The following is a 57,671-nucleotide window of genomic DNA, read 5'->3' as shown; positions in this document are numbered from 1 at the left end:
AGGTGTAAACCCATACAGATATAGTTATAACGGTCAGACTCCGGTTACTTCAAACACTTATACTACTACAACAGCCGGTACAGTTACTATTGTTGTAACTGATGCAAGCAACTGTCCATTTACAGTTCCTGCAGGAGTAGTGATTGACGCTTTAAACCCGCCAACAAACCTTGTTATAACTCCGTCTAATGCTATTACTTGTAAAGCAGCAGAATTAGATGCAGATTTAACTTTAACATTTACAAATGGTGTTTCGCCATTTAAATATGAAATTACATCTCCTTCAGCGCCTGCTGTTACTAATATTGCAGGACGTTCATATACATTTACAAATTTAGCAGTAGGTAATTATTCATTTAAAGTTACCGATGCTAATAATTGTACAATTACTGGAGATTATGAAATAAAAGCAGTTACTCCAATTACTGTTTCAGGTTCAATAGTTTCGGCTATTACTTGTAACGGACTTTCTAATGGTGCTATTAAATTTGCTGTTGGAGGAAATTCAACAGGATTTACATACGTTTTAAGAAATGCTGCTAATGCAGTTATCCCTGGTGGAACAGCAACAGCAACAGAAGTTAATTTCACGGGATTACCAGTGGGAGTTTATACGCTTACCGTTACTAACCCAGCTACAGGATGTTCTGCTCCGGCTTCAGTAACGCTTACTGCTCCGGCAGCTATTAATATTACAAGTGCATCCGGAACAAAAGTATTCTGTACCGAAGCAAACACAACAATTACAGTTACTGCATCAGGAGGAACAGTTCCATTAAGTTATGCGGTTGTAAAAACTGGAGTTACTCCAGTTGCTGCAAATTATAACACGACTGGAGTTTTCACAAAAGACACTAGTGTAGATGGTTTAACTTATGATGTTTATGTTTCAGATGGCAATAGCTGTCCTGCTACAAGTACTGTAACTATTATCAGAAATGCTGAGCCAACAATAAATCCTGTTGTGGCTGCACAATGTTATTCTGGTGCTTCATTTACGGTTACAATTACCGGAAGTGTTTATAACGGTTTAGCAAATGCTCAATTTGGCCTTAACGGTGCTTATAACACAAATCAGGTTAAGACAATTACAGGTCCTGGTATTTATACTTTAGGTATAAAAGATGACAATGGTTGCGAAAAAACAACAACTATTGAAGTTAATGATCAATTAACTCTTGAAGCTAAATTGACTAAAGACCTTACTTGTCCTACTACGCCTCCAACTGCAACAGCAGCTCAAATTAATTTGTCAGCAAGTGGTGGAGACGGAACTTATGCTTATGCTTACAGAATTGCTCCATCGCCAACTTATATTGCAATTCCAGGTGCTGTATTTAATCCTACAGTTGCTGGTCAATACTTCTTTAGAGTTACATCAGACGGATGTTCTGCAGTATCTACAGTTGCTGTTGACGTAACTAGTCCTGTATTACCTGTAATTACTGGTATTACACAAACACAGTTTATAAAATGTAACGGAGATGAAACAGCTGCAATTAGTATTACAATTGATAATACTAAAGGAGTTGCACCATTTGTATTTAATGTACAAAGAACAGCGCCAACTGCATTTAATTATGGCACACAAACATCAGGATTAGCTGCCGGTACTTATACTGTTACAGTTACAGATGGTAAAGGTTGTGTTGATACTGAAAATATTACAATTAGTGCTCCTCTTCCAATTGATTTTAGCTTAGCTAAAGTTGATATTACTTGTAACAACCCGGGAGGTTCTAGTCTTGGAGAAGTTACAGTTCAGGGTATTGTTGGAGGAACAGCACCTTTTAAATATTTTATTTCAAACAATTTTGGAGATGTTATTGCAGGTAACCCGTATGTGGCGACTGCAAGAGAAAATCATACATTTACTGTTATTAACTATGGTATTTATACCGTAAATGTTGTTGATGCCAATGGTTGTGCTTTATCTAAAAACATTACTATAGCATCACCTCCTTCAGATTTAATAATTAATGTAGCGGTAACGCCTTCAGATTGTATTAACGGTGGTACTGCGAGAGTATCAGTTGTTGCTCCTGTTGGAAGTCACAATTATCAGTTTGGTTTATTAGAAACTAATGTTTCACCATATACAACAACTTGGTATCCGGCTGATGCAGGTTTCCCTGATCAAAAAACGTTTACTAATCTTGTTCCGGGTGTTACTTATACTTTTGTGGTACATGATTTAACTACAGATTGTTATTATGTAAAAGCAGCTGATGCTCCTATTGCACCAGCCTCGCCTATGACATCTGTTATTACACCTGTAAATGTAACTTGTACAGGCGCAAATGATGGAAAGGTAACTTTTACTCTTACTAATTTTGACGCTACAACTACTTCGGTAACATACCAAATATTTAAAGCACTTACTGCTAATTCACCAGTTGGGCCAGCTATAACAGCTCCGGTAACTTTTGGTACGCCATTAGTAGTAACATACCCATCACCGGGTACATTACTTCCGGGACGTTATTATGTACAATTTATTGAAAATGGTACAGGTTCTTATAACGGATGTAAATCTGCTTCAGCAGCATTTGACATTAAAGAATCTTCAGTTGAATTATCAGCTAAAGGATATGTGATTAAAAATGCAAATTGCGATAATTTAGGAGTAATTAATGTTGAAGGTAAAGATGGTACAGCACCATACGTTTATCAGGTAACTACATCTGCTACTGCTCCGGCTATAACAGATACTTGGGAAACTTCGCCTAATTTTGACAGAGCAGGAAGTTTAGCAGGAATTACGTATTATGTTTATGTAAAAGATGCAAATAACTGTATCAGAACAGATAACGTTATTTTACGTATGGATCCGGATCCAGTATTCGCACTTTCTGTTCCAAACAGATGTGCTGTAGAAGGTTCATTCACAGTAAACGTAACAGTTACAGATGCAACGCCTACAATGGCACCATATTCTGTGAGTGTTAACGGAGGTAATTTTATAAACTTTACAGGATTAACTTATCCAGCTACAGGTCTTAATTCTGGTGAACAAACTATTATTATTCAAAATAAAAATGGTTGTAAAACAGAACATAAAATAACGATTAACCCAACTCCGCTTGCAACAGCAGCGGTTACTAAAATTCTGGATTGTTCAGTAACAGGAAATGCTGTTGCAGATGCCATTATTAGAGTTACAATTACAAAAGGTACAGCACCATATTCATACAGTGTGAAAAAAGGTACTGCTGCTTACGGTACAGCAACAGCTTTGGGAGCAGGGGTAACATTCTTTGATTATCCGGTTGCTTCTGCAGATGCTGATACTTATACTTTTAGAATTACAGATGCTAATAGCTGTCCGGTTGAAACTAATTCGGTAATTATAGCGCCAATCGTGCCTATCGTACCAGATTATAAACCAACGCAGCCTTTATGTTATTTAGGAAATGGAACTATCGAATTATCTGCAATTGGAGGAAAAACTCCATATACTTATAACTTTAATAATTTAGGTTTCTCAAATACAACAATTTATACTGTTGCTGCAGGAACATATCCTTACATTATTAAAGATGCCCTTGGTTGTGAAGTTACAGGTTCTGCAATTTTAGGTCAGCCATCAGAAGTAGTTGCTACAACGCCAGTAATTACTCCATTTACTTGTGGTACAGGTAATGTTGGTCAGAGTGCTACAGTTGTTTTAGGAGCAACAGGAGGTTCTGGAGGTTATGAATATAGTTTTAATAATAGTGCTTTCAGTACAACAACTACTTATACTGTTATTGATACCCAAGTAGATCACTTAAATATACCTTACAGCGTAAGAGATAAAAATGGTTGTACAAAATCAGGTACAATAAATATTTATAAACTTGATCCGCCAATTAATTTTGATATGGCTCAAACAGCTACAATTACTTGTGCTGTAACGACTACAACGGTTAACATTTCGAATGTAAGAAACTCAGCAGGTGTAATTGCGGTTCCGCCGGCAGTACTTACTTATCAAATAGTTTCTCCGGTAGCTTCAATTGTTGATAATGGTTCAAATCCATCATTTACAAATCTTGGGCCTGGTACTTATGTATTCCAGGTAACTGATGCAGCAACTAGCTGTATTAAACAATTGTCTTATGAAATTAAAGACGTTACTAAGATCAATATCGTTAAACAATCTATAGATGACATTACTTGTCTTAATGCAAATGATGGAAAAGCAAGTTTTGTTGTAACAGGTTTTGGAACAGGTGTTGGTACTTATAACTATGTACTTGATACTAATCCAGCAGTTACAGGTCAAACAGCTGCTACGATCAATTTGACATTGTTAACTCCGGGTAATCATAGAATTACTGTTCAGGACGATGAAACACAATGTTCAGCGTTTGTAGATTTCAGAATTGAAACTCCAACTTTAGCTTTAGCTATTGATAAAGTGGTTACACCACTTGGTTGTACAACTAAAGGAGCAGTAAAAGTTACTGCACAAAACGGATGGGGCGATTATTTATTCTCATTAACACTTCCGGGTGGTGCGGTTATTACTAATACAACAGGAGTTTTTGATGGTCTTGTTTCAGTAGGAGCTTATGCTATATCTGTAAAAGATGCTAAAGGTTGTGTGGCTACAGATTCATTTAATTTGGTAACACCAATCAATCCGGTAGCGACAATAGCTGCATCATCAGTATATTGTTATACTTCAGGGGCAAAATCTACTTTAGTAGTAACGGCTTCATCAACATCTCCGTTTATTTTACCGGGTGATGTATACGAATACAGTATCAACAACGGTCAATCATGGCAGTTATCAAATACATTCAATAATTTAAATCCAGGTCAGTATAATATTACTGTAAGAGATAAATTTGGATGTACTGCAACAGCAGTAAACACAACAATTACAGGAGAACTTTTTGCTTCGGCAGAGAAAAAGAAAGATATTTTCTGTACAGGTGTTATTGATGGTACAATTAGAATTAGTGCAATAGGAGGTTATCCTACATATAGCTATACAGTAACAAAAGATGGAGTTTTAGATCCAACTGTTATACCGTTTGCTAATGCTGGTTACTCAGATTATACAGTTACTGATCCAGGTAGTTATGTGTTTACTGTAACAGATACAAGAACTTGTTCTGATGTTACAATTGCAGTAGATATGGTTAGTCCAACTATTCCGGTATTTACTACAACGCCAACTTCTCCATTCTGTTCAAGCACACCAGTTGTTCAGGGTAATGTTGGTAACGGAACTATTTTAGTGAATTTAGATCCGGTTAATAATAATCCTCCGTATACTTATACACTTATCAGAACAGCTCCAACAGCGGGAACATTAGTATCTCAGGGTACACCTTTATTTACAGACTTAATTGCAGGAACTTATAATATTACTGTAATTTCAGACAGAGGTTGTTCAATATTGCAAACTGTTGTTTTAGATCCTGCAACTCCGGTTGTGGCCGATGCTACTGCTGCTGGTTTCGCTTGTACGCCTGATACTAATTCAATTAAAGAAACAATTGTTACAGTAACAGCTACGGGTGGAAAAGGAACAGGTTTATTATCAGATTATAGATATAGTGACGGTACAATTTGGTATGAAACAAATACATTTAAAGTATTTGATACAGGATCAGTTCAAAACCTCACTTATTATGTTAAAGATTTGAATGGATGTACAGATGATGTTCAGGTTATAATCAATCCATTCCCTAAATTAATTTCAGCTGAAGCTAATTTATTAGTAGCAGCAGATTGCCCAAATAGTGGAGTAGAAACTGTAAAAGTTGATATCGTTGGCGGAACAGGTAGTTTTGCTTATCAGGTTTCTGTAGATGGTGGCGCTTATAGCACACCGGCAACAACAATTGCTACAGGATCAACATTCAATTACCCGGCTCCGGCAGGTCATTCATATCAATTCAAAATTACAGATACAGTTACTTTATGTACTGTCTTTACAGATGTTCATGAAGTGCCATTATACAACATCATGGTAGTAAATGCAACTCCATCTGCAATGGTAAGCTGTAAAGGATTTACTGACGGAAGTATCACAATTAATATAGAAAAATACACAGGTACTTATGACTACAGAGTTCTTCTTGCAGGAGTTTCGGTAGCTTCAGGAACTGGTATTAATGCTGCAACTACTAATCCGTTTACAATTACAGGATTAGGAGAAGGAGTAGATTATGAGGTTGAAATCACTCAAATCGGATATCCTAGATGTGTTGTATTATCAAATAAAGTGACAATTACAGCGCCTACGGTATTAGATATTTCAGGAATTGTTATTGCAAACGTAAATCAAAATTGTAACACTGCGGGTGCAGTACTTACAATAGACGAAAGCAGCATTCACGGTGGTACACCAGGATATTCATATTTATTCTTACCAGCAGGATCGCCAATTCCGGCATTTGCAGATTATAAACCAACAAAAACGGCGACAATTGCAACAACGCAAATTTCCCCATTGTTTGATTCTATCGATGTTTATATAAAAGATAGTCAAAATTGTTACACTGTTAAAACAGTAAACATTTCGCTTGATCCAATGCCAACAATTACGAATGTTGATGTTGTAAGTCAATGTTACAATGCAGCAGGATATACACTTCAGGTTGCAGCAACAGGACTTCCTCAATTACAATATAGTATAGATGGTCAAACATGGCAAAACGACCCTGAGTTTATTGTAGCTAATCCAGGTGACTACACAGTTACTGTAATGGACAAAAACGGTTGTAAAGTTACAGCTCTTGTACCGTTTACTATTTTAGAGCCATTAGCAGCATATCCGGAAGTAACTATTGTACCGCTATGCAAAAATCCAAACGGAGAAATTACAATACACGCTTCTGGTGGTACGGTAAATCCTGCCAACAGTTATGTGTATACAATAGACAACTGGGCTACACAACAGGTTACTAATAACTTCCCTGGTTTAGCACCTGGTGATTACACATTCAGAGTAAGAGATAATGTTACTTTATGTGAAATTGAAGTTAAGGGAAGTATTACATTCCCTGCTGATATTGATGGATTCATTGCAACACCTTCACCAGTAACATGTTTTGGTGACTCAAATGGTAGCATAAAAATTACGTTATCTGATAAAAACACCGACCCTGTTTATACTTATAGTATACTAGGAGCAACTGTTAATATAGTAGATTCGTTATCACCAGAGTTCAATAATTTACCAGCCGGTGATTATACAGTATCTGTAAAATCTGGTAGAGGATGTTCTGCATCAATTACAACAGTTACGGTTGGTACGCCAAATCCTATTACTGTACCTGTAAGCAATACACAATATACTTGTGCTGCAGGAGACAACATCAATAGCAATGCAACAATTACTGTTGGTACAGTATTGGGTGGATCAGGAAATTATGTAAGATATGTATTCTTGAGAGATGGTACAGAAGTTATGTACGACGGACCTTCGAATGTATACGCAGAGTTAGACCATAAAGGTGGGTCGTATACTGTAACAGTTTATGACGACAAATTCTGTGAAGGAACAAGTACAACGCCAATAGATATTATACCGTTTACAACACTTACCGGAATGACGTTTGATACTAAAGTAACAAAAACATGTGATGTAGACGAAACAGTTCAGGTTGATGTTCAATGGACAGGAGCAACAGCACCAACATTACAGTATACATTAACTGGAGCACTTAATACAGTAATTCCACCGGTAACAAACAATTCTGGATTATTTACAGGTTTAGGAATTGGTGATTATTTAATTACAGTTCTTAATACAGATACAAATTGTTCAATTGCAAGAGATTATAAAGTAATCGATCCGAATTCGTTCGAATTTAAAGTTACTAAAACGAGAACAGATATCTGTTTTGGCCAAGCTGATGGAAGTGTTGAGTTAACTATGGTTGACAACAGACCGACTCCAGATGATGAAGCAGGTATATTTAATTATACTATTACTGGTCCAATGAATTTTGCCGGTCAAAGTAGTGGAATTACTTTACCATTAACAGGTTTAATTGCTGGTAGATATAATGTTGTTGCAACACTAAGAGACGATCCTAAATGTGATGTAAAAACTAGTTTTGAGATAACTCAACCGACTACAGAATTAAAAATTGATGTTGATCACACAAGAGTTACTTGTGCATCAGGAAACAGTGATGGTACTATTACCATAACTGCAACTGGCGGATGGGGAGAAGGTACATACATATACGAATTGTATGATGGTACAACTACTGTAACATCTGAAGATGGAATTTTTGTAAACTTAGGTGTAGGAAATTACATTGTAAGCGCAAGAGACAGTAAAGATTGTAAAGTTTCAGAACCTGTTGACTTGGTTATTCCACCAGCAATTACATTTAATGCTACACCAACTAGTACTGTTGTAACATGTTATGGAGATAATAGCGGTATCATTACAATAAGTAATGTTGCAGGAGGTAAAGGTTCAGACTATGTTTATACTTTAACTTATACAAGTCCTGAAGGTGATGTTACAACACTAGGTCCTCAGCCTAATCCTGTATTTAATGGATTAAAAGCAGGAACTTATACAGTTACTGTTGAAGATGCATTTAGCTGTAGTGCGACATTAGCTACAACTATCACTTTGACAAATCCGACTAAAATTGAGGCAACTCTTTCTCAGGACAAAGGACTTACTTGTTTTACAGATGCAGATCTTAAATTAACGGTTATTGGAGGTACAGGACCATACACATATAGTGTAGACGGAAATACATACAGTACTCCTGCTTTCGCTTCAGAAACGATTATTTCTGCTCCTGTAGGTTACCATATTTATTATGTAATGGACAGTTTAGGTTGTGTGGTACAATCAAACGGTATAACTGTAGAGCCATTAACACCTCTGTCAATAGAAGTAGATGCAGCAAACGCACATGTTAATTGTAAAGGTGACTTTAGCGGATTAATAAATGCAATTGCAAACGGAGGTTTAGGTGATTACCAATACTCACTAGTAGATAATAGCACAAACCTGGAAGTAAGAGCTGCACAAGCTGATGGTATTTTTGCTAACCTTGCAAAAGGATTCTATACAGTTCATGTGAAGAGTGGTCTTGACTGTGAAATAAGCAAAATTGTAGAAATAACAGAAACAGAAGACGCTTTAATAGCACCATTTGAGAAATTTGATGCTAAGTGTTATTTAGAAAATAATGGTAGAATTGTTGTAACAGCATCTGGAGGTAAAGGCGCTATTAAATATGCAATTAGCCCTCACTTAGATCAATTTGTTGACAGCGGTACATTCAATGATTTAGCTGCTGGTGATTATACAGTAATTGCTCAGGATATATTAGGTTGTCACGTTATTCATAACATAACAATTTTACAGCCTGAAGTATTACGTGTTAGTGAAATCCCTAACTCTATGATACCAGAAGTTTGTGAAGGTGATAAAGATGGAGCTTTTGGAGTAGTAATCGCTGGAGGAACTGCACCATATTTTGCAAGCCTTGACAATAGAGACGGAACTTATGCTCCTGTTACCGGAACTGAACAATATTACACAGGTCTTGTAGGAGGTATGCATACAGTATATGTGAGAGATACAAATGGTTGTACGTTTGAATTGGAGATAGACATGCCAGAATCGGTAGCTCTTAAACCAACAGTAGAAATAAACTACGATTGCGTAAACAATGCTCAGGCTAATTTTGTTAAAGTTGATCCAGGTTTTGAAGATGAATCTCAATTAGATTATTCTCTTGATGGAGGAGCAATCCAACCAGGTAATACCTTTACAAATGTGCCGGCAGGTGATCACACTATTACAGTGAGACATACAAATGGATGTCCGGCAGAGGTTAAATTTAAAATTAATCCATATACTGCCTTAGGTGCTGTTAAAGCTACAGGTCAGCAAGAGATGAATATCATTTCTGTTACCGCTTCGGGTGGAGCTCCGGCTTACGAATACAGTTTCAATGGAGAGCCATTTACATCATCTAACAAATACAAAATCTACAAATCTGGAGATTATAAAGTAATAGTTAGAGATCAAAACGGTTGTACGTTTGAGCTTATCGTTCCTGCTATTTATGTAGATGTTTGTCTTGACAATTACTTTACTCCAAACGGAGATGGTGTTTATGACAATTGGGGTCCTGGTTGTACAAATATTTACAACAACCTTGAGTTCTCAATCTTCGACAGATACGGTCGTGTAATTGCGAAATACCACTACGGTCAAAAATGGGATGGTAGATATAACGGAGAGGAATTACCTTCTGGTGATTACTGGTATGTTCTTAAACTAAATGACGAGAAAGACAATAGAGAGTTTGTTGGACATTTCACTTTATACAGATAACAAATTAGAGCCCCAAATTATGTTATCTAAAAAAATTATTACAATGAAAAAATTATTTTTATCCTTAGTACTCATGGCTGTAACAACAAGTTACAGCCAAGAGCTAAACCTACCGGTATTTACTCAGTATTTAGCTGATAACCCTTTTGTGCTTTCTCCCGCTTATGCAGGTATTGGTGATAACCTTAGAATTCGTCTTAATGGACTTACACAATGGGTTGGAATAAAAGATGCGCCTCAAAATCAATCTTTATATGCAGATTTTAGAGTTTTAGATCGTTCAGGAGTTGGTATCTCATTGTATAATGATAAAAATGGTTATACACGTCAAACAGGTGCAAAAGTTTCATTTGCGCACCACTTGATTTTAGATTATTATTCAAAACAGTACTTGTCTTTTGGTATTTCGTATAACTTCAATACGTTTAAAATTGATATCGATGAATTCAATAACACAATTGAACATCCAATTTTAGACCCTTCAGTTACAGATAATCGTTATACATCAAATAACAACTTTGACATTAGTGCTTTATACCGTAATAAGAATTTTTACTTAAGTTTTAATGCAAATAACGTATTGCAAAAAAACACCGACAGATACCGAGGTTTAGAACCAAGTTTACTTTCAAACTATCAGGTATATACAGGTATGATTTTTAAAGATGGAGAAAACAGCCGTATCGAATACGAACCATCTGTGTACTACCAATATTTTGCCAGCGATAAACGTTCAACTACCGATTTTAACTTCAAGTACAGACGTTACAACCGTTACGAAGATTACTATTGGATTGGGGTTTCATATCGTTTCTTAAACGACCAGTTTCCAAAACCATTATCAGTTGGGCCAATGTTGGGTTTCATGAAATCTAAATTTTACTTCGGATATTCGTATCAGGTAATGTTCAACGATCTTGGTAATTATAACACAGGAACACACTCGATCACAATCGGATTCGATTTCTTCGGATCGATCAGTAACTGTCCTTGTACACAAAGTCCGGTACACGACTAATAAATTTTACATTTAAGATTTACTGTAGACTAAATCCTATATTTTTTCGTTTTACTATAAAATGAAAGGCCATTATTTGGTTTACAGTAACTTTTAATTGTTAAATATTCTGCTAAACAATTTTATAATTTTTAAAATAAATTTGTTTGTTTTCTTAATTTACAACGTTTTCGTTGTTATTGGTAGGTTATTTTTATATTTTTCGAATTTAATACTACACTAAAAGTTCTATATTTGTTATTCTTTCAAAAATTTAAAAATTATCAAATGAAAACTTTAAACGATTTCGACTTTAAAAATAAAAAAGCAATAATCCGTGTAGACTTCAATGTTCCTTTGGATGAAAACTTTAATGTAACAGATGCAACACGTATCGAAGCTGCAAAACCAACCATTGATGCAATCTTAAAGCAAGGAGGAAGTGTAATTTTAATGTCACATTTAGGAAGACCAAAAGGTGTAGAAGAAAAATACTCATTAAAACATATTTTAAAAACAGCTTCAGAAATTTTAGGAGTTGAAGTTAAGTTTGCAACTGATTCTATTGGAGAACCGGCACAAACTGCTGCAAAAAACTTAAAACCAGGAGAAGTTTTATTACTTGAAAATTTACGTTTTCATGCAGAAGAAGAAGCTGGAGATGTTGCTTTTGCAAAAGAATTATCTTCACTTGGAGACATCTACGTAAACGATGCCTTTGGAACTGCACACAGAGCGCACGCCTCAACTACAATTATTGCACAATTTTTTCCAACAGAAAAATGCTTTGGAACATTATTGGCAAAAGAAATCGAAAGCTTAAACAAAGTACTTAAAAATAGCGAAAAACCAGTTACAGCAGTTCTTGGTGGATCTAAAGTTTCTTCAAAAATCACCGTAATCGAAAACATCCTTGATAAAGTAGATCACATGATTATTGGAGGTGGAATGACTTTTACATTCGTTAAAGCACAAGGCGGAAAAATTGGTGATTCTATTTGTGAAGATGACAAACAAGATTTAGCACTTGAAATTTTAAGATTGGCCAAAGAAAAAGGAGTTCAGATTCATATTCCAGTTGATGTTATAGCTGCAGATGATTTCTCAAATACAGCAAATACTCAAGTAGTAGACGTAACAGCAATTCCTGACGGATGGCAAGGTCTTGACGCAGGTCCTAAATCATTAGAGAATTTCAAGAAAGTAATTTTAGAGTCAAAAACAATTTTATGGAATGGTCCATTAGGCGTTTTTGAAATGGAATCTTTCGCAAAAGGAACTATCGCTTTAGGTGAATTTATTGCAGAATCTACAGAAAAAGGAGCTTTTTCACTAGTTGGAGGAGGAGATTCTGTTGCTGCAGTAAAACAGTTTGGTTTTGAAGATAAAATGAGCTACGTTTCCACTGGTGGCGGGGCAATGCTTGAAATGTTAGAAGGAAAAATCTTACCTGGAATCGCTGCGATTTTAGACTAAAATTTCACAATTAACATTTTTTTAGATAGTTTTTATGGATAAACTATTTAGTTTTGCAAAAAGTAATCACTCTGTAATTGTTTGAATTATAGAATTTTAAATAAATGTTATATGATTATAAGGAAAATTTCATTAGCGGTTTCTGTCTTCTTTTCTGTAGCTTCTTTTGCACAAGATGTTGCAAAAGCAGATTTAGAAATTAAGCCGGATGTTAAAGTCTCTTATTTAGATTCAGTTAAAAACTCTTTCAAAAAAGATCTAATGTGTACTCGTGTAGACAGTCTTTGGATGAACGAATTAGTGAGTTTAGATATCTATGATGATTTAACGAAAGACATTCAAACCATCAATACAGATATTTCTGTTGATGAAGAATTACCAACTGAATTGCTTAAACAGCGACTTCAGGTGATGAATGAGAAATCGCCTTTTGAGATCGAATATAATCAGGGATTAGAAAACATCATAAAGTCATTTCTTAAAAATCGTAAAAAATCATTTTCACGATTAATGGCTTTATCAGAATATTATTTTCCAATTTTTGAAGATGCTTTTGCAAAACAAAACGTTCCTTTAGAAATTAAATATTTAGCCGTTGTAGAATCTGCTTTAAACCCTAAAGCAGTTTCTAAAATGGGCGCCACCGGAATCTGGCAGTTTATGTACGGAACCGGAAAACAATACGATCTTAAAATCGATTCGTATATAGATGAACGCAGCGATCCTTTAAAATCAACTGCTGCCTGTTCAGAATATATGACTAAAATGTTCAAAATTTTTGGTGATTGGGAGTTAGTTCTTGCATCTTACAACTCAGGACCAGGAAATGTAACAAAAGCAATTCGTCGTTCTGGCGGAAAAACAAAATACTGGGATATTCGTAATCATCTTCCAAAAGAAACTCAAGGTTATGTTCCAGCTTTCTTAGCAACAATGTATCTTTTTGAATTTCATAAAGAACACGGTATTAATCCTGAAAGAGCTGTTGTTAAAAACTTTGAAACAGATACAGTTCAAATTAAAAATCAAATGTCATTCAAGCAAATTGCCGATTTGTTAGACATGCCACAATCACAAATACAACTTTTAAATCCTTCATATAAATTAAACGTTGTGCCATTTTATCAAAACGAACAACACTTTTTACGTTTGCCGAAAGATAAAATTGCAACTTTTGTAAACAACGAAGATAAGATTTATGATTACGTAGCTTATCAGTCTCAACATAAGGGACTTCCAAAACAATTAGCTTTAAAAGTTACTCCAAAAGGAAAAGCTAAACTGGATAATGCAGTTGGCACAACAGAAACACAATATTATAAAGTTAGAAAAGGGGACAACCTTGGTTCGATTGCAGATAAGTATGATGTTTCGATTTTAGAGTTAAAAAAATGGAACAATCTTAAAGGTAATGCATTAGCTCTAGGTAAAACTTTAAAAATCAAATCAAACAACGATTCGATTGCAAAAGCACCAAAAGAAGTAAAAGTTCCTGAAATAGATAAAAGACAAGTTGAAGAAGCAATTGCATCAACAGATAATAAAGATAAAGGAGGTAAAAATCTTGAATACGTAGTTGCTGCCGGAGATAATTTAGGAAGTATTGCTAAAAAATTCAATACATCAATTGCAGATTTAAAAGAATTGAATAACCTGACTTCTAATAATATTGGATTAGGAAAATCATTAATCGTTGGCAAAGAAATAGTTATTGAAGATGAAACACCTGCTACAAATACTGCTGTAGCTTCAAGCTCAATAGATTCATTCAGAAAAAAAACAGCTTCGGCTAAAAATATAACAGAAGATTATTACGTTAAAAAAGGAGATTCATTGTATAGTATTTCGAAAAAATATCCTGGAGTAACAATTTCAGATATTAAAAAATGGAATAATATTAAAGATGGAGATATTAAACCCGGAATGAAACTTAAAATAAACGGATAATAAAAAAAATCTTAACTAAATTTGGGTTTTATTTCATTAAACTAAGAAAATGAATAAAACCCATTTTTTATGCCTTTTACTTTCGTGTTTGTTCGTTTCTTGTTTTAAAAACGAGAAACAGCCTCAGCCCGTTTCCGGTAAAACAAACACAATATCAGTTATCATCGACGATCAGTTGTGGTACGGTGAAGTAGGCGATACCATTCGAAATAAATTTGCTTCTCCGGTTTGGGGTCTTACCCAGGAAGAACCACTGTTTACCATCAATCAATATCCGGCTAAATTATTAGAAGGATTTGTTACCGATAGCCGAAGTATCATTGTAGTAAAAAAAGCTGCAACAGATAAATTCGAAATCAAACACAGCGAAACATTACCACACAATACATTCCGTATTTACGGCAAATCTGTTGAAGATATTATTTGCAGCATCGAATTAAATTCGGCACAAATTATCAAGATGATTCGCGATGCCGAAATTCAAAAAATACAACAGGACAACAGCAAATCACTGTTGAATCCGGCGGTAATAAAAAACAAGTTTCACATCAATTTACAAATTCCCTCCGGTTACGAATATATGTTGCATAAAAAGAATTTTATGTGGCTGAAAAAGGAAATCATCAGCGGGAATACAAGTTTGCTGATTTATCAGATTCCAATTCGCAGACTCACCAAAGGTTCAGATATTGTGGGCAATATTGTGCGTATGAGAGATTCAGTAGGCCGATATATAAAAGGACGGGAGCCAGACACGCCAATGATTACCGGCGAAGCTTATGCACCATATTTTTCGACAACAATATTAGACAGAAAAAAAACGTATGAAACCAAAGGAACCTGGGAGTTAAAGAATGACTTCATGACTGGGCCTTTTATAAACTACGCTATTATTGACGAAGCTTCAAGGAGAATCTTGGTAATTGAAGGTTTTTGTTATTCGCCTTCTAATCAGGAAAGAGACCTGATGCTGGAACTCGAAGCCATTATAAAATCAGTCAAAATAGATAAAAGATAATTTGTTATATTTTTCGTACATTTGATTTAATAACCAATAAATCAATTATTTATGAAAAATCTCTATCTGACATTATTGATATTAGCAGCATGTTTTACTTCTTGTAAAAAGGAAATAAAAACAGAGTCTGAAAATGAAAAGGTTACTGATACTATCAAAACCAAGGAACAAGCTATTGAGCAGCCTTTAGATTCTGCTGCACAAATGAAAGCCTGGGCAGAATATGCAACACCAGGTAACGCACATAAATTAATGGCCGATGAAACCGGAACATGGAATTGTGATATGACTTTTTGGTCTGAACCAAATGGTAAACCAGAGAAAGCAAGTTCAACAGCAAATATTAAAATGATTCTAGGCGGTCGATATCAGGAAGCAAATTATAGCGGCACAATGATGGGACAGCCGTTTCAGGGTAAAAGCACATTGGCCTATAATAATGCCAGCAAAGAATACACTACCACTTTTATTGATAATATGGGAACAGGGATGATGGTGGCCGTAGGAAAATTTGATGAGAAAACAAAAAGTATGGAATTAAAAGGCGATATGGTAAATCCTGTAAATGGGAAAAAAACACCTTATCGTGAAATATATACAATTGTTGATGCATCAACCCGTAAAATGGAAATGTTTGATGTAAAAAACGGCGAAGAGTATAAAAGCATGGAAATTATAATGAAGAAGAAATAAGTAGATATAATTAATATGAAAATCCCGATTACAAGTTGTAATCGGGATTTCTTTTTTTAAAATAATAGTAATAAAGATTTTTCAAGTAATTTAGTTGCTTGAAAAAATGAAAAACAACAATGGAATTAAAATGGAAAATAAAGCCTCTTGAGGCATTAAGTGTTCATGAGTTATATGATTTGCTTAAAGTGCGAAGTGAGATCTTTGTAGTCGAGCAAAATTGTGTTTATTTAGACATAGACGGTAAAGACAAGAAAGCTTTACATCTTATTGGAGAATACGACGGAAAAATTGTAGCCTATGCACGTTTGTTTGATGCCGGAATTAGTTTTGATAATGCATCGATTGGAAGAGTAGTAGTTGATGCCAATTACAGGGATAAAAAATGGGGGCATGATTTAATGCGTGAAGCAATAGCAGGAATTAAATCCAATTTTGGTAAAGATGCAATTACAATTGGTGCGCAATTGTACTTAAAGAAATTTTACGAAAGTCACGGATTTGTTCAATCAAGTGAAATGTACCTTGAAGATGATATTCCGCATATAGAAATGATTCGGAGATAATTATTGAGCTTTGTAGCGTTTTAATTTTTCTTTGAGTTTCTTATTTTCTTTTTTTAATAATTCAATATGTTCCATTATAAAATCGGGAATAGTAATTTGTAACGCATTTATGGTATTAATATAATGCGTTTTTTCTTTATTAGATTCATAAATGATTTCTTTATCTACGCCTAATTCTTTGGCAATTTTTGCCCACTCTATTTCTGTGATATTTGTGCGACCACTTTCTCTTCGGCTATAATTAGATTGTGACATTCCTATTAAATCTGCCAATTCTTCCTGTGAAAACCCTTTTGATAATCGTACTTGTATAAGTTTTGCTTTGTTCATAATTAGCATTATTTTCTTACAATTATAGTGAATAATATCTATAAACAACATAATTTTTTTTAAATATTTATTCTCAGTTTAACTTAACTACATTTAATTTAGTACGAGTTATACAAAAAACATTATGTGGCCAAATTCGCATAAAACCGCATAAGAATTGTTTTCTATGTTTTGTATGTTTGATATTAATCTTATTATATTCTTGTAAAAATTAATGTCGACTTGATTTATATATGAGAATATTTAAGTTTAAAATAATTTTAACAATAATATTTAAATTATGAAAACAGAAAAGAAAAAGTTTTTCTTTAGCAGTGATGAAAAGATAAATAATGCTTGTACTGTGTTAGAAAAAACACAAATGAAAAAAGTTAGCGGTGGTACAATGGAGATGAGAGATCCCACTCCAGGAAGAACATACACAGAAAGTACCTATGTAAAACATTAGTAAAATTTGATAACTTTTATGGGCGATTAATCGCCCATTTTAATTTTAATTAAAAATGTATACATCAAATTTAGTAGTTAAAGTAGCAAGTCTGTGCAATTTAAATTGTACTTATTGTTATGTATATAACATGGGAAACGAAAGTTATAAAAATCAACCTAAATTTATGAGTCAAGAGGTTATAGAAGCAATGTTACTCAAGGTTAAAAAGAATTGCGTTGAAAATAATCTTAAGGAGTTTGTTATCATCTTTCATGGGGGTGAACCACTTTTGACTGGTATAGATTTTTATATAAATTTTATTAAAACTCAAAAGGAAATTATCCCTGCAGATATTTCAATTGAATATGCTATGCAGTCTAATGGGACTTTATTGACGAAAGAATGGGCTAAAATTTTAAAAAGACTTAATATTCAAGTTGGGATAAGTATAGATGGTACTCCAAAATCAAATAATAAAAACAGGATATTTCATAATAAAAAGGGTTCTTACGATGAAATTATTAGGGGATTTAAAATTGTAAAAAGTACTTTTGGTGATCAAATGGCAAATTGTCTATGTGTAATAGATACTTCTGAAAGCGCAAATATAGTTTATGATCATTTTAAAAAGTTAAAAGCAAATTCTGTTCATTTTTTATTTCAAGACTACAATTATATTAAATCTACACAACGAGATGTACCAAAGATTGGTAAATGGCTAAGTGGAATGTTTAATATTTGGTATAATGATCGAGACAAAAATAAGCCGGAGATCAGACCATTAACAGATTTAGTAGCATTAATTTTTGGTCGCTCTAAAGGTTCTGAAAGTTTTGGAAGTAGTAAAAACAGGACTTTGGTGGTAGAAACTGATGGAAGTATTGAAAGCGTAGACACTTTAAATATTTGTGGTGATGGATTTACAAAGACTAAATTTAATGTGCTAAGAAATGATTTGGATCTAATATACAAAGAATCAACTCTTGCTAAGATTTATTATAATAGCCATAGCCAAGACAATTTATGTGAGTCCTGCCAAAATTGCCCTATAATGCCAGTTTGTGGAGGAGGTTATTTAGGCCATCGATTTTCACCAATCAATGAATTTAATAATCCTTCAATTTATTGCAGAGAAATAATAGAACTTGTTTGTTACATCCAAAATGAAGTTTTAAGAGATATTTCAAATGACGGAATTCAAGAGTCAGGTATAGATTACCTAGATTCAAAAAGTATAATACATTCACTCTCAAGTTAAAATGAAAATATTTAATTATTTTTTACGAACCTTTATAAGCTTTTTTTCGTGTTTTGTTTTAAATGCACAAACCGATGTAGATTTCCATATTCAAAAAGCTGGTTTCGAAAAATCAAGTATCAAAATCAAGAATGACACAATTGTTTTTCTTATGTCAAAAAGTAAATCCACTAATCCAAAACCTACAATTTTATTTATACAGGGCTCAAAACCCTTACCATTAATTTTTTATGATCAACAAGTTACAAACTCCATAATTCCTTTTGACATAAAAGAACATACAGAGAAATTTAATTTTGTAATTGTTGCAAGAAAGGGAATCCCATTAATTGGTACTTACGATAGAGATGTCAGCGGTTACAAAAATGAGAAAGATGAAGTTCCGAAGGATTATGTTTTAAATGATAATCTATATTACAGAGTCAATCAGATTAAAGAAATTTTAAATTATTTATATAAAAGTAGCAAAGTCAAAAAAGATTCAATATTTGTAATTGGGCATTCTGAAGGTTATAGAGTAGCTGCCAAGTTATCAGAAAAAAACATGAAGATTACAAAACTAGTATGTATGTCTGCAGATCCTTTTAACAGAATAGCAGAAAGTATAATGAGAGAAAGAATCAAATCTTTTGAAGCAAAAAATGATGGTTCAAACCAAACAGAAATCAATGAATTGATGAATGATTATCGAAATATAGCAATAAGCAAAATACAATATAAAGACAAAGTAGAATTTAATAACTGGTTAAGTTATAATGAGAATTTGAGCTTTAAAAGTCTTCAAAAATTTAAAAATCCTTTATTAATAGTTTATGGTACAAATGACATCGGATCTATTCACAATGATTTAATTCCTTTTTTATTGCCTAAAAATAATGTTAGTATCAAAGCCTATTCGGGATATGGACATAATTTTGAAAGAAAAGAATTTGACTTAAATGAAAAACCTTTGGATGATTCTTATCATTGGGATGAAGTATTTAAGGATGTTTTACAATGGTTAATGTCAAAGTAAATTGAGTATCAATATTATCTTTTTACATTTTAAGTTTACTGAATACTTAATCAGTTAACGCAACATTGTTTCAAAACAAAAAATTGTTATTTTTTAAAAATAAGATATTAATAAACAAACGATTACTAATTTCGTTTAAAGCTTAACTTTAAGCCAGAATGTAGCTTTTTGGGTTTTTTCTAAAAAATTAAACTAGAGATTTGTAATGAAAAATTCAACTCTGCGGTCATAATTATCACCTTTTCCCAAAGGATATTTATTGCCGTAACCCTGAAAAGTCATTCTGCTTGAAGATACTTTTTTTGATAAAAGATATTTAAAAACGGTTTTGGCACGATTCCAGGAAAGTCTTCTTTCTTTGGTTTCCTTGTCAATTCCGTCACTATAAATTTCCGGAGTGCAGCAGACATGACCTCGTATTTCAAACTGAATATTTTTCTTTTGCTGTAAAATAGTTGCTATTTTATCTAATTCTTTTTTAGAATTGTGTGTTAGTTTTGAACTTCCAATATCAAAAAGAATGTTGTCGAGATAAATTTTATCGCCAACTTTTAGTTTGTTTTTAAAAGAACTATAAACTTCTTTTCCGAAACTGTTTTTATTTAAAACGATTAAATCAACCCGCCGATTTTTAGAACGTATTTCATTTAGGTTGTCTACAGTATCCGGTTTTAAAATTACCCGGCCTTTGCCTTCAAGAATAACTATTTTGCTTTGATTAAAACCCTTCAATACGAGCAGGTTTTGAATTGTACTAACGCGATTCTTAGACAATCTAAAGTTATAGTCATCATCTCCACGATCATCACAATAACCATAGATTTGTATAGATTCCACTTTTGAAGTATCTATTTTTTTTATAAAATTCGAAACAACGCCTGTTTGTTGTTCAGTAAGATCAAATTTATCAAAATCAAAAAATATGGTTTCGATTGGTTTTTGCTGTGCCGATAAATTGAGCGTAAAGAATATAAATAAGACTTTACAAATTTTCATTTTTTTACATTTTTAAAATCGTTTTATACTCAGTTTGATTATTTAAAACGCTCACCGCTTTCTTAATTTCTGAATTGTTTTTAATGTAAAATTGATATAAACCTTCCTGATATTGGTATCTCTTAATAAGTTCTTCCTGAATCAGGTTTTTGATTTCTTTTTGGTTTTTATCAAGCAAGGTAGTTTCACTTTTCTCTAAGGCGTTTAATAACTGCTGATATTCCGGTGCGATCGTTTCGTCTATTTTTTCGTTTTTGGCTGCAGCCAAAGTATTTTTCAAAGCTACTTCTGTTTCAGTATCAAAAGTAATCTTGTTTGTTTTTAGATATTGTTTAAAGCTGGCATAATCCGCATCGGTAAGAACGGGGATTTTATCGCCCAAATTTGGATTTTTATAGTAATAGCTTGTTGCGTAATCAAAGATTCCGTCATTCTTTAGTAAAGCGGTTGTAATTGGGCTCATTTTTGCCTCATCCAATTCGATATCCGGCAAAACACCACCGCCATCATAAACCGTTCTTCCTTTTCTGGTTTTAAAAGCATTAAAGTTTTTCGCATCCGTTTTTAAGGCAACGCCATTTTTATCCTTATGCGCATAATCCAAAGCCTGTATACATCTGCCCGATGGCGTATAATAACGTGAGATAGTTACTTTAAGCTGTGTTCCGTACGTTAAATCTACAGAACGCTGCACCAAACCTTTACCAAAACTACGGCTTCCTAAAACTACGGCACGATCTAAATCCTGCAATGCACCCGAAACAATTTCTGATGCCGATGCACTTCTGCCGTTTACCAAAATTGCCAAAGGAATTTCGGTATCTATTGGTTGATTTTGAGTTTTATACGTATTGTTATGTTTTTCAATTCTTGATTTCGTTGTTACAATTACTTCATTCTTCGGAACAAATAAATTACAGATATCAATAGCCTCGTTGAGTAAACCACCCGGATTTCCTCTTAAATCTAATACTATTTGTTTTGCTCCGTCAGCTTTTAGCTTTTCAAGAGCATCTTTTACTTCAACAGCAGCTTTTCTGCTAAAATGTGCCAAAACGATATAACCTGTTTTATCATCTATTTTTCCGTAAAATGGAACAGACTTAATATCAACTTCATCCAAAACTAACTCTGTTGTAAAAGTTTTTCCCTGACGAAGGTATTTTATCGTAATCTTTGTGTTTTTGGTTCCTTTCAATAATTGCGAAGCATCATCTTTAAAATCAGCAATTAAAACATCACCAATCTGAATAATTTCATCACCGGCTTTTAATCCTGCTTTGTCTGCCGGATAATTTTTATAAGGTTCGCGAACAATCAAACGATCTTTCTTTCTGGCGATCATAGCACCAATTCCGGTATATTCTCCAGTATTGTTGATTTTGAAATTTACCACATCCTGTTCATTAAAATAAACCGTGTAAGGATCTAAGCTTCCCAACATGCTTTTAATGGCTTTGTCCATTAAATCACCCGGATTAGTCTCGTCTACATAATTAGTGTTTACGGCTTTAAATAAAGTGGTAAAAATTTCTATTTGTTTGGCTATTTCAAAAAAATCGTCTTTGAAACTGGTTCCAATAAATAAAAATCCTGCGGCAACGGCTGGTATAACGAACTTCTTTTTAAGATAAGGATACATGATTTATGCTTTTTTTCTTTTAAATCGTTTTCTGATAAAATAAACCAGAACAACGAATAGGATAATAAATGGCCAAACGCTAATAATCGAAATTAAGAAACTCGATAAACCAAAAAACCCGGACTTAATTGCTGTCCATATTTTTGATCCGTACGAAGTTTTAATGGCTTCTTTTTCAGCTATGGTTTTGTAAAATTCAATATTGATAGTGCTTTCAGAAACCCGGCTTTCTAAATATTTAAGCTGTCCTTCTTTGGCTTCAATTTCTTCTCTGATAATCGAAATTTGTTTTTCAATTTCTAAAATCTCACTTATTTTAGTGGCTTTTTGTAAAATTTCAAGATATCTGTTTTCGAGTTTCTTTTTTGTTTTTAATCTTGATTCAAGATCAATATATTGTTCTGTAACATCTTCTGCAGAGATTTCTTTTCTTTCAAAATAAGAAACACCGTCAGATATGGACTTTATAAAGGTATCAAAATTCTGACTAGGAATTCTAACGGTTAGATTTCGATAAATATTGTTATAATCCTTTCCTTCGGAATCATTTTGAACAGTTCCTTTATTTGCTGTAATTGCTTTTTGAATTTGAGCAAAAGTATCATCTAAATTGTTAGTTTCAAATCGAAGTGAAGCTTGTTTGATGATCTTTTGTGAAATTTTTGGTATTGCATCAGCTTCGGATGTTTTATATTTTCCTTCGCTTTTAGACGGAAGTTTTATAGCACTAACTGCCATTTCTGCAATTGGTTCTTCGTTTTTACTACAACTTGTAAAACTTAAAACAAATAATGATAAACAGAAAATATATCTCATAAATCTTCAATTAAGAGCTAAAACTACAATTTTTTTATAATTTTTAGTCGAAATCGATAAATAAAGTTGCTATTTGAGATCTAGATTTCAGTTTTGTTTTCAGAATCAGGAGTTTTGTTGATCTGTAAGAGAAATTTCTCAAACAACTGAATCGTTTTGGTATTGATTTCTTCGTAAGATAAACGGTCTTTTGTCTGATAGAAAAACATGAAAGAATAAGGCTGTTCCAGATTATCCCAAAGCAAATGTTTGTTCAGTCGGTAGGTTTCTCTCAAAACACGTTTGAAGTAATTGCGATCAACGGCTTTTTTGAAATATTTCTTAGAAACCGAAACTCCAATTTTAATTTTTTCTTCAGAACCAGCTTCCGCTTGACGGTAAACCAAACGCAACGGATATTTAGAAACCGATTTTCCTTCAGAAAACAGTAATCCAATAGTAGTTTTGCTTTTTAAACGTTCGTTTTTTGGGTAAGTAAAGTTCATTTAATTCAGAAAAGAAGTGCAATTTTTTGTGCAAAGGTACAATTAAACGATAAAAACGGTTATTGTTTTCAATTTTTATACCGCTAAAAATTTATTTATTACTTTTGGGCATTAATTTTTAAAGCATGCAAAAAATAATTTCGTATCCCATATCCGTAATTTACTATTTGTTATTCAGTTCGGTTTTATTGGTCTTTCATCCAATACAATGGTTCTGCTTAAATGTTTTTGGGTATCAGGCGCACAAAAAAAGCGTTGATTACTTAAATTTCTGGCTTTTAAGATGCACCAATTTGGTAGGAACAACTTATAAAATTGAAAATAGGGAAACAATTCCAACCGGAGTACCTTTGATTTTTGTTTCAAATCATCAAAGTATGTATGATATTATAGCAATGATTTGGTATTTTAGACGTTTTCATTGTAAATTTGTAAGTAAGAAGGAGTTAGGTAAAGGAATTCCGAGCGTATCATATAATTTGCGCCACGGAGGATCTGTGCTAATCGACCGTAAAGACCCTAAACAAGCAATTCCTGTAATCAAAGGTTTGTCTGAATATATTGAGAAACATAAAAGATCTGCAGTAATATTTCCCGAAGGAACCCGAAGTAAAACCGGAAAACCTAAAGAATTTGCCCAAAATGGGTTAAAAATATTATGTAAATATGCACCATCAGCATATATTGTTCCGGTGAGTATTAATAATTCATGGAAAATGGTAAAATATGGTCTTTTCCCGGTAGGTTTAGGAAATCATCTTACCTTTACCGTTCATAAAGCATTGGCTGTAAAAGATTATGATTTTACAGAGTTAATGGCTTTGACCGAAAAAGCAGTAGTAGAAGGAGTAAATGAGTATAAATAGATTTTCGTTTTTAGTAAACTAAAACTTAAATCCCAATCTTAAATTAGTAATGTCTATAAAAAACATTAGATTAGAAGTTATGCAGTTTTTGGAAAAAAACGTGGATAGTTTCGTTGAACAGTATTTAATTCCAGTAGAAAAAATTTGGCAGCCGTCAGATTTTCTGCCTAATTCTGAAGGAGATAATTTCTTTGAGGAGGTTAGAGAATTACGTGAAATTGCCAAAGAATTGCCATATGATTTCTGGGTTACGCTTGTGGGTGATACCATTACCGAAGAAGCTTTGCCAACATACGAATCGTGGTTGATGGATGTAGAGGGAATAAATCAGATAGAAAACGGTGGGAACGGCTGGTCTAAATGGATTAGACAATGGACCGGAGAAGAAAACCGCCATGGTGATTTATTAAATAAATACTTGTATTTGTCCGGTCGTGTAAATATGCGTGAAATCGAAATGACAACGCAGCATTTAATCAACGACGGTTTTGATATTGGAACTGGATCTGACCCATACAAAAACTTTGTATACACTAGTTTCCAGGAATTAGCAACTTATGTATCACACAATAGAGTAGCTCAAATGGCGAAGAAATTTGGTGATAATAAATTGTCTAAAATGTGTAAAATGATTGCAGGCGACGAAATGCGTCACCATCATGCATATAGCGAATTTGTAACTCGTATTTTCGCAGTAGATCCTAGCGAAATGATGTTGGCGTTTCAATATATGATGAAACAAAAAATCGTTATGCCAGCGCATTTTTTAAGAGAATCAGGTCAAAAGATAAGTTCTGCTTTCGAACAATTTTCTGATTCAGCACAACGTATTGGGGTGTATACCGCAAGCGATTATGTAGATATCATGCAGAAATTAATGGATAAGTGGGAAATTGATAAAATGACCGGTTTAACAGATGAAGCCGAAAAAGCACGTGATTACTTAATGAAATTACCGGCTCGTATGGCAAGAATCTCAGAAAGATTAGTAATTCCGCAGGAGTCTCATATCTTTAAATGGGTAGAACCAGCAAGATTATAATTTTAGATTTTAGATTTTAGATTGTTGATTTCAGATTAAAATTGATTTTTGATATTGACATTAAAAATATTGTTGATTGTTGAAGTGTGAAAGCTTTGACAATCAACATTTTTTATTTAAAAAATATAATTAGAATAAATCAGCGATAATCCGCTCAAATCCGCGTCATCCGTGTGCCATCCACAATACAAAAACAACTATGAATAACCCAGATCTAATAAACAAAACAATTGCATTCGTAAAAGAAAAATTAAATGGTGCCGAAGGCGGACACGACTGGTTTCATATCGAACGCGTTTATAAAAATGCACTTTTAATTGCAAAAGGTACAGATTGTGATTTGATGGTAGTTCAATTAGGAGCTTTACTTCATGATATTGCAGATAGTAAATTTCACAATGGAGATGAAACCATCGGTCCAAGAACGGCCCGTTTGTTTCTTGAATCCGAAAATGTATCTGAAGAGATTATCCAGCATGTTGTAAACATCATTGAAAATATCTCGTATAAAGGCGGAAATTTCGAAAAGAAATTTTCTTCAATAGAATTAGACATTGTTCAGGATGCAGATCGTTTAGATGCAATTGGGGCAATTGGTGTTGCAAGAGCTTTCAATTACGGAGGATTTAAGAACAGGACTTTATATGATCCTGAAATTGCGCCAGTAACCAATATGACCAAAGAAGAGTACAAAAAGAATAATGCTCCAACTATAAATCATTTTTACGAAAAGCTTTTATTGTTATCCAGTAAAATGAATACCGAAACCGGAAAACAAATTGCCGCAGAAAGACATCGTTTTATGGAATCTTTCCTGGCACAATTTTATGCGGAGTGGGAAGGAGTGAAGTAATTTTTAGTATTCAATCCCGGTATTGAGTTTTAGTTTTTGTTGTTATTGATGTTTCATAATAAAATACGAAACCGCAACTGCACAAATAAACCCTATTGAAAACCACAATAATCGTGTAACTCTATTGTCTCTAATAATCTCACTTTTATCAAAATCTGTCATTTCTTTAAAATTTGAATTAATGGATCAAATTTAAAAGATATTGAGTTGATAAAAAGTGAGTTAAGGACTTTATTGTATCAAAAAAAGGCAAGTTATTTTTGCAATTTTAGCATAAGAAGAAAGCTTAGAACCTTTTCTAAGAACATCCACAGTTTCCGTCACCACAATCTTTTTTCTTTTTAGATTTCCAAAAGAACTTTTTAACTAAGAAAGCAACGGCAATAAATAATATTACAAAAGCGATAATTTCCTGTATCATGGCAGTTTATTTTAAAAGTTGATACGCCAAAAGCGCAACAAAGTAAGCCAGACCACTCATTAAAACAAGCTGCATTGCAGGCCATTTCCATGAATTGGTTTCTTTTTTTGTCACCGCAAGCGTACTGGCACATTGCATAGCAAAAGCGTAAAATAGCAATAATGAAATTCCGGAAGCAAAATTGAAAATCTTTTCTCCTGTTTGAGGATTGACTTCTTTTTGCATTTTGCTTTTTATAGTAGTTTCATTATCACTGTCTCCAACACTATAAATCGTAGCCAATGTTCCCACAAAAACTTCACGTGCCGCAAACGAACTGATAATCGCAATTCCGATTTTCCAATCGTAACCCAAAGGAGAAATTGCCGGCTCTATCGCTTTACCCATAATTCCGATATAAGAATTCTCTAATTTTTGGGAAGCAACTTCGTTTTCGAATTCAACTTCATTTAAAGGCTTATTTACAAACCTTTCTTTTACGATAGTTTCAGCCTCGTTAAAATCTTTTCCGGGACCGTATGAAGCCAAAAACCATAAAATAACAGATATCGCAAGAATGATTTTACCCGCACCAACAATAAAGGCTTTGGTTTTTTCGACAACATTAATTCCAACGTTCTTGAAAAGCGGTAATTTATAACTAGGCATTTCAACAACGAAATATGTTTTATTATCGAGTTTTAAAATTTTATTTAAAATATAAGCCGATAGTATTGCTGTTCCAAATCCAAGTAAGTACAATAACATCAACGATAATCCCTGCATATTCAAAATTCCCAAAACACGCTCATTAGGAATTACAAGTGAAATAATAATCGCGTAAACAGGTAATCTGGCAGAACAAGTCGTGAATGGTGTTACTAAGATCGTAATAAGGCGTTCTTTCCAGTTTTCAATATTTCTGGTAGCCATAATTGCCGGAATCGCACATGCAGTTCCTGAAATTAACGGAACAACACTTTTTCCCGATAGTCCAAATTTACGCATGATCTTATCCATCAGGAAAACCACGCGGCTCATATATCCGCTTTCTTCCAAAATTGAAATAAACAGAAACAAAAACGCAATTTGCGGAATGAAAATAATAACACCGCCAATTCCCGGAATAATTCCCTGCGAAAGTAAATCGGTTAAAATACCGCTTGGTAATTCTGCGGCAACCCAACTGCTTAATGAAGCAAAAGTGCTGTCGATAAAATCCATAGGAATTGTTGACCAGCTAAAAATGGATTGGAATATGATAAATAAAATAGCAAGGAAAATAAAATAACCCCAAAATTTATGGGTTAGTACACGATCCAGTTTTGCTCTAAAGTCTTTTGCCATCGAAGCATCAACTTTTAAACCTTCTTTTAAAACATCATTGATAAACTGATATCTTTTGATGGTTTCTTTTTGCTGTAAGCGTTTTAACTCAGAATTAGATTTGGTAAAAGTGCTTCGAATTTCATTTCTGTCTAAATTCGAAAAATTTACATCCTGCGTAATAACCAGCCATAATTTGTAAATAAGCTGATTGGGAAAAGCATGCTGTAATTTTTGAAAATATTCAGGATCAATAACCGATGCATTTAAACAAGCTTCGTGAGGAATGGTTTTATAGGAAACAATTAATTCTTTTAAATTGTCAATTCCCAAACCTTTGCGCGAACTTACAAGAGCAATTTTGGTTTTTAGTTTTTCTTCCAGATACGGAATATCTAAAGTAATTCCTTTTCTTTCCATACGATCAGACATATTAATGACTAAAATCGTCGGAATCTCAAGGTCTTTAATTTGGGTGTAAATCAGTAAATTTCGTTTCAGATTTTCAACATCTGTTACAACAACTGCTACATCCGGATATAATTTATCGTTTTTGTTTAGCAAAAGTTCAATTACAACACTTTCATCCATTGAGCTGGCATTCAAACTATACGTTCCGGGCAAATCCAGAATATTGGCTTTTATGTTGTGAGGTAATTTGCAGAAACCAATTTTTTTCTCAACCGTAATTCCGGGATAATTTCCAACTTGTTGATTTAAACCGGTAAGCTGATTGAAAACAGAAGTTTTTCCCGTGTTGGGATTTCCGATAAGGGCAACATTAATATTTTGAATGCTCATTATAAATTGGTTTTGATAAGTTCAACTTCAATTTCACGAGCAGTTTCAACACGAATCGCAACATGCGAGCCATTAATGTCAAGATATAAAGGATCTCCAAAAGGAGCAATTTGAAGTAATTCGACTAAGTTGCCCGGCAAACAACCCATTTCTAATAATTTTAGAGGAATAAGATCGATATCAAAATCTTTGATAATGGCTTTCTCGCCTTTTTTCAGAGTATGTATTGTATTTTGCAAGCTTATTTAGATTGAATTTAGATTACAAAAGTAGGCAATAATTCTTTATTGCAAGGTATTTAACACTTTTGAATATGCTAAATCTTTCTAAAAATAAGGGATTTTACTCTTTAGACAAGAAATCAATGTCTTCCAAAAGACGTTTCATTTCTTCTTTGTTTGTTCCGTCATAAAATCCGCGAACACGACGTTTTTGATCTACCAGAACAAAATTCTCTGTATGCACCATATCATAAAGTTGATCTGGTCTGCCCAATTTTACAGCCAAATACGATTTTCGTGCCATCGTATAAATATCTTTTTTATCGCCGGTAACCAAATTCCATTTACTGTCTACAACATGATGTTTTATAGCATACTCTTTTAAAACCGGAATACTGTCAACTTCCGGGAAAACGGTATGGGACAATAACATTACTTTTGGATTATTCAAAACCGCTTTTTGAACTTCTTCAAGATTGGTTGTCATTTTTGGACAAATAGATCCGCAGGTTGTAAAGAAGAAATCAGCAACATAAATTTTTCCCTCGTAATTTTTCTGAGTAATCGTATCGCCGTTTTGATTCACAAAAGAAAAATCAGCAATTGTATGATATTTGCTTTTGTACTGAACAGTGCTATCAACCAATTCTGGGTTTACATCGGCCGGATTGTAAATTGGTAAAGTTTTTTGTGGCTTTAAAGCCGAATAAAATAGGGATATAGTGACAACCGAAAAAAGAATTAAAACAATAAAGAATTTGCGGTATTTATAAAGAAACGATTTCATAAAAATAATTTGTCGCAAAAATACAAAAAGCACTTTTTAAAAACTGTAATTATAACTCTTTTTAACAGCTGTATAGTTGGTCACGAATTCGCGAATGTTATTTTAGATTATAAATTTAATTCGTGAATTCGTGGCGATTCATTTTACTTTAGTTTTTCTGATAGATTTATTTACAAGATACAATCCAATCAAAGTAACAACAACGCCTACAGCAATGGCAGAAGTTAGGCTTTCGCCGAAAATAATAGCGCCTAAAACCATCGCCACAATTGGATTAATGTAAACATAAATACTGCTAATTTCTGTTGGAAGATGCTGCAGCGAATATATAAAAGCAATAAAAGTTAAAACTGAACCGATAATAACCAGATAGCCAATAGAAAACCAGGATTCTGATGGAATTTCACTCAAAGGAATATTAGTTCCCGAAGCTTCTGTAATAACCAAAAGTATAATACTCGAAATAAACATTTGCAACCCCAAACTAAAATACGGATTAAAACTTGCCGCTTTTTTCTTAGTATGTAAAATCCCGAAAGCCCATGTTATTGTCGAAACAATAGTTAAGATAATCCCGAATTGAAAATCTGCCTTAAAGAAGTCTCCCAGATGGTCGATGAAAATAATACAAATTCCGCCAAAGCATATTAAAATTCCCGTTACGGCCAATTTTGCAATTCTTTCACCATGAAAAAAATTAATCATGATAATCCAGATTGGAAATATCGCACTTATAATGGCGCCTAATCCGCTGCTGATATATTTTACACCCCAGGTACTTAATCCATTGCTTAAAGCAAAATTCAAAATTGCCAAAACCAGAATGGTCCGCCATTGTTTGCCTTTTGGCCATGGTTCTTTTTTCAGGATAAAATAAACGATGTATAAAATCCCGCCTAAAAACTGACGAATAGTAGCAAGTTGCAAACCCGGCATGTGTTTTACGCCTTCTTTTGAGGCAAGCCAAGTTGTTCCCCAAAAGAAACTCACCCAGCATACAGCCAGAATCGGAAGTCCGATGGCTTCAATTTTTCCCGAAAATGCATTTTGAATTTTTGCTTTCATTTTGATTAATTCTTCAGACAAATATTCCAAAAACAAATTCAATTAAACTTCAAAATGAAAAGATTTATTCATGAATTTATTTGCTGAAACAGATGAATTATTTGCATTAAAAAACTTACGATAGATTATCGCGTAATTTTAACATAAAGTTTGAAATAATAGCAATATGTTTGTAGATAGACTAAAAACATACACAAAAATGAATAAGCAACTTAGCAAACCATTATTTTGTGCTTTTTCGGCAATGTTATCATTAACAGCAGTTAAGGCTCAAAAGGCAAATACCACCGAACCTGGAATTAATGTTTCATACATGAATACTAAAATTAGTCCGGGAGAAGACTTTTTTCGTTACGTAAACGGAACCTGGTTGGATAAAACCGAAATTCCGAGTGATCGAACTTCCTGGGGGAGTTTTAATGAATTGCGTCAACGAACAGATGATAATTCATTGGCTATTTTAAAAGAAGCTTCCAAAGATCCTAAATACAAATCAAATACAGATCAGGGAAAAGCGGTTGCTTTATACAATACGATTCTTGATACAGTTGGCAGAAATAAAAGAGGAGTTACGCCGCTTCAGCCTTATTTAAAGAAAATTGACGCTATTAAAAACGTTGCCGATTTGCAAAATTTCTTAATAGAAATGGAACCTCAGGGAGGAATTGGTTTCTTTAGTATTTACATTGGAGCAAATGCAAAAAACAGTAATGTTTATGCTGTAAATATTAGTCCGGGACGTTTGGGATTATCAGATAAGGATTATTACAATTCTGATGATAAAGACTCTAAAGAAAAACGTGAAAAATATGAACTTCATATTGCCCGAATGATGCAGTTTATAGGAGAATCTCCTGCAAAGGCAAAAGAAAGTGCAAAACAAATTTTGGCTCTTGAAACTGAAATGTCTGCTCCAAGACTGGATCGTGTGGAGCGCAGAGATCGCAGAAAACAATACAACCCAACTGCTATTGCTGATTTAAAGAAAACTACACCTTCGATTCAATGGGATAAATATTTTGCCGGAATTGGAATGGCAAAACTCGATACAGTAAATGTGCAGCAGCCACGTTATATGGCAGCTTTGGAAAAAACTTTCACAGAAAAAAAAGTAGCAGACTGGAAAGAATATCTAAAATGGTGTGCATTAAATAAATCTACATCAACTTTAACGACAGAAATTGAAAATGCAAATTTTGATTTCTACGGAAAAACATTAACAGGAGCCTTAAAGCAACGTCCGAGAGAAGAATTAGCGCTACAAGTAATCAATCAGACTACCGGTGAAGCTTTAGGAAAACTGTATGTTGAGAAATTGTTTCCTGCTGAAGCAAAAGAGAAAGCACAAAAAATGATTCAGAATGTGATTTTGGCTTATCAAAATCGTATCAACGCCTTGCCTTGGATGTCTAAAGAAACCAAAGAAAAAGCGATTCAAAAATTAAATAAAATCACGATTAAGATTGGTTATCCTGATAAATGGAAAGACTATTCAGCATTAGAAATAAAAAATGTTAGTGAAGGAGGAACCTATTTTGATAATATAAAAAATGCATCAAAATGGAGTTATCAGGAAAGTGTTGCTAAATTAGGAAAACCGGTTGATAAAACGGAGTGGGGAATGTCTCCACAAACTGTAAATGCTTATTACAATCCATCATACAATGAGATTGTGTTTCCTGCAGCTATTTTACAACCGCCATTCTATAATTACCAGGCTGATGAAGCAGTAAATTATGGTGGAATTGGTGCTGTTATCGGGCATGAAATCTCACATGGTTTTGATGATTCGGGTGCACGTTACAACGCAGATGGAAATCTTGTTGACTGGTGGACGGCTGATGATTTAAAACAATTTACAGAATTAGGAACGGCTCTTGCTAATCAATACAGTGCCTTGGAACCGTTACCGGGAATTCATGTTGATGGTAAATTTACGTTAGGCGAAAACATTGGTGATTTGGGAGGAGTGAATGCTGCTTATGATGGTTTGCAATTGTACCTGAAAGAAAATGGAAATCCGGGTTTAATTGACGGATTTACTCCGGAACAGCGTTTCTTTATTTCATGGGCTACGGTTTGGAGAACAAAATCAAGAGACGAAGCTATTAAGAATCAGGTAAAAACAGATCCGCATTCGCCGGGAATGTACAGAGCAATTGTTCCTATTCAGAATGTGGATGTTTTTTATCAGGCATTCGGAATCAAAAAAGGAGATAAAATGTATATTGAACCAGAGAAACGAGTTAAAATCTGGTAAAATGATAATATAGAAAAGGGCGCTAATTTAGCGCCCTTTTTGTATTTATAAATTTGATTTACTTAAGATTACTGTAAATATAAGTTTCAATAGCTTTTAATTCTTCGTCAGACATTGCTTTTGTAACCGGAAAATTGGTTTTCATAACATCAAATTGACTTGGATCTACAATTGGTTCTGCGTTTCCTTTTAGGAACGTAATAATATCTGCATTTTTATCCTTGTACATTTTGGCAATTTCCTGAATACTCGGGCCAATTATTTTTTGATCAACCTGATGGCAGGCAGTACAATTTCCTTTTCCTTCAAAAATTTCTTTTCCTAAAGCTTCAGGTGTTTTGGCTTTTGCCGATTCTCCTTCAGAATAAGATTCTGTTGAATTTTGATCGATATTTTCGGCTACTTCTTTTTTACAGGATGCTAAAGCTAATACAGCAGATAAGAATAATACTTCTTTCTTCATTATTATTTATTTAAAATTACTGCAGCTTCTTTTGCAAAATAAGTTGATATAATACTTGCTCCTGCACGCTTAATGCAATAAAGTTGCTCTAGCATAATTTTGTCATGATCAAGCCATCCTCTTTCTGCTGCGGCCTTTACCATAGCGTACTCACCAGATACCTGGTAAACCGCAACCGGAACATGAACGGCATTTTTTACCTCCCGAACAATATCCAAATAAGCGATTCCGGGTTTTACCATTACAATATCAGCACCTTCTTCAACATCCAATAAAGCTTCACGAATTCCTTCAATTCGATTAGCATAATCCATTTGGTATGTTTTTTTATCCTTAGGAATATTTTGAGAATCTACCGGAGCAGAATCCAGGGCATCACGAAAAGGACCATAAAATGCCGAAGCATATTTTGCACTGTAACTCATGATTCCCACATTGTGATGTCCGTTTTCTTCCAATGCTTTTCTAATCGCCAAAACGCGTCCATCCATCATGTCGCTTGGCGCTACAAAATCGGCTCCGGCTTCAGCGTGGCTTAAACTCATTCGGGTTAATGCATCAACAGTAGCATCGTTTACCAATTGACCGTTTTCTATAATTCCGTCATGACCATAAATTGAATAAGGATCAAGAGCCACATCTGGCATAACAATCATCTCTGGAACAGCATCTTTTATAGCACGAATGGTTTGTTGCATTAAACCATCTTTATTCCACGCTTCACCCCCTTTATTATCTTTAAGATTGTCGCTTACTTTTACGTAAATATTAACCGCTTTAATGCCTAAATCCCAAGCTTCCTTTACTTCTTTAATCGTATTATCCAATGAATGACGATAAATGCCAGGCATTGAGGGAATAGCAACTTTTACATCTTTTCCTTCTGCAACAAACATCGGAAGCATAAAATCTTGCGGACTTAAACTAGTTTCGCGAACTAATGAACGAATTGATTCATTTGTTCTTAAACGGCGGTTTCTTTGTAATGGGAACATAATATTTTAAATTTTAGATTTTAGACTGTAGATTTTAGATTGATATAAGATTTCTAAATCTACAAGCCTATTTTATATTGTAACTTTTTATGTAATAGAAGCAGCGTAAATTTCTTTAATTGTTTTACCAAGCATATTATTAAAATCATTATCAGATTGACCAGCAGAAAGCCCTTCAGACAATGCACGGGAAAAACTTGCAATCAATCCGTGGTTTTGCGCTAATTTTTGGTTGGCTTCTTCCTGAGCATATCCGCCAGACAAAGCTACAACACGCACAACATGTGGGTCAGACATCAATTCACTATAAAAGTCATCTACTGTTGGAATAGACAATTTCAACATTACTTTTACATCTTTATCTAATAAGTCAAGTTGTTTTTTGATTTCTTCCTTTAGAATTTCTTCTGATTTTTCTTTATCAGCGCTATAAATATCAACTTCAGGTTCAATGATTGGTACAAGTCCTTTTTCGAAGATTTGTTTACCAACTGCAAATTGCTGTTCGACTACTTCACGAATTCCAACGGCATTTGCTTGTTTTATAAGAGAACGCATCTTAGTGCCAAAAACATTTCTTTCTACAGCACGAGTTAATAATTCATCTAAATTTGCAATAGGTTTCATCAACTGTACACCATTTGCAAGATCAGCAAGTCCTTTATCGACTTTTAAGAACGGAACTATGTTTTTGTTGTCCCATAAATAATCGGCGGTCCATTGTCCGTCAATTTTACGGTCCATTGTGTTTTCAAATAAAATAGCACCAAGGATATATTCGCTATCAAAAGCAGGACTTTTAATAATTCGGGTTCTCATTTCATGCACAAGTGTGTACATTTCTTCGTCATTTGTATAAGCGCTTTCTTGAACGCCATATTGCGATAATGCTTTTGGCGTGCTTCCGCCACTTTGATCTAATGCAGCGATAAATCCTTTACCGGAATGCATGCGTTCTAACTGTGTCTGGTTTATTTTTGCCATAATATTTTAAATTTTAGATTAATTTGATGTTAGTTTCCCTTGCCTCAAAATTTGTTTGAAAGAGAATCTCTAAATTACAATTTAAATATATGTTTCTGTGTTAATGGATATTAGTTAAATTATGAAATCCACTCACGCGGATTTTCCAATACATTTACCAGTTTTTCTTCTTCACTTCCCGCTTCAGCATGATGATCGTAAACCCATTGTACATGCGGAGGCAAACTCATTAAAATACTCTCAATTCTTCCGTTGGTTTTTAAACCGAATAAAGTGCCTTTGTCATGAACCAAATTAAACTCCACATAACGGCCACGACGAATTTCCTGCCAGTTTCTGTTTTCTGGAGTATATTCTAATGTTTTTCTTTTCTCAACAATAGGAACATAAGCCTCTAAGAAACTATTCCCAACTTCAGATACAAAATTGAACCAGTCTTCCATAGACATTTGCTCATTTGCTTTGCAATAATCAAAGAACAAACCGCCAATTCCGCGGGCTTCGTTTCTGTGCGCATTCCAAAAATAAGCATCGCATTGTTTTTTATATTTTGGATAAAACTCAGTATTATGTTTGTCACAAGCGGTTTTACACGTTTGATGAAAGTGAGTAGCATCTTCTTCAAACAAATAATAAGGCGTTAAATCCTGTCCGCCACCAAACCATTGTTCGATTACTTTTCCATGTTCATCATACATTTCAAAATATCGCCAATTGGCGTGCACGGTAGGAACCATGGGGTTTTTAGGATGAATAACCAAACTTAATCCGCAGGCAAAAAAATCTGCTTCGCCAACGCCAAACATTTTCTGCATTGCTTCAGGAAGTTTTCCATGAACGGCTGAGATGTTTACACCGCCTTTTTCAAAAACTCCCGAGCCTTCGGGACCGTTTTCAATTACACGTGTTCTTCCGCCGCCGCCTTCCGGGCGTTTCCAAAGATCTTCACGGAATTTTGCAGTTCCGTCAACAGCTTCTAATCCGGCACAGATTTGGTCTTGTAGATTTTGTATGTATGCGTAAAATTTATCTTTCATGTGTATTGTATTCTGATTTTAACAATCCAAAATAAACGACATCTTCTAATGTTCCGTCGCTGCTTTTAAATTCTTCTCGTAATATTCCTTCTTGTTTAAAATGATGTTTCAAGGCAATTTGCTGACTTGCAGTATTGATTTTTGAAGTGCAGATAAAAACCTTATTCATTTTTAGAGTATTGAAACAAAAAGCTAATGTTTCTGAAACCAATTTGGAGATAATTCCTTTTCCCTGATAATCTTCATCAACAAAATAACCCAATTCGCATTTTGCTTTTTGGTTATCTATGCTTTTTATGCATAAATAGCCAATCAAAACATTGGTATTTATATCCCTGGGATAAAAAAAGTAACCTTCTTTGTGGTTTTCCTTATTCTGGTTTAAAGCAATAAATTGTTTGGTTTTTTCTAAATCGGCAGTGTGTTCTAAAGTAACCGGAAATGTTTTAGCGATGTGATTTTTATTCTTTTCGATAAGGTTATAAAACTCTTCCGGAAGAATGTTGTTAATCGTTTCTATTTTCCAATCTGTAAAACTCATTTTTATTTGTTTTTAGCCGAAGCGATTTTAGCATTTATCCCAAAAGAAAAAACCTTGCTTTCCTGCTGAATATATTGATAAATAGCCAAAGCTTTATGTTCAAAATTGTAGTTTTCGACTTTAGAAAAGTCCATCAAAAAATCAGCAAATAGTTCTAATTGATTGAAATCTAAATGACAGCGAGTTAATAATGTTATTAATTCTTCATTTTGATAATCAATTAAAGTTTGAACGTTTAAACCGAATTCTTTTAATTGATTTTCGATATCGAATTTTGAATCGTTTGTAAAAGGCTGAGGTACAAAGTCAAGCGAGCGCAATGTTTTCAGGACATTGTCAATTCTAATCGCTTCTTCGTCTCTTAAACCTTTGTTGAGCATATTTATTCAGTTTGAGTTTCCTGCAAGGTTTCCAAAACCTTGTAGGTATTTATTATTTGCGTTATCTACTAAAAAAAGATTTTGATTATCTCTAACTTAGACCTACAAGGTTTTGAAAACCTTGCAGGACGAGAAATGAATCATTCAAAAGTATAAGTTTCGTTTAAAAAATCATTCTTTTGGTTATGACAAAAAATGAAATTTTCAATATCACTAAATAAATTTAAAACCTCTTCACGTTCTATTTTTGTCTCTTTATCAGATAAAAAAGCGCGATAAGATGAAAATCTGAAATCCTTAAAATCAAGATCAAAATGATGTTTAGGATTCAAATGAACATAAATTATCAAATGTCTTAAATAATTTTCGTCGTTTAATTTTATTCTTTTAAAATGCTTTTCGAATAAACTTCCTGTTCTGTTTGTCTGTTTATTGAAAGCTTTTGCATAAGAGTTAAACAAGTTTGAAAAGGCTTGTGTAACTTCTTTCTCTTCATAGTTTAATCGAATGACTAAATGAAAATGATTATTCATTAGACAATAAGCAAAAACTGAAATCTTATCAGACAGATACTTTGTAATCTGCTTTAAGAAATAAATTTTATTGTCATCACTTTCAAAAATATTTATTCCATTAATCCCACGATTATAAATGTGATAATAACAATCCTTCTCTAAAACCTCCAACTTCATATTTGTTAGTATTCTTTTCGTCCTGCAAGGTTTCCAAAACCTTGTAGGTCTGCTCATTTCTAAGCGCCGTGTGTTTTATACCTACAAGGTTTTGGAAACCTTGCAGGAAAGCAAACTGCTGCTGAATATACTATTGATTATATTCCTTAACCGCGTCAATAAACGCTTTTGCGTGATCTACAGGAATATTTGGCAAAATTCCGTGACCTAAATTTACAACATATTTATCTTTTCCGAATTCGTCGATCATTTCGTGAACCATTTTTTTGATAGTTGGAATTGGAGAAAGCAATCTTGACGGATCAAAGTTTCCTTGTAAAGTAATGTTTCCACCAGACAAGTAACGCGCATTTCTAGCTGAACATGTCCAGTCTACTCCAAGTGCCGAAGCTCTACTTTTACCCATTTCGCCAAGAGCAAACCAACACCCTTTTCCGAAAACAATAACCGGAGCATGATCAGCCAAAGCTTCAACGATTTGGTTAATGTATTTCCATGAAAATTCCTGATAATCAACCGGAGAAAGCATTCCTCCCCAAGAATCAAAAATCTGAACGGCATCAACTCCTGCTTTTACTTTTTCTTTTAAATATAAAATGGTTGTATCTGTAATTTTTTGTAATAATGTATGTGCTGCAGCCGGGTTTGAGAAACAGAAACCTTTTGCAGTATCAAAACTTTTAGAGCCTTTTCCTTCAACAGCATAGCAGAAAATTGTCCAAGGCGAACCAGCGAAACCAATTAATGGCACTTCGTCGTTCAGCATTTCTTTAGTCAATTTAATGGCATCCATTACATAACCTAAACTTTCCTGAATGTCCGGAACGTAAACTCTATGAACATCAGCCAACGAACGAATTGGATTTGGTAAAAACGGACCAAAATTTTCTTTCATCAACACTTCAATTCCCATTGCTTGCGGAACAACTAGAATATCAGAGAATAAAATAGCAGCATCCGGAGCGATTCTACGAATTGGCTGAACTGTGATTTCTGCTGCTAATTCAGGAGTTTGACAACGGGTAAAGAAATCATATTTATCACGCAAAGCGATAAATTCAGGTAAATATCTTCCGGCTTGACGCATCATCCATACTGGCGGACGTTGAACAGTTTCTCCTTTAAGTGCTTTTAAAAATAGGTCGTTTTTTAACATCTTTTATTTATTTATCCTGCAAGGTTTTCAAAACCTTGTAGGTATTGTTGTTTATTTATTTAAACCTACAAGGTTTTGAAAACCTTGCAGGAAGCGTATATGTTATTTATATTCTTCAATTACATCCTCAATTACATCTTCAACTGTTGGCTGATCTGCAATGATGATGTTTTTTGTGATTTTATGTAAAGCTTCTGCGGTGGTTTCTCCAATACAAAAGCAGGTTTCTTTTTTGATTGTATTCTCTTTCAAATAACTTTCAACGCCAGACGGACTAAAAAATAAAATGGCATCAACGGCTGTTTTTATTTTCTGAGGCGTTAATGAAGTATCATAAACCTTAATCTCGTTGAATTTTACATCGGCTTCTTTTAAAGCCTGAGGCAATGTTTCTCTGCGAAGGTTTCCGCTGAAAAAAGTATAACTTTCATTGCGGTAAATCAAAGTGATAATTTCGGCTAAATCTGAAGCATAACCAGTGTAAGCGACAACATTAAAGCCACTTTCAGATAAAAGAATTTTTGTTTTTAAACCAACGCAAAAAACGTTTTTACTTTTGAGCTGTTCTGATTTTGGATCAGATAAAACACTATGAACCGCATTTTGACTCGTAAAAATCAAATTGTCGTTGAGGTCTTTTAACTCGAAAGATTTATTTTGAGTCTGAATGAAATCAGTATCAATAACTTCAAGATTGGCTTTTATCAATGCTTGTTTTTGTTCGCCCGATAGCTTTTTTGTAGATAATATTTGAATTGATTTTGCCATTACTTTTTAAGAGAGTCTTTAATAGATGCCATCAATTCGGCTCCGCCATTATTTAAAATTTCCTGTGCTGAATGAAAACCTAATTTTTTCCATTCTGAAATATCAACGGTTTTTTCGATTTCCAATTTTTGCTTTCCATCAACAGAAAGTAAAATGCCTTGAAAATGCAAAGTGTCCTCATCTTCATTATATAGAACCAAAGCCCCAATTGGCGCGGTACAACCGCCTTCCAGCGTTCTTAAAAACTGACGTTCAATATAAGTACAGATTTCAGTTTCAATATCATTTAATTGTGAAAGTGCGTCGAGTGTATAATTGTCATTTTCCATTGCCACAACGAGCATTGCTCCTTGTGCCGGCGCGGGAATCATCCAATCTAAATTGATATAATTTTCTGGTTTCAGGTTAATGCGCTCCAAACCTGCAGCAGCAAAAACAGCTCCGTCCCAATTATTGTCCTGTAGTTTTTGCATGCGGGTATTTACGTTTCCGCGTAAATCAACTACTGTATGATTTGGGTATTTATTGAACCATTGAGCCTGACGACGCAAACTTCCGGTTGCAATAGTACTTGGATTTGCGAAATCAGGATTTCCTTTATGAACTAAAATGTCCAAAACATTGGCTCTTTCTAAAACCGCAGCCTGAACAATTCCTTTTGGTAAAGCCGTTGGAACATCTTTCATCGAATGAACTGCAATGTCACAATCGCCGTTAATCATAGCAATGTCAAGAGTTTTAGTAAAAATTCCGGTAATCCCAAGTTCGTACAAAGGTTTATCCAGAATAATATCACCTTGAGATTTAACCGCAACAATTGAGGTTTTATAACCTAAATCGTTTAATTTTTTCTCGACAGTATGTGCTTGCCAAAGTGCCAATTCGCTATCGCGTGTTCCTATTCTGATTGTTTTTTCAGCCATGTTTTACTTTTTCTTCACCATATAAGTTATATAAGTAAATTTAAGCAATGCGTAAATAACTATAGTTAAATGAACTTATATAACTTATATGGTGGAAAATTATGTTTTTAAGATGCTTTTATTTTAAAGACTTTTTCGATCCATTCGATGCTTTCATCGACCATGGTGTCGTCGTCTTTTAAATGATTGGCAAAATGTGTAGTGATTTTTTGAATAATTCGGTTGCTGATAATTTCAGCCTGGGCTTCATTAAAATCGGCAATTTTTCTGCTTTGAAAATCTAATTCTGAAACTTTAATAGCATTCAGTTTTTCTTTTAAAGCATTTATAGTAGGAGCAAATTTTCGTCCTTTTGTCCAGGTTACAAATTCTTCTTTGATTTCTTCAATAATAGCTTCAGCAGCAGGAATATGTAATTTTCTGTTTTCCAAAGTTTCATCTGTCAATTGAGACAAATAATCCATATGAATCAAAGTTACACCTTCTAATTCCTCAACATTTTCATGAACGTTTTTCGGAATCGATAAATCCAGAATCAATAAAGGTTTTTTAAGATTTAAAATCGCTTTATCAACCGTTGGGTTTTGTGCGCCAGTTGCGACAACCACAACATCAGCTTTTTGAAGTTCTAAATGCAATTCTGAATAATCTTTAACAATCAAATTTAGTTTTCCGGCCAATTTCTCAGCTTTGTCTTTCGTTCTGTTGATTAAAGTAATGTGTTCGTTTTTAGTATGTTTTACCAGATTTTCGCAAGTATTTCTTCCAATTTTTCCTGTTCCGAAAAGTAAAATGTTTTTATTACCGATATCCTCTACATTTTTGATAATGTATTGAACCGATGCAAAAGAAACCGAAGTCGCGCCGGAACTAATTTCTGTTTCGTTCTTGATTTTTTTGCTCGCCTGAATTACAGCGTTAACCAATCTTTCCATAAAAGTATTGGCTAAACCCATTGATTTAGAATGTGTAAAACTGGTTTTGATTTGAGATATAATTTCAAAATCGCCAAGAATCTGACTGTCTAAACCAGTTCCTACGCGAAACAAATGATTTATCGCTTCCTGATTCTTATAAACGAATCCCACTTTTTGGAAAGCATCTACAGATCCGTTACTATTATCGCAAATAAGTTTTATTAATTGAAAAGGGTGTTCAGCAAAACCGTAGATTTCGGTTCTGTTGCAAGTCGAAGTGACAATTAAACTTTCTATTCCTTCTGTTTTAGCCTGTTCCAGCAAACGCGTTTTTGCAACTGCATCCAAACTAAATTGACCTCTAACCTCAGCATCAGCTTTTTTATAACTCAGACCAACTGAATAAAAATATAGGTGTTTCGGTGCGTTATTGTTTTCCATAAATCTACTTTCATAAAAGTGCAACAAAATTATCATTATAGTGTTTATAAAAGTAACGCTAAAAGTACTTTTTGTATCGCTGCATGTTTTTTTGTTTCTAAACGTCTGTTTTTATGCAAAAAGAAGTATTTTTGTAGCAAAATCAAGTTGTTAGAAATGATTTGTTTAGAGTGATTCTAAATAACATTTCGAATTTATTATGATTTTAGTTTTAAAAAAATATCGCTATGAGTTCTCAGGAAATTATAAAAATTGAAGACGACTTTACGCTTATTCGTTTTCAAAACGATAGTTCAGAACCATTTTTTGGACAGCACGAAGTTGGTAGTGGTCTGATACAGTTTCACTTCGGGATAAAAGGCAATGCTAAATTCTTGTTTAATCAAGGCACTTACGCTTTAGATTTAAAGGAAGAAAAATCGCTGCTTTTATACAATCCACAAAAAGAATTACCGTTGAATTTGGAGTTGGCTCCAAATTCATGGGTCATTTCTGTAATTGTATCGATCAAGAAATTTCACGCGTTGTTTTCTGCAGAAGCAGATTATATTACTTTTTTAAGTCCTGATAATAAGGACAAAAAATATTATAACGAAGGAAATATTAGTCCTTCAATGGCTATTGTGCTAAGTCAGCTGTTTCATTATAACCTTCATCCATCCATAAAAAACCTTTATTATAAAGGGAAAGGATACGAATTGTTGAGTTTGTATTTTAACAGAACCGAAGATCCAAACGCAGAACAATGTCCGTTTTTAATTGATGAAGACAACGTTTTGAAGATTCGAAAAGCAAAAGAAATTATCATCGCCAATATGGCTGAACCGCCAGGATTACAAGAACTCGCAGACGAAATTGGTTTGAATTTGAAAAAACTAAAAATGGGTTTCAAACAAATTTACGGAGATACAGTTTATGGTTTCCTTTTTGACTATAAAATGGATTTCGCCAGAAAATTGTTGGACAGCGGATCATATAACGTAAACGAAGTGGGATTGAAAATCGGTTACAGCACAGGAAGTCACTTTATAGCGGCGTTCAAAAAGAAGTTTGCGACAACTCCAAAAAAATATTTGATGTCGATTAATACAAATGTTTAGGTTTTTGTCGGCCACTCTCGATAGCTATCGGGATTCACAAATTAGCACGAATTTTAAATCTGCGAAAACCTGTTAAACCCGTTTAATCAGTGTGCCAATATCCAGAAATCAATTTTCGATATTCAACAATAAATAAAAAGTAATAATTATCATATTTCCAAAAAGTAGCAATTTCTACTTTTGACGAAATTTTTAAAAACAAATTAAACGCTTAAAGCCTAGAGCTTAAAGCCTAAAGCAAAGAATAAATGAAAGGCGTATTATTAGTAAACTTAGGATCTCCAGAAAGTCCAACTACAAAAGATGTAAAACCGTACTTAGACGAATTTTTAATGGATAAATACGTGATCGATGTTCCGTATTTGTTGAGAGCTTTTTTAGTTCGTGGTATTATCCTAAGAAAAAGACCGGAAGAATCAGCACACGCTTACGCTAAAATCTGGTGGGAAGAAGGTTCTCCGTTAGTAGTTCTTTCAGAAAGAATGCAAAAGAAAGTACAGCCTTTAGTAAATGTTCCTGTTGCATTGGCAATGCGCTACGGAAGCATGACTATCGAAAAAGGACTTCAGGAACTGCATGACAAAGGCGTGACAGAAGTAATGCTTTTTCCGTTATATCCACAGTATGCAATGGCTTCGACCTTGACTATTTTGGTTAAAGCCGAAGAAATTCGTAAAAAGAAATTTCCACAAATGACTTTTACGGATGTTCCTGCGTTTTATAACAAACCCGATTACATTAAGAATTTGGCCGATTCGATTCAGAAACATTTAGTTGGTTTTGATTATGATCATTTATTATTCTCTTATCACGGAATTCCGGAGCGTCATATTCGCAAAACAGATGTAACAAAGTCACATTGTAAAATTGACGGTTCTTGTTGTAACACGCCTTCGCCGGCACATGATTTCTGTTACCGTCATCAATGTTATGAAACAACCAGACAAGTCGTGAAATTATTGGGACTTCCTGCTGATAAATATAGTTTGACTTTTCAATCGCGTCTAGCGGGAGACAAATGGTTAGAACCTTATACTGATGTTGAAATTGATAAAATGCCAGGAAAAGGAATCAAAAATTTAGCAGTTGTAACGCCGGCTTTCGTTTCAGATTGTTTAGAAACTCTGGAAGAAATCGCCATGCGCGCCAAAGAAGATTTTGAAGCAAACGGAGGAAAAGAATTTTTAGCTGTTCCGTGTTTGAACGATGATGATGAGTGGTGCCAGACTGTGAGTAACTGGATTAATGATTGGGCTAAATAGAATAAAGAATAAAGAGTAAAGAGTAAAGAGTAAAGAGTAAAGAGTAAAGAGTAAAGAGTAAAGAGTAAAGAGTAAAGATTGTTGAGCATAATCAACTTTAAAAAAACTTGAAACCTGAAACAAAAAGCATGGAATATTATAATTATCTAAAATCACTGCATCTTATATTTGTAATAACCTGGTTCGCGGGTTTGTTTTATATTGTACGTTTATTCGTGTACCAAATTGAAGCCAACGAAAAGCCATCTCCTGAAAAGGAAATTCTACAGGCGCAATACAAAATAATGACCTATCGTTTGTGGTATATTATTACTTGGCCATCGGCAGTTTTGGCAAGTGTTTTTGCTTTTTGGATGCTGTTCTTTACAGATGCAGGTCATGTATGGATGAAAATGCCGTGGATGCATGTAAAATTATGTTTCGTTTTTCTTTTATATTTATATCACGGAAAATGTCACCAGATTTTCAAACAGCTTCAAAACGATGAGGTAAAATATACTAACAATTTTATGCGTTTATGGAATGAAGGCGCTACAATTATACTCTTTGCCGTTGTATTTTTAGTAGTTTTAAAAAGTGCCATCAACTGGATATTTGGTGTAATCGGAATCTTTTTATTCTCAATAATTATTATGCTGGGATTCCGTTTTTATAAAAGAATAAGAGAGAAAAAATAGTTTTTTTAGTTTCAAGTTTCAGGTTTCAAGTTGCCACCCGCAACGGAACATGAAACTTGACACGAGGCAGAGCCGAATTGGCGAAGCAAACCTGAAACAAAAGAAACAAAACATGCTGAACAACCTAAAAATGTCAATGCTTTCATTACGAACAAGGATTTTCCTGTCGATGATTGTATTGATTGTTGTGGCATCTTTTTTATTGGCTTCCATTTCGATTATTCAATTTAAAAATGAAGCCAAAGAATATCATCAGGAACGTTTAGAACGAAAAGAAAATGCGGTAAAAGAACATATCAATTACGTTCTGGCAACCACAACCTATCCTTTAAAAACGGCTAATTTAGATTTGATTTTTAAAGATAAAATTCATGAACTGGCCCAAATTCACAAAATCGAAATCAATATTTACAGTCTTGACGGAAAACTGCTGAAATCCTCAAAAGAATCTTTTGCGGTTGATAAAGTAGCACCTCCAGTTCCGGACTATATATTGAAACTAGTTCGATCTTCTATAGAAAAACGTTTTGTTGACATTAAAACCATCGACGGAGTCAAAAACAGATCCTCATATAGTTTAATTAAAGACGAAAAATTCAAACCTCTCGGAATTTTAAACCTTCCGTATCTGGAAGACGATGGTTATTACGACAATGAGTTAAATACTTTCCTGATTCGTTTAAGTCAGGTGTATTCCTTTATGTTGATTGTGGCTTTTGCTTTGGCCTATTTCCTTTCAACTTATATCACAAAATCATTAAAAACCATTTCAGACAGATTGGAAGAAACCAATCTGGATCAGAAAAACGAGAAAATTGTTTTAGAAGCCAATAGTAAAGAAGTTAACTTTTTGATCAAGGCATATAACGGAATGGTTGACAAATTGGAAACCAGTGCTATAAAACTGGCGCAAAGCGAACGTGAAGAAGCGTGGCGCGAAATGGCAAAACAGGTAGCTCACGAAATTAAAAATCCGCTTACGCCAATGCGTTTAACGGTGCAGAGTTTTCAACGCAAGTTTGATCCAACAGCACCAGATGTAAAACAGAAATTAAACGATTACTCTGAAACCTTAATTCAGCAAATTGATACAATGACAGCGGTGGCTTCGGCGTTTTCGAATTTTGCTTCGATGCCGGCACAACAAAATGAAACTTTGAATGTGGTTGAGGTTGTTGAACTTTCACTGGATATTTTCAACGAAGATTATATTGTTTTTGAAAGTGAAGAAGAAGAAATTATCTCCAAAATGGACCGTACACAACTAATTCGCGTTATTACCAACTTGGTTAAAAATGCAACGCAGGCCATTCCGGAAAGTCAGTTTCACAAATCAATTTTGGTTACCGTGAAAAGAAGAAACAACAATGTTGAAATCGCAGTAAGAGATAATGGAATTGGGATTCAGAAACAAGATATCAGTAGAATTTTCGAACCAAAGTTTACCACCAAAACCAGCGGAATGGGACTTGGACTCGGAATTATCAAAAACATCATCGAAAATTACAAAGGAACAATTACCTTTGAATCAACTTACGGAAAAGGAACCACTTTTAGAGTTTCCTTGCCTATCACAAACTCATAAAACCACTGTCATGAACTACGAAAATCTTTTAATTTCTATTGAAGAAAGAATTGCAACGGTAACCATTAACCGACCTACAAAATTGAATGCCTTAAATAAAGCAACAATTAGTGATTTGAGTAAAGCGGTAAAATTATTGGCAAAAAATGATGATGTTCGTGTTATTATAATTACTGGAAGTGGAGAAAAGGCATTTGTAGCCGGAGCTGATATTTCAGAATTTGCAAATTATACTATTGTTGAAGGCGCGCAACTTGCGGCAGAAGGACAAGAAACATTATTTGATTTTATTGAAGGTTTAAAGAAACCTGTAATTGCAGCCGTAAATGGTTTTGCACTTGGCGGCGGATTAGAGCTGGCAATGGCTTGTCATTTTAGAGTTGCTTCAGATAATGCAAAAATGGGATTACCAGAGGTAACTTTAGGATTAATTCCGGGTTACGGAGGAACACAGCGTTTACCACAATTAGTAGGTAAAGGTCGTGCAATGGAAATGATTATGACCGCAGCAATGATTTCTGCAGAAGAAGCCAAAGAATATGGTTTGGTAAATCACGTAGTTCCTCAGGCAGAACTTTTGACTTTTACAAACGTAATCGCCCAAAAAATCATTAAAAATGCGCCATTTGCTATCAGTAGAGCAATAAAAGCAATAAATGCCAATTATACAGACGGTAAAAATGGTTTTGATACCGAAATCAAATCATTCGGAAAATGTTTCGGAACTCAGGATTTTAAAGAAGGAACAACTGCATTTTTAGAAAAACGTAAAGCAGAATTTACCGGGAAATAGAGTTATACCACAGAAATACACAAAGATTTCACGAAGTTTCCCAAAGATTTATAAGCTTTGCGAAACTTTGCGTAAATCCTGGCGAACTTTGCGGTTAAATATAGCACAGAGATTTAAAACTTAGAAACTTAGCATCTCAGAACCTTAGCAACTTAAAAAAATGTACGAACCTATATTTGCTCTTTTTTGTGAGCGTGTGAAAGAAAGCATTCAAAGCGGCACTTTTGCAAAATTAACCTTAGCCAAAACAATGGGCGATACTGAAATTAAGAACATCTATTTTAGATTAGTTCTTAATGAAGATAATACGTATTCAATTTCATTGACGACTCGTTACAAAACAGAAGAAGTTGAAAGCATTCATACTTTAGATGAAGCTTTATTGGTTTTAGGAACTTACATCAAAAATCCGTTTTTGACAGCTCTTTTGTTTACAACTGATAATGATGTGACTTTTAAAGTAAACAAAAAGAACGCCGGAAGTATCATCGAACAAGAACCAACATTTAAAAATGCGTCTCCGGTAATGCTTGAAATGATCGAAAAAGGGATTGTTTAAAAATTAAAATTTATGGACGAACTGAAAACAATGTTATGGAAGCAATTTGGGGCCGTACTAGATATGCTCGAAAGTTCCATTTTGGTTTGTCCGGAAAGTTTTTGGGATAAAAAAGATTTTTGCTATTCTGCTTATCATACCCTTTTTTGGATTGATTATTATTCGTCTACAGAACCTGATACATTTTCTCCGCCCAAACCGTTTTCTTTATCTGAATTAGATCCCAAGGGAATTTTACCTGAAAGAGTTTATTTAAAACAAGAATTGTTAGAATATCTGGAGTATTCCCGTAAAAAAGTCTTCTTTTTAATTGATGGACTAAATGAAAAAACTTCAAAAGAAAGATTCATCACCAAAAAGAAAAACTACAATAGAATTGAGATGATCCTATACAACATGAGACATGTTCAGCATCATGTTGGACAATTGAATATGTTATTGAGACAAAATGAAGATGTTGCAGGGAAATGGGTTTCTCAAACCGATAAAAAATACTGATGAACAAATATGTCTTATTTTAGGAGAATTAAAATTTTATCGTTCTTTTATTGTAAAACAACTTCCTAATTTTGCCGAAAAATTAATAGCTAAATTATTTTCAGATGAATGTTTATACAATGTCACACAGGCTGAAAGTTTTTATTGTAGTTTTTTCCATTTTACTAATACTCACGTTTGGGAGTTTGTTAATGGTTCCTTTCATTACATTGCCTCCAGATTCATTGGCATTTCAAATATATGTCGAAAGTTTATCGACAGGCTATTTGTTTTATTTGACTCCTGTATTGAGTTTTATCATGATCATTTTTGCGGTTCTTTTAATAATAAATGCTTTTAATAAAAAAGTTGTTTTCACTAATGATGCCATAATTTCAAAGGATATATTTGAAACCCGTAAATTGATTTTTAGTGAGATAAAGGGTTTTGGAATAAGTAATTTTATGCTTTATATTGAAACAAATTCGAACGCTAAAAAACGAATTGCAATCAATGTATTAAGTTTGAACAAAGTAGATAATTTGATGCAAAATTTAGAAAGCAAATTCGTTAATCTGGATTTTCTTGTAACCGAAAAAGCCTAAACCAGCTTGACAAACAAATTCGAAGCAATCTTATTCGAAATTGATAATTCCCTACCGTCAACTTTTATTTTGACCGATAAATCGAAAGATTCTTTGGACAAGAATTCAATTTTAGAACCTAATGCAATTTCTTGTTTGTCCAGATATTTCAGGAATTCAGATGAAGTATCTTTCACGCCTACGCAAACACCAACCTGATTTTCGGTCAATTCAGAAAGCAGCTGTTTTTCAATCTTAACAATTCTTCCATTTGCATCCGGAATCGGGTCGCCATGTGGATCTTCCGTTGGATTACCCAAAAAATCATCCAGACGGTTAATCAATTGCTCAGATTTGATGTGTTCCAATTGTTCAGCAATATCATGAACCTCATCCCACGAAAAGTTGAGTTTTTCGACTAAAAACACTTCCCATAAACGATGTTTTCTAACAATCATTTTGGCGGCTAATTTTCCGTTTTCCGTCAAAGAAACGCCCTGATATTTTTTATAATTCACTAAATCTTTCTCAGACAGTTTTTTAAGCATATCCGTAACCGATGAAGCTTTCGTTTCCATCATTTCGGCAATCGCATTTGTGCTGACTTCCGTTTCTAGTGAAGCAGTAAGATGGTATATCGCTTTAAGGTAGTTTTCTTCTGAAAAAGTCATTTCTTTTATTTTTGAGGTTCAAAGCTGCAAAGGGACAAAGGTTCAGAGTTTTCAAACCTTTGTCCCTTTGCAACTTTAGTACTTTGTCCCTATTTTTTAACAATCAACAAAGGTATAGAAATTTTATGTCTCAATTTGTCTACCGTTGTGCCAAATAAAATATCTTTTAAGCCAGTGTGGCCGTGGGTTCCCATTACCAGAATATCGAAATTTCCCTGATTGATAATCTTCGGGATCACGGTGTTAGGTTTTCCAAAGCCAAGTTCAGTTTCGATCTTGAAACCTTTCTGCGAAAGCATATCTTTATATTCTAATAATAACTTTTCATCAACTGTCGTTTCGTGATCGTCGACATGACCTCCGTACATTAATGCACCAACAGTTTCAACAATGTGAATTAAGGTGTATTGCGCTTCGATTCCGCCCAGTTCAAACGCACTGTTTAGTGCAGCTTCATCGGCTTTCGAGAAATCGACTGAAATAGCGATGTTTTTCTTGCTGTAAACGGTTCTTGGCGTATATTCAAGTTTTAAATGATGAGGTGAATGATTTTCGATATTCGATTTTATTCTGGCAATAAATGGTTTGAATACGATGTAAAGCAACAAAGCCAGAAAACTAAAAGCAAGCGGAACAACCGTAAACCATAGAAACATGGGATGATTTGAACTTTCAAGCCATGAAGTAATCTCGTCATAAACTAACTTAGCGTTTAGCGTTACGATAATCGAAGCAATAATCCAGGCTGCAATTTGGGTTATTTTGGAAATATGAAACCCTTTCATTTTGGTTTTATCGCTGACAAAATGTATCAGCGGAATAATCGCAAACCCCAATTGTAAACTCAAAATAACCTGACTTAGGATTAAAAGTTTTCCGGTTACACTTTCGCCATAAATTAAAATCACGATTACGGCAGGAACAATGGCAATTAAACGCGTTATGATTCGGCGTACCCAAGGCTGAATCCTTAAATTTAAATAACCTTCCATTACGATTTGTCCGGCTAAAGTTCCGGTTATGGTCGAACTTTGTCCGGCGGCGATTAAGGCAACGGCAAATAAAATGGGAGCCCATTTTGTTCCCAACAACGGTTCCAGAAATTCGTGCGCATCCTGAATTTCGGCCACCTCAAACATTCCGTTTTTATAAAATGTGGCTGCTGCCAAAATTAAAATAGCCGCATTTACGAAAAAGGCCAGATTTAAAGCAATCGTAGAATCGATAAAATTGTATTTCAAAGCTTGTTTGATTCCGGCCGGAGTTCGGTCGAATTTTCTGGTTTGCACCAATGAAGAGTGCAGATACAAGTTATGCGGCATTACCGTCGCACCAATAATTCCGATAGCGATATATAAAGCAGCTGAACTCGGAATCGAAGGGATCAATCCGATAATTACCTTATCAAGTTCCGGTTCTGCAAAAATCATTTCAAAAATAAAAGAGAATCCAATAATCGCCACTAAAGCGATAATAAACGCTTCCATTTTTCGAATGCCTTTATTGATTAAGAATAATAAAATGAAAGTATCTAAAACGGTAATCAACACACCTTCAATAAGTGGAATACCAAATAATAGATTGATTCCAATTGCCATTCCTAAAACTTCGGCTAAGTCGCAGGCGGCTATGGCAATTTCGGCTAGAAAGTATAAAATATAATTGATGAATTTAGAATAGGTTTCTCTCGAAGCCTGTGCCAAATCACGTTGTGTTACGATTCCTAGTCTGGCACTTAAACTTTGCAAAAGTAAAGCCATTAGGTTACTCATTAGTAAAACCCAAAGTAAAGAATATCCAAACTGACTTCCGCCAGCGATATCTGTTGCCCAGTTTCCGGGATCCATATAACCCACACTTACTAAATAGGCGGGGCCTAAAAAGGCTAATATTTTTCTGAATCCTGTTTTTTTATGTTCTGTAGCAACTGATTGGTGAACTTCTTCTAAAGATTTGGTCATTGTAAAAAATGTTGTTTAAACAAATATAGGGATAAATTGTGTTCGCACAACAATATTTTTAGGCAAGCCTAAATCTTAAATGTTAGAATTTAAACAATTTGGGCATAATCCTGATAAGGTGAAATTTATCTCCTTAACTTTATAATTATGCGGCATAATATAACTCGGCTTAACATTTTCAAGGCAAGTAATCTCGTGGCAGTTTTCACAGCTGAAATGTGCATGATTATGTATGTGTACACGCTGATGAGAATGGTTGCATTTTGCATACTTAACCGTACCGTCAAGATTAGAAATTTTATGAATAATATCATCATTCATTAAGCGATCCAAAATTCTGTAAATCGTAACACGATCACAAATATCGTTCAATTGTTTTTGAATTTCTGTATGAGAAAGTGCAGTTTTAGATTTCTCAAAAACCTCTAAAACGGCTGTCTTTGCTGCGGTGTTACGTGTTGTTTTCATTGTGATATGAATTAATAAATATTTAACGCAACATTGTTGCAGTTGATTTTAATGTGTATATTTGCAACAAAATTGCATTAAGCAAATGTACAAGAAATGAAGAAAACATCCACATCCTTTTACGATATTTTAGGAATTTCCAGCGCGACTGTTTGTTTGGTTCATTGCCTGGTTTTTCCACTCCTGACCATTCTGCCATTGGGGTTAAGTCACAATCCTTTTATTGATTTATTTTTTGCTGTAATTGGTTCGATTGCAGTTTTCAAAATTATCAAAAAATCCAATCTGTTGGTGGCAACTATCCTTATTATTTCAATGGTATTAATCTGGGTTAGTGTTTTGAGCGAAATAATTCTGGACATTCATCTTGACCTGATATTTATTGGAGGTACGGGAATGATACTAGGGCATCTTTTAAATTATAGATCACATAAAATTAGCAATCATTAAATTAAGAAAGTATGATACAGCAAAAAGATTTTGAAATAATTATTGTTGGTGGAAGTTACAGTGGACTTTCAGCAGCTATGAGTTTAGGTCGTTCTTTGCGACAAGTGTTGGTTATAGACAGTGGTTTGCCTTGCAACAGACAAACGCCGCATTCTCATAATTTTATTACGCATGACGGTGAAAAGCCTGCTGTTATTTCGGCGAAAGCCAAAATACAAGTTGACTTTTATAATACAGTTCAGTTTTATAGCGGAACTGCCGTAGATGCAATTAAAACCGAAAAGGGTTTTGAAATTAAAACGGAAGATGGAAAAACATTTGCATCAAAAAAAATACTCTTTGCAACCGGAGTTAAAGATTTACTTCCGGAAATAAAAGGTTTTGCAGATTGCTGGGGAATTTCCGTTTTGCATTGTCCGTATTGTCACGGTTACGAAGTGAAAAAAGAGAAAACCGCAATTATTGCCAATGGTGAAATGGGATTTGAATATGCGAAGTTAATTTCAAACTGGACAAAAGAATTAAGATTATTAACCAACGGACAATCAACTTTAACATCAGAACAAACTAAGATTCTTAAGAAACATCAAATTGAAATTATTGAAGACGAGGTTGATTCATTGGAACATGAAAATGGGAATATTCAAAGTGTCGTCTTCAAAAATCAAACAAAAATTGAAGTAAAAGCCATTTATCACAGACCACCTTTTGAACAGCATTGTTCTTTGCCGGAAACTTTAGGCTGCGAATTAACAGAGCAAGGTTTAATAAAGGTTGATATGATGCAGAAAACAAATATTCCGGGTATTTATGCAAGTGGAGATTCAGTAATTCAGGCACGATCAGTTGCAATGGCAGTTTCTTCTGGATCTTTCGCCGGCGCTTCTATCAATAAAGAGCTTATTGAAGAATCATTTATTTGATTTTTTCGCCACGAATTGCACGAATTAAATTCGAGAAAATTAGTGTAATTCGTGGCAAAAAATATTTCCAAATAGCTGAATCAAAACACTTTTAAAAGTTTTTAGCTTGAGAATTGTTATTTGTCAAATTTAATTTTTAGTTTTGTCTAAATTTAATTTTATAACAATGAAAAACTCAATATTAATATTGATTTTGTTTACTTTACAATTCTCGTTTGCTCAGGAAACCACTTCTGTATCTGGTTTTGTATCTGGCGAAGGAAGAAAGATACAAGCCGCAAGTGTATATTTACAGGGAACCAACCAAAAAACAGTTACGGATAGTTTGGGATATTATTCGTTAGAAAATGTTGCTATAGGAAATCATACCATTCAGATTTCTTATTCAGGCTTTCAAACTTTAAAAAAGAAAATAGAAGTCACAAAAGATGCTATCAACACATTCAATTTTGAATTAACCGATAATCAAAATCAACTAAATGAGGTTGTTGTTTCAGGAACCTTAAAAGCAGTGAAACGATTAGAAAGTGCCGTTCCGGTTGAGGTTTATTCACCGGTTTTCTTCAAGAAAAACCCAACAGCTAGTATTTATGAAGCGCTTCAAAATATTAATGGCGTTCGGCCACAGCTTAATTGCGGTGTTTGTAATACAGGCGATATTCACATTAACGGACTGGAAGGTCCGTATACATTGGTTTTGATTGATGGAATGCCTATTGTAAGTAGTCTTTCGACGGTTTATGGTTTATCCGGAATTCCGAATTCTTTGGTGGAAAGAATTGAAATTGTAAAAGGTCCCGCTTCGTCATTGTACGGAAGCGAAGCTGTTGGCGGTTTGATTAATATTATTACTAAAAACCCAACAACTGCTCCGGTGTTTTCTGCGGATTATTTTACCACTACTTATTTTGAAAGTAATCTTGATTTGGGAACGAAGTTTAACGTTGGAAAAGCAACTTCTCTTATAGGCGTCAATTACTTCAATTACGATCAGGTGATCGATAAAGACAAGGATAATTTTACCGATGTAACGCTTTCTGAACGAATTTCGGTTTTTAATAAATGGAATTTTCGAAGAAATAACAATCGTCTTTTTACGATCGCTGCACGAGGAATGTATGAAGATCGTTGGGGCGGAGATGTTCGTTGGGAGAAAAAGTATAGAGGCGGGGATGAAGTGTACGGTGAAAGCATTTATACCAAAAGAGGAGAATTAATAGGAAGCTATCAATTGCCTTTTGAAGAAAAACTGATGCTTTCGTTTTCCGGAAATGTCCATTATCAGGACAGTCGTTATGGAACAACATCTTATATAGCCAATCAGAAAATTGGATTTTTGCAGTTGACCTGGGATAAAAAAATAGGTCGAAATGATTTACTTGCCGGAATCGCCAATCGATATTCGTATTATGACGATAATACTACAGCAACAAAGGAAGCAGAAAGTACATGGCTGCCTGGAATCTTCGTTCAGGATGAAATTACGCTTTCGCCAAAGAGTCAGGTTTTGCTGGGAATGCGTTACGATTATAACTCCATTCACGGTTCGATTTTTACACCGAGATTTGCTTACCGATGGAAAAAAAGCGACAACACCATTTTTAGATTCAATGCCGGAACAGGATTTCGGGTTGTGAATTTATTTACAGAAGATCATGCAGCACTTACGGGTTCGAGAGATGTTGTGATAAAAAGTGATTTGAAACCGGAACAATCCATTAATGCAAACCTGAATTATATTCAAAAGATAAACTTTACCAACGGAACTTTTATCGGAATTGAAACCACGGCTTTTTATACCCGATTCAGTAATAAAATCATATCAGATTATGAAACAGACCCCAACAAAATCATTTATGACAACATCAACGGTTATGCCATAAGTCAGGGAATCAGCACGAATGTTGATGTGAATTTTCCAACGGGATTAAAATTCATTTTAGGCGCAACGGTTCTGGATAATAAAAATGTAGAAAACGGAATTTCTGAAAGACCATTTTTAACGGAAAATTTTACCGGAACCTGGAGCATTTCATATAAAATAGAATCCTTAAATTTATTATTGGATTATACCGGAAATGTTTACAGTCCGATGAAATTGCCTTTATTGAGTGAATATGATCCGAGAAGTCCAGAATCTCCTTGGTATAGTATTCAGAATATTCAGTTTACATATTCCGGCTGGAAGAATTTTGAGATTTACGGCGGAATCAAGAATCTGTTGAATTTTACTCCAAAACAAAATAATCCGTTTTTGATTTCAAGAACAAATGATCCTTTTGATAAAAACGTACAATATGATTCGGCAGGAAAAGTATTGGTTACACCCGATAATCCGTACGGTTTAACTTTTGATACGACTTATGTTTATGGACAAAACCAGACAATCCGTGGTTTTTTTGGATTGCGATATACTTTGAGGTAAAATGATATGCTACAGATTTCACAGATTAAAAGGATTTTTTTTCGCCACGAATTACACGAATTATCCCGAATTTAATTAGTGAAAATTGGTGAAATTCGTGGCAAACTTTCTTTCAAAATCCTTTTAATCTACCACTCCTGATAGCAATCGGGAGTAGCAAAAAGCAAAACAAAATGAAAAAACTAGCCATAATTACCTTCTTTCTGGGAATTACTTCAACAGGATTTTGCCAATTAAAAAGCAGAACTTTTGAGGCGATTGATAGTTTACAACAACTTCAAAAGAGAAAAATTGTCGTTTTTATTCATACCGATTGGTGCCAGTTTTGCCAAAGAATGAAAAATACGACTTTTAAAAATCAGGAAATTATTGATAAACTGAATTCAGATTTTTACTTTATCGATTTTAATGCTGAAGAAAAAAAGGAAGTTACGTTTAACAACCAGCTTTTTAAATATCAGCCAACAGGAAATAATGTTGGTGTTCATGAACTTGCTTTGCAATTAGGAACCATCAACGGACAAATTGTATATCCGGTTTTATGTGTTTTGAATGAGAAAAACGAAATTATTCTACAATACAATAATTATCTTGATTCTACCAGTTTTAAACTGCTTTTAGAAAAATTGAAAGAATAAAAATCCTTATTTTTGAAAATGGATTCTTCTCAAATCAAACACTTCGATTACATTTTTACCGGAACAGGTTTAGCAGCTTTGATGACCGTTTATAAAATGGTTTTGTCCGGAAATTTTGCAGATAAGTCTATTTTACTTTTAGATGAAAATCAAAAGAAAACCAATGACAGGACCTGGTGTTTTTGGG

Annotated in this window: 51 protein-coding genes (2 of these 51 running past the window's edge); 27 read left to right on the top strand and 24 right to left on the bottom strand. The window is 34.1% G+C overall.

What is annotated here, in order from left to right; all coding sequences use genetic code 11:
* The 7 genes from BUE22_RS07355 to BUE22_RS07325 all read left to right on the top strand — a co-directional run.
* Positions 1-10,324, top strand: partial view of a T9SS type B sorting domain-containing protein gene (locus BUE22_RS07355; protein ID WP_073394416.1) — the 3' portion only. Its footprint begins 5,966 nt before the window's first position; the window shows 10,324 of its 16,290 coding nt (coding positions 5,967-16,290); its start codon lies beyond the left edge, outside the window; its stop codon occupies positions 10,322-10,324.
* 43 nt (positions 10,325-10,367) lie between these two features.
* Positions 10,368-11,342 carry a PorP/SprF family type IX secretion system membrane protein gene (locus tag BUE22_RS07350; RefSeq protein ID WP_042563640.1) on the top strand — a complete coding sequence of 325 codons (975 nt, stop codon included), beginning with the start codon at positions 10,368-10,370 and terminating at the stop codon, positions 11,340-11,342.
* A 267-nt stretch (positions 11,343-11,609) separates the two neighbouring features.
* A complete protein-coding gene (locus BUE22_RS07345) occupies positions 11,610-12,797 on the top strand; it encodes a phosphoglycerate kinase (RefSeq protein ID WP_073394415.1) in 1,188 nt (395 codons plus the stop codon).
* A gap of 111 nt (positions 12,798-12,908) precedes the next feature.
* Positions 12,909-14,744: a LysM peptidoglycan-binding domain-containing protein gene (locus tag BUE22_RS07340; protein WP_073394414.1), complete on the top strand. Its 1,836-nt coding sequence runs from the start codon at positions 12,909-12,911 to the stop codon at positions 14,742-14,744.
* 49 nt (positions 14,745-14,793) lie between these two features.
* Positions 14,794-15,762 carry a DUF4837 family protein gene (locus tag BUE22_RS07335; RefSeq protein WP_073394413.1) on the top strand — a complete coding sequence of 323 codons (969 nt, stop codon included), beginning with the start codon at positions 14,794-14,796 and terminating at the stop codon, positions 15,760-15,762.
* Positions 15,763-15,813: 51 nt separating this feature from the next.
* Positions 15,814-16,455, top strand: coding sequence for a DUF1579 domain-containing protein (locus tag BUE22_RS07330; protein ID WP_073394412.1), 642 nt, complete (start codon positions 15,814-15,816; stop codon positions 16,453-16,455).
* Between the two features lie 119 nt (positions 16,456-16,574).
* A complete protein-coding gene (locus BUE22_RS07325; RefSeq protein ID WP_073394411.1) occupies positions 16,575-17,021 on the top strand; it encodes a GNAT family N-acetyltransferase in 447 nt (148 codons plus the stop codon).
* On the opposite strand, the gene BUE22_RS07320 is transcribed toward BUE22_RS07325, so the two are convergent.
* Positions 17,022-17,351, bottom strand: coding sequence for a helix-turn-helix domain-containing protein (locus BUE22_RS07320; protein WP_073394410.1), 330 nt, complete (start codon positions 17,349-17,351; stop codon positions 17,022-17,024). It abuts the gene before it with no gap.
* A 280-nt stretch (positions 17,352-17,631) separates the two neighbouring features.
* On the opposite strand from BUE22_RS07320, the gene BUE22_RS23700 reads away from it, so the two are divergent.
* The 3 genes from BUE22_RS23700 to BUE22_RS07310 are packed head-to-tail and all read left to right on the top strand — an operon-like array spanning position 17,632 to position 20,054.
* Complete coding sequence (locus tag BUE22_RS23700) at positions 17,632-17,799, top strand: hypothetical protein (protein WP_159438470.1); 168 nt, start codon at positions 17,632-17,634, stop codon at positions 17,797-17,799.
* Between the two features lie 55 nt (positions 17,800-17,854).
* The gene (locus tag BUE22_RS07315) at positions 17,855-19,039 is read left to right on the top strand and encodes a radical SAM protein (protein WP_073394409.1); all 1,185 of its coding nucleotides are present in this window, start codon (positions 17,855-17,857) and stop codon (positions 19,037-19,039) included.
* Between the two features lies 1 nt (position 19,040).
* Positions 19,041-20,054: an acyl-CoA thioester hydrolase/BAAT C-terminal domain-containing protein gene (locus BUE22_RS07310; protein ID WP_073394408.1), complete on the top strand. Its 1,014-nt coding sequence runs from the start codon at positions 19,041-19,043 to the stop codon at positions 20,052-20,054.
* A gap of 192 nt (positions 20,055-20,246) precedes the next feature.
* Here the strand turns inward: BUE22_RS07310 and BUE22_RS07305 are convergent, their stop codons facing one another.
* The 4 genes from BUE22_RS07305 to rnpA all read right to left on the bottom strand — a co-directional run bounded on the left by BUE22_RS07305 (position 20,247) and on the right by rnpA (position 23,993).
* Positions 20,247-21,050: an OmpA family protein gene (locus BUE22_RS07305; RefSeq protein WP_073394407.1), complete on the bottom strand. Its 804-nt coding sequence runs from the start codon at positions 21,048-21,050 to the stop codon at positions 20,247-20,249.
* A gap of 4 nt (positions 21,051-21,054) precedes the next feature.
* Positions 21,055-22,692 (bottom strand): S41 family peptidase, encoded by a 1,638-nt coding sequence (locus tag BUE22_RS07300; protein ID WP_042563619.1) that lies wholly within the window; start codon positions 22,690-22,692, stop codon positions 21,055-21,057.
* Between the two features lie 3 nt (positions 22,693-22,695).
* The gene (locus BUE22_RS07295; protein ID WP_073394406.1) at positions 22,696-23,508 is read right to left on the bottom strand and encodes a DUF4349 domain-containing protein; all 813 of its coding nucleotides are present in this window, start codon (positions 23,506-23,508) and stop codon (positions 22,696-22,698) included.
* Between the two features lie 80 nt (positions 23,509-23,588).
* Positions 23,589-23,993, bottom strand: coding sequence for a ribonuclease P protein component (gene rnpA / locus BUE22_RS07290; protein ID WP_073394405.1), 405 nt, complete (start codon positions 23,991-23,993; stop codon positions 23,589-23,591).
* A gap of 125 nt (positions 23,994-24,118) precedes the next feature.
* Here rnpA and BUE22_RS07285 point away from each other — a divergent pair, with 125 nt between their 5' ends.
* The 3 genes from BUE22_RS07285 to BUE22_RS07275 all read left to right on the top strand — a co-directional run bounded on the left by BUE22_RS07285 (position 24,119) and on the right by BUE22_RS07275 (position 26,754).
* Positions 24,119-24,859 carry a lysophospholipid acyltransferase family protein gene (locus tag BUE22_RS07285; RefSeq protein ID WP_073394404.1) on the top strand — a complete coding sequence of 247 codons (741 nt, stop codon included), beginning with the start codon at positions 24,119-24,121 and terminating at the stop codon, positions 24,857-24,859.
* A gap of 49 nt (positions 24,860-24,908) precedes the next feature.
* The gene (locus BUE22_RS07280; protein ID WP_073394403.1) at positions 24,909-25,901 is read left to right on the top strand and encodes an acyl-ACP desaturase; all 993 of its coding nucleotides are present in this window, start codon (positions 24,909-24,911) and stop codon (positions 25,899-25,901) included.
* Positions 25,902-26,100: 199 nt separating this feature from the next.
* Positions 26,101-26,754: an HD domain-containing protein gene (locus tag BUE22_RS07275; RefSeq protein ID WP_073394402.1), complete on the top strand. Its 654-nt coding sequence runs from the start codon at positions 26,101-26,103 to the stop codon at positions 26,752-26,754.
* Positions 26,755-27,052: 298 nt separating this feature from the next.
* On the opposite strand, the gene BUE22_RS07270 is transcribed toward BUE22_RS07275, so the two are convergent.
* From BUE22_RS07270 to BUE22_RS07250, 5 genes are all read right to left on the bottom strand, one after another.
* Entirely contained in the window at positions 27,053-27,175 is a 123-nt protein-coding gene (locus tag BUE22_RS07270) for a FeoB-associated Cys-rich membrane protein (protein ID WP_073394401.1), read from the bottom strand.
* Positions 27,176-27,181: 6 nt separating this feature from the next.
* Complete coding sequence (feoB, locus tag BUE22_RS07265; RefSeq protein WP_073394400.1) at positions 27,182-29,281, bottom strand: ferrous iron transport protein B; 2,100 nt, start codon at positions 29,279-29,281, stop codon at positions 27,182-27,184.
* Entirely contained in the window at positions 29,281-29,520 is a 240-nt protein-coding gene (locus BUE22_RS07260; protein ID WP_017495803.1) for a FeoA family protein, read from the bottom strand. The genes feoB and BUE22_RS07260 overlap by 1 nt, the downstream gene beginning before the upstream one ends.
* A 103-nt stretch (positions 29,521-29,623) precedes the next feature.
* Positions 29,624-30,289: an SCO family protein gene (locus BUE22_RS07255; protein ID WP_042563610.1), complete on the bottom strand. Its 666-nt coding sequence runs from the start codon at positions 30,287-30,289 to the stop codon at positions 29,624-29,626.
* A gap of 138 nt (positions 30,290-30,427) precedes the next feature.
* Positions 30,428-31,354 (bottom strand): DMT family transporter, encoded by a 927-nt coding sequence (locus BUE22_RS07250; protein WP_073395008.1) that lies wholly within the window; start codon positions 31,352-31,354, stop codon positions 30,428-30,430.
* Positions 31,355-31,553: 199 nt separating this feature from the next.
* Here BUE22_RS07250 and BUE22_RS07245 point away from each other — a divergent pair, with 199 nt between their 5' ends.
* Complete coding sequence (locus BUE22_RS07245; RefSeq protein WP_073394399.1) at positions 31,554-33,614, top strand: M13 family metallopeptidase; 2,061 nt, start codon at positions 31,554-31,556, stop codon at positions 33,612-33,614.
* A gap of 58 nt (positions 33,615-33,672) precedes the next feature.
* Here BUE22_RS07245 and BUE22_RS07240 read toward each other — a convergent pair whose 3' ends face one another.
* From BUE22_RS07240 to hemA, 11 genes are all read right to left on the bottom strand, one after another.
* Positions 33,673-34,077, bottom strand: a complete 405-nt coding sequence (locus BUE22_RS07240) for a c-type cytochrome (RefSeq protein ID WP_073394398.1) — start codon at positions 34,075-34,077, stop codon at positions 33,673-33,675.
* Between the two features lie 2 nt (positions 34,078-34,079).
* On the bottom strand, positions 34,080-35,072 hold the full coding sequence (hemB, locus tag BUE22_RS07235; protein ID WP_073394397.1) for a porphobilinogen synthase: 993 nt from the start codon (positions 35,070-35,072) through the stop codon (positions 34,080-34,082).
* A gap of 87 nt (positions 35,073-35,159) precedes the next feature.
* Complete coding sequence (locus BUE22_RS07230; protein ID WP_073395007.1) at positions 35,160-36,047, bottom strand: fructose bisphosphate aldolase; 888 nt, start codon at positions 36,045-36,047, stop codon at positions 35,160-35,162.
* Positions 36,048-36,175: 128 nt separating this feature from the next.
* Positions 36,176-37,093 (bottom strand): oxygen-dependent coproporphyrinogen oxidase, encoded by a 918-nt coding sequence (gene hemF, locus BUE22_RS07225; RefSeq protein WP_073394396.1) that lies wholly within the window; start codon positions 37,091-37,093, stop codon positions 36,176-36,178.
* The gene (locus BUE22_RS07220) at positions 37,083-37,634 is read right to left on the bottom strand and encodes a GNAT family N-acetyltransferase (RefSeq protein WP_073394395.1); all 552 of its coding nucleotides are present in this window, start codon (positions 37,632-37,634) and stop codon (positions 37,083-37,085) included. Before BUE22_RS07220 ends, hemF begins: the two co-directional genes overlap by 11 nt.
* A 2-nt stretch (positions 37,635-37,636) precedes the next feature.
* Positions 37,637-38,014: a hypothetical protein gene (locus tag BUE22_RS07215; RefSeq protein WP_073394394.1), complete on the bottom strand. Its 378-nt coding sequence runs from the start codon at positions 38,012-38,014 to the stop codon at positions 37,637-37,639.
* Positions 38,015-38,154: 140 nt separating this feature from the next.
* Positions 38,155-38,547, bottom strand: a complete 393-nt coding sequence (locus tag BUE22_RS07210; RefSeq protein WP_317043532.1) for a hypothetical protein — start codon at positions 38,545-38,547, stop codon at positions 38,155-38,157.
* 289 nt (positions 38,548-38,836) lie between these two features.
* Complete coding sequence (gene hemE / locus BUE22_RS07205) at positions 38,837-39,862, bottom strand: uroporphyrinogen decarboxylase (RefSeq protein ID WP_073394392.1); 1,026 nt, start codon at positions 39,860-39,862, stop codon at positions 38,837-38,839.
* 102 nt (positions 39,863-39,964) lie between these two features.
* Complete coding sequence (locus tag BUE22_RS07200; protein ID WP_073394391.1) at positions 39,965-40,630, bottom strand: uroporphyrinogen-III synthase; 666 nt, start codon at positions 40,628-40,630, stop codon at positions 39,965-39,967.
* Complete coding sequence (gene hemC, locus BUE22_RS07195; protein ID WP_073394390.1) at positions 40,630-41,553, bottom strand: hydroxymethylbilane synthase; 924 nt, start codon at positions 41,551-41,553, stop codon at positions 40,630-40,632. The genes BUE22_RS07200 and hemC overlap by 1 nt, the downstream gene beginning before the upstream one ends.
* A gap of 107 nt (positions 41,554-41,660) precedes the next feature.
* Positions 41,661-42,911, bottom strand: a complete 1,251-nt coding sequence (gene hemA, locus BUE22_RS07190; protein ID WP_042563599.1) for a glutamyl-tRNA reductase — start codon at positions 42,909-42,911, stop codon at positions 41,661-41,663.
* 227 nt (positions 42,912-43,138) lie between these two features.
* On the opposite strand from hemA, the gene BUE22_RS07185 reads away from it, so the two are divergent.
* The 8 genes from BUE22_RS07185 (at position 43,139) to BUE22_RS07145 (ending at position 49,969) form a co-directional block, all read left to right on the top strand.
* Positions 43,139-44,011, top strand: a complete 873-nt coding sequence (locus tag BUE22_RS07185; RefSeq protein ID WP_042563598.1) for a helix-turn-helix domain-containing protein — start codon at positions 43,139-43,141, stop codon at positions 44,009-44,011.
* Between the two features lie 248 nt (positions 44,012-44,259).
* Positions 44,260-45,273, top strand: a complete 1,014-nt coding sequence (gene hemH / locus BUE22_RS07180; RefSeq protein WP_073394389.1) for a ferrochelatase — start codon at positions 44,260-44,262, stop codon at positions 45,271-45,273.
* A gap of 128 nt (positions 45,274-45,401) precedes the next feature.
* Positions 45,402-45,950 (top strand): CopD family protein, encoded by a 549-nt coding sequence (locus tag BUE22_RS07170; protein ID WP_073394387.1) that lies wholly within the window; start codon positions 45,402-45,404, stop codon positions 45,948-45,950.
* A 169-nt stretch (positions 45,951-46,119) separates the two neighbouring features.
* Positions 46,120-47,535, top strand: a complete 1,416-nt coding sequence (locus BUE22_RS07165) for an ATP-binding protein (protein ID WP_082036914.1) — start codon at positions 46,120-46,122, stop codon at positions 47,533-47,535.
* A 10-nt stretch (positions 47,536-47,545) separates the two neighbouring features.
* On the top strand, positions 47,546-48,328 hold the full coding sequence (locus BUE22_RS07160) for an enoyl-CoA hydratase/isomerase family protein (protein WP_073394386.1): 783 nt from the start codon (positions 47,546-47,548) through the stop codon (positions 48,326-48,328).
* Positions 48,329-48,488: 160 nt separating this feature from the next.
* A complete protein-coding gene (locus BUE22_RS07155) occupies positions 48,489-48,887 on the top strand; it encodes a hypothetical protein (protein WP_073394385.1) in 399 nt (132 codons plus the stop codon).
* A 12-nt stretch (positions 48,888-48,899) separates the two neighbouring features.
* Positions 48,900-49,385, top strand: a complete 486-nt coding sequence (locus BUE22_RS07150) for a hypothetical protein (RefSeq protein ID WP_073394384.1) — start codon at positions 48,900-48,902, stop codon at positions 49,383-49,385.
* Between the two features lie 104 nt (positions 49,386-49,489).
* The gene (locus BUE22_RS07145; protein WP_124020488.1) at positions 49,490-49,969 is read left to right on the top strand and encodes a hypothetical protein; all 480 of its coding nucleotides are present in this window, start codon (positions 49,490-49,492) and stop codon (positions 49,967-49,969) included.
* On the opposite strand, the gene BUE22_RS07140 is transcribed toward BUE22_RS07145, so the two are convergent.
* The 3 genes from BUE22_RS07140 to BUE22_RS07130 form a co-directional block, all read right to left on the bottom strand.
* Positions 49,966-50,619 carry a metal-dependent transcriptional regulator gene (locus BUE22_RS07140; protein WP_073394382.1) on the bottom strand — a complete coding sequence of 218 codons (654 nt, stop codon included), beginning with the start codon at positions 50,617-50,619 and terminating at the stop codon, positions 49,966-49,968. The two genes, BUE22_RS07145 and BUE22_RS07140, sit on opposite strands and share 4 nt — an antisense overlap.
* A gap of 89 nt (positions 50,620-50,708) precedes the next feature.
* Positions 50,709-52,580: an Nramp family divalent metal transporter gene (locus tag BUE22_RS07135; RefSeq protein ID WP_073394381.1), complete on the bottom strand. Its 1,872-nt coding sequence runs from the start codon at positions 52,578-52,580 to the stop codon at positions 50,709-50,711.
* Positions 52,581-52,655: 75 nt separating this feature from the next.
* Positions 52,656-53,048 (bottom strand): Fur family transcriptional regulator, encoded by a 393-nt coding sequence (locus tag BUE22_RS07130; protein ID WP_042563589.1) that lies wholly within the window; start codon positions 53,046-53,048, stop codon positions 52,656-52,658.
* 96 nt (positions 53,049-53,144) lie between these two features.
* On the opposite strand from BUE22_RS07130, the gene BUE22_RS07125 reads away from it, so the two are divergent.
* The 5 genes from BUE22_RS07125 to BUE22_RS07105 form a co-directional block, all read left to right on the top strand.
* Positions 53,145-53,498 carry a MerC domain-containing protein gene (locus BUE22_RS07125; protein ID WP_042563588.1) on the top strand — a complete coding sequence of 118 codons (354 nt, stop codon included), beginning with the start codon at positions 53,145-53,147 and terminating at the stop codon, positions 53,496-53,498.
* Positions 53,499-53,509: 11 nt separating this feature from the next.
* Complete coding sequence (locus BUE22_RS07120) at positions 53,510-54,421, top strand: NAD(P)/FAD-dependent oxidoreductase (protein ID WP_073394380.1); 912 nt, start codon at positions 53,510-53,512, stop codon at positions 54,419-54,421.
* A gap of 166 nt (positions 54,422-54,587) precedes the next feature.
* Complete coding sequence (locus BUE22_RS07115) at positions 54,588-56,846, top strand: TonB-dependent receptor (RefSeq protein WP_073394379.1); 2,259 nt, start codon at positions 54,588-54,590, stop codon at positions 56,844-56,846.
* 173 nt (positions 56,847-57,019) lie between these two features.
* Positions 57,020-57,484, top strand: a complete 465-nt coding sequence (locus BUE22_RS07110; RefSeq protein ID WP_073394378.1) for a thioredoxin family protein — start codon at positions 57,020-57,022, stop codon at positions 57,482-57,484.
* 18 nt (positions 57,485-57,502) lie between these two features.
* A protein-coding gene (locus BUE22_RS07105; RefSeq protein ID WP_073394377.1) for a lycopene cyclase family protein crosses the window boundary here: on the top strand, positions 57,503-57,671 show its beginning. It continues 992 nt past the right edge of the window; 169 of the gene's 1,161 nt are visible here — the first part of the coding sequence; its start codon is at positions 57,503-57,505; the stop codon falls past the right edge of the window.

This window comes from Flavobacterium pectinovorum (genome assembly GCF_900142715.1).
GTDB lineage: Bacteria > Bacteroidota > Bacteroidia > Flavobacteriales > Flavobacteriaceae > Flavobacterium > Flavobacterium pectinovorum.
This window is presented reverse-complemented; position numbering and strand designations above follow the sequence as displayed.

Bases quoted from the DNA above. Each gene is read 5' to 3' on its own strand.
- BUE22_RS07350 (WP_042563640.1), top strand. From the start codon at position 10,368: ATGAAAAAATTATTTTTATCCTTAGTACTCATGGCTGTAACAACAAGT.
- BUE22_RS07345 (WP_073394415.1), top strand. From the start codon at position 11,610: ATGAAAACTTTAAACGATTTCGACTTTAAAAATAAAAAAGCAATAATC.
- BUE22_RS07340 (WP_073394414.1), top strand. From the start codon at position 12,909: ATGATTATAAGGAAAATTTCATTAGCGGTTTCTGTCTTCTTTTCTGTA.
- BUE22_RS07335 (WP_073394413.1), top strand. From the start codon at position 14,794: ATGAATAAAACCCATTTTTTATGCCTTTTACTTTCGTGTTTGTTCGTT.
- BUE22_RS07330 (WP_073394412.1), top strand. From the start codon at position 15,814: ATGAAAAATCTCTATCTGACATTATTGATATTAGCAGCATGTTTTACT.
- BUE22_RS07325 (WP_073394411.1), top strand. From the start codon at position 16,575: ATGGAATTAAAATGGAAAATAAAGCCTCTTGAGGCATTAAGTGTTCAT.
- BUE22_RS07320 (WP_073394410.1), bottom strand. From the start codon at position 17,351: ATGAACAAAGCAAAACTTATACAAGTACGATTATCAAAAGGGTTTTCA.
- BUE22_RS23700 (WP_159438470.1), top strand. From the start codon at position 17,632: ATGAAAACAGAAAAGAAAAAGTTTTTCTTTAGCAGTGATGAAAAGATA.
- BUE22_RS07315 (WP_073394409.1), top strand. From the start codon at position 17,855: ATGTATACATCAAATTTAGTAGTTAAAGTAGCAAGTCTGTGCAATTTA.
- BUE22_RS07310 (WP_073394408.1), top strand. From the start codon at position 19,041: ATGAAAATATTTAATTATTTTTTACGAACCTTTATAAGCTTTTTTTCG.
- BUE22_RS07305 (WP_073394407.1), bottom strand. From the start codon at position 21,050: ATGAAAATTTGTAAAGTCTTATTTATATTCTTTACGCTCAATTTATCG.
- BUE22_RS07300 (WP_042563619.1), bottom strand. From the start codon at position 22,692: ATGTATCCTTATCTTAAAAAGAAGTTCGTTATACCAGCCGTTGCCGCA.
- BUE22_RS07295 (WP_073394406.1), bottom strand. From the start codon at position 23,508: ATGAGATATATTTTCTGTTTATCATTATTTGTTTTAAGTTTTACAAGT.
- rnpA (WP_073394405.1), bottom strand. From the start codon at position 23,993: ATGAACTTTACTTACCCAAAAAACGAACGTTTAAAAAGCAAAACTACT.
- BUE22_RS07285 (WP_073394404.1), top strand. From the start codon at position 24,119: ATGCAAAAAATAATTTCGTATCCCATATCCGTAATTTACTATTTGTTA.
- BUE22_RS07280 (WP_073394403.1), top strand. From the start codon at position 24,909: ATGTCTATAAAAAACATTAGATTAGAAGTTATGCAGTTTTTGGAAAAA.
- BUE22_RS07275 (WP_073394402.1), top strand. From the start codon at position 26,101: ATGAATAACCCAGATCTAATAAACAAAACAATTGCATTCGTAAAAGAA.
- BUE22_RS07270 (WP_073394401.1), bottom strand. From the start codon at position 27,175: ATGATACAGGAAATTATCGCTTTTGTAATATTATTTATTGCCGTTGCT.
- feoB (WP_073394400.1), bottom strand. From the start codon at position 29,281: ATGAGCATTCAAAATATTAATGTTGCCCTTATCGGAAATCCCAACACG.
- BUE22_RS07255 (WP_042563610.1), bottom strand. From the start codon at position 30,289: ATGAAATCGTTTCTTTATAAATACCGCAAATTCTTTATTGTTTTAATT.
- BUE22_RS07250 (WP_073395008.1), bottom strand. From the start codon at position 31,354: ATGAAAGCAAAAATTCAAAATGCATTTTCGGGAAAAATTGAAGCCATC.
- BUE22_RS07245 (WP_073394399.1), top strand. From the start codon at position 31,554: ATGAATAAGCAACTTAGCAAACCATTATTTTGTGCTTTTTCGGCAATG.
- BUE22_RS07240 (WP_073394398.1), bottom strand. From the start codon at position 34,077: ATGAAGAAAGAAGTATTATTCTTATCTGCTGTATTAGCTTTAGCATCC.
- hemB (WP_073394397.1), bottom strand. From the start codon at position 35,072: ATGTTCCCATTACAAAGAAACCGCCGTTTAAGAACAAATGAATCAATT.
- hemF (WP_073394396.1), bottom strand. From the start codon at position 37,093: ATGAAAGATAAATTTTACGCATACATACAAAATCTACAAGACCAAATC.
- BUE22_RS07220 (WP_073394395.1), bottom strand. From the start codon at position 37,634: ATGAGTTTTACAGATTGGAAAATAGAAACGATTAACAACATTCTTCCG.
- BUE22_RS07215 (WP_073394394.1), bottom strand. From the start codon at position 38,014: ATGCTCAACAAAGGTTTAAGAGACGAAGAAGCGATTAGAATTGACAAT.
- BUE22_RS07210 (WP_317043532.1), bottom strand. From the start codon at position 38,547: ATGAATAATCATTTTCATTTAGTCATTCGATTAAACTATGAAGAGAAA.
- hemE (WP_073394392.1), bottom strand. From the start codon at position 39,862: ATGTTAAAAAACGACCTATTTTTAAAAGCACTTAAAGGAGAAACTGTT.
- BUE22_RS07200 (WP_073394391.1), bottom strand. From the start codon at position 40,630: ATGGCAAAATCAATTCAAATATTATCTACAAAAAAGCTATCGGGCGAA.
- hemC (WP_073394390.1), bottom strand. From the start codon at position 41,553: ATGGCTGAAAAAACAATCAGAATAGGAACACGCGATAGCGAATTGGCA.
- hemA (WP_042563599.1), bottom strand. From the start codon at position 42,911: ATGGAAAACAATAACGCACCGAAACACCTATATTTTTATTCAGTTGGT.
- BUE22_RS07185 (WP_042563598.1), top strand. From the start codon at position 43,139: ATGAGTTCTCAGGAAATTATAAAAATTGAAGACGACTTTACGCTTATT.
- hemH (WP_073394389.1), top strand. From the start codon at position 44,260: ATGAAAGGCGTATTATTAGTAAACTTAGGATCTCCAGAAAGTCCAACT.
- BUE22_RS07170 (WP_073394387.1), top strand. From the start codon at position 45,402: ATGGAATATTATAATTATCTAAAATCACTGCATCTTATATTTGTAATA.
- BUE22_RS07165 (WP_082036914.1), top strand. From the start codon at position 46,120: ATGATTGTATTGATTGTTGTGGCATCTTTTTTATTGGCTTCCATTTCG.
- BUE22_RS07160 (WP_073394386.1), top strand. From the start codon at position 47,546: ATGAACTACGAAAATCTTTTAATTTCTATTGAAGAAAGAATTGCAACG.
- BUE22_RS07155 (WP_073394385.1), top strand. From the start codon at position 48,489: ATGTACGAACCTATATTTGCTCTTTTTTGTGAGCGTGTGAAAGAAAGC.
- BUE22_RS07150 (WP_073394384.1), top strand. From the start codon at position 48,900: ATGGACGAACTGAAAACAATGTTATGGAAGCAATTTGGGGCCGTACTA.
- BUE22_RS07145 (WP_124020488.1), top strand. From the start codon at position 49,490: ATGAATGTTTATACAATGTCACACAGGCTGAAAGTTTTTATTGTAGTT.
- BUE22_RS07140 (WP_073394382.1), bottom strand. From the start codon at position 50,619: ATGACTTTTTCAGAAGAAAACTACCTTAAAGCGATATACCATCTTACT.
- BUE22_RS07135 (WP_073394381.1), bottom strand. From the start codon at position 52,580: ATGACCAAATCTTTAGAAGAAGTTCACCAATCAGTTGCTACAGAACAT.
- BUE22_RS07130 (WP_042563589.1), bottom strand. From the start codon at position 53,048: ATGAAAACAACACGTAACACCGCAGCAAAGACAGCCGTTTTAGAGGTT.
- BUE22_RS07125 (WP_042563588.1), top strand. From the start codon at position 53,145: ATGAAGAAAACATCCACATCCTTTTACGATATTTTAGGAATTTCCAGC.
- BUE22_RS07120 (WP_073394380.1), top strand. From the start codon at position 53,510: ATGATACAGCAAAAAGATTTTGAAATAATTATTGTTGGTGGAAGTTAC.
- BUE22_RS07115 (WP_073394379.1), top strand. From the start codon at position 54,588: ATGAAAAACTCAATATTAATATTGATTTTGTTTACTTTACAATTCTCG.
- BUE22_RS07110 (WP_073394378.1), top strand. From the start codon at position 57,020: ATGAAAAAACTAGCCATAATTACCTTCTTTCTGGGAATTACTTCAACA.